Source organism: Citrobacter sp. wls710 (assembly GCF_005281115.1).
In the GTDB taxonomy this organism is placed as follows: domain Bacteria; phylum Pseudomonadota; class Gammaproteobacteria; order Enterobacterales; family Enterobacteriaceae; genus Citrobacter; species Citrobacter werkmanii.
In genome coordinates, this window is record NZ_SZXD01000034.1 from 170,653 (window position 1) to 228,323 (window position 57,671).

The window sequence follows — 57,671 nt, forward strand, 5'->3', positions numbered from 1 at the left end:
GCCATCGGCTGGGTTGCGCTATGGCTTATCTCGCTTGGCCTTTGCGGGCTGGTGCTGCGTTTTCCATTATCGCGGCCGCTGCACATATTACTGGCGTTTAGCGCCATGGCGTTGTGCTGGCTGATGCGCTGGACGTTACTCATCCAGGTACAGACCGTACCGAAATTTAACGCCCAGTTTAATCCTTACACCCTGCCCGGCGGTACCGATGGCTGGCTGGCCATTGTGGGCACCTTCGGCCTGTGGATAGCACTGATTATTATTGTTCGTGAAGCCCTGAACGCGATCGCAAGGAGAATGCAACATGGCTAATTTAACCCGTCGTCAGTGGCTTAAAGTCGGTCTTGCTGTAGGTGGCATGGTGACGTTTGGTCTGAGTTATCGGGATGTAGCAAAGCGCGCGCTGGACGGCTTGCTGGACGGTACCTCCGGCAAAATTACTCGAGATCGCATCTTTGGTAATGCGCTCATCCCCGAAGCCAATGCCCGGCCGCAATGGCAGCAGAATCCACAGCAGGTGATCTCGATGACGCAATGTTTTGGTTGCTGGACACAATGCGGTGTGCGAGTCCGGGTTGATAGTGAACAAGGCAAAGTGCTGCGCATTGCCGGTAACCCCTATCATCCATTATCTCACGAGCACCCTATTGACGCCTCTGTCCCCTTTGCCACGGCAATGGCGAAACTGGCGGGCGAGTCGGGTCTGGATGCGCGCTCCACCGCCTGCGCTCGTGGCGCAACATTACTTGAAGGTTTGTACAGTCCACTGCGCATTCTGCAGCCCATGAAACGCGTTGGCAAACGCGGTGAGGGAAAATGGCAGCGCATCAGCTTCGAACAATTGATCAAAGAAGTGGTGGAAGGCGGCGATCTGTTTGGTGAGGGCCATGTTGACGGCCTGCGGGCTATTCACGATCCCCATACACCGCTTGATGCCAGACATCCCAGCTTTGGGCCAAAATCCAATCAGTTGCTGGTCACCAATACCAGCGATGAAGGACGTGATACGTTTTTACGTCGCTTCGCGCTGAACAGTTTCGGCAGTAAAAACTTCGGCGCACATGGCGCTTACTGCGGCCTGGCCTATCGAGCCGGTTCTGGTGCGCTAATGGGGGATCTGGATAAAAACACCCACGTGAAACCCGATTGGGATAATGTCGAGTTCGCGCTGTTTATGGGAACCTCTCCAGCGCAATCCGGTAACCCGTTTAAGCGCCAGGCTCGCCAGCTCGCCAGCGCCCGTTTACGCGACGACTTCCGCTATGTGGTGGTAGCGCCAGCCCTGCCATTAACCACGGTACTGGCTGACGATCGCGGCCGCTGGCAGCCCGTGCGTCCAGGAAGCGACTCCGCACTGGCGATGGGTATGATCCGCTGGATAATCGAAAAACAACGCTATAACGCCGATTATCTCGCCATTCCCGGCGTGCAGGCCATGCAGCAGGCCGGAGAAAAAAGCTGGAGCAACGCCACGCATCTGGTGATTACCGATGAGATCCCAAATCTTGCCGGACAGCATTTAACCCTCGCACATCTGAACGCAAACGCCGCCCAGGAGCCGGTGGTCGTTAACGAGGCCGGCGATATTGTCGCTGCCAGCGGTTGCCCACGCGCGCAGTTGTTTGTCACCCGAGAAGTCACGCTGACAGACGGTCAGACGGTAACGGTAAAAAGCAGCCTCCAGTGCCTAAAAGAATCCGCCGAAAAACTAACGCTGGCGCAATACAGCCAGCAGTGCGGCGTGTCTGAAGCAGACATCGGCGCCCTGGCCGATGCGTTTACTCGTCATGGACGCAAAGCGGCGGTGATCTCCCACGGTGGTATGATGGCAGGCAATGGATTTTATAACGCCTGGTCGGTGATGATGCTCAATGCGCTGATTGGCAACCTGAGTCTTGAAGGCGGCGTGTTTGTCGGCGGCGGTAAGTTCAATGGCGCCACCGATGGACCACGCTACAACATGGACAGTTTCGCCGGGAAGATTAAACCAAAGGGATTAAGCATCGCACGCAGTAAAACCGCGTATGAGTCTTCCGAAGAGTATCGCAATAAAGTGGCCGCCGGCCAATCACCCTTCCCGGCAAAAGCCCCGTGGTATCCGTTTGTGGCCGGTCAACTTACTGAGCTTCTTGTCTCTGCACTCGAAGGCTACCCTTATCCGCTAAAAGCCTGGATCTCCAACATGACCAACCCGTTTTACGGCATCGCAGGGTTGCGCGGAGTGGCGGAGGAGAAGCTTAAAGATCCTGCGCGTTTGCCGCTATTTATCGCCATTGATGCCTTTATGAACGAAACCACGGCGCTGGCAGATTACATCGTGCCGGATACCCATAACTTTGAAAGCTGGGGATTCAGCGCCCCGTGGGCGGGTGTCGCCAGCAAAGCTACCACCGCTCGCTGGCCCGTGGTCAGAGCCGCAACCAGCAGTACCGCTGACGGTCAACCGGCTTCAATGGAATCTTTCTGTATTGCGGTAGCGAAACGCATTGGCTTGCCTGGTTTTGGTGATAATGCGATTACCGACCCGCAAGGCAATCAGTATCCGTTAAATCGAGCGGAAGATTATTATCTGCGCCTCGCCGCCAATATTGCGTTTATGGGCAAAGCACCGGTCCCGGAGGCTCAGCCGGAAGACATTGCCTTGACTGGGGTGCAACGGATCATGCCGGTGATAACGCAAACGCTGAAAGCCGATGAAGCCAGCCGGGTGGCATTTGTGTATTCACGCGGTGGGCGTTTCGCTCCAGCCAGCAGTGGCCGGGTGGAGAATCGCGTCGGCAATGCGTGGGAAAAACCGTTGCAAATCTGGAATGCGAATGTCGCCGCGCACCGCCATGCGATAACCGGAGAACGCTACAGCGGCTGCCCGGCCTGGTATCCTTCTCGCCTGTCGGATGGACGTACGGTCGAGGAGTTGTTCCCGGAACAAGAATGGCCACTGAAATTGATCTCCTTTAAATCCAATACCATGTCCAGCGCCACGGCGGTGATCCCGCGCCTGCATCATCTGAAGCCGGTTAATCTGGTCGCGCTCAACCCGCAGGATGGTAAGCGGTACGGTTTAGCACATGGCGATACGGTACGTATCACCACGCCTGGCGGTCAGGTTCAGGCGCAAATAAGCCTGCTGCATGGCGTGATGCCGGGAGTTATCGCCATTGAACATGGCTATGGACATAAAGAAATGGGCGCGGCGCAGCATACGCTCGACGGCGAGCCGATGCCATTTGACGCGCAGATAAGGTCGGGAATTAATCTTAACGATCTTGGCTTTGCGGATCCTACCCGGCAGGTAACCAATACCTGGCTTGACTGGGTGTCGGGTGCGGCGGTACGCCAGGGGCTGCCGGCAAGAATTGAGCGAGTGTAACTTTCGCGTCGGGTGGCAACGCTAACGCGTTTTATCCGGCCTACAGGACGTTGTAGGCCGGATAAGGCAAGAAGCGGATCAGTTATTTACCGGGATCACCGCGCCTTTGTATTTCGTGCGGATCCAGTCCTGAATCTCTTTTGAATGCAGTACGTCTACCAGCGCCACAATATCCTTTTTCTTCTCATCGCCACGATGTACGGTAATGATGTTGGCATACGGGTTGTTTTCACCGCTTTCGACGGCAATCGGATCTTTCACCGGATCCAGCCCCGCATCGATAGCATAGTTCGCGTTAATCACCACCGCATCGCCTTCGTCGTTATTGTACATCTGCGGTAACAGCGCCGCTTCCACGTTAGGCAGGAACTTCAGTTTTTTCGGGTTTTCCACGATGTCGCTAATGCGCGCGGTAACTTTATCCACCCCCGGCTTCAGCTTGATCACACCCTCTTTTTCGAAAATCGACAGAATACGGCCTTCCTCAGATACCGCATCGCGCATGATCACCTTACCACCTTCCGGCAGATCTTTAAGTGATTTCACCTTCTTCGAATAGATACCAATCGGCTCAATGTGGATCGCTCCGGCGCTGACGAAGTCGTAGGTTTTATCGCCTGCATGATCTTTAATCACGCTGTTCAGATACGGAATATGCTGGAAGTAGTTAGCGTCAATCTCACGGCCAGCCAGCGCGGTATTCGGCAGGATGTAATCCTGGAACGGTTTAATTTCCAGGTCGATCCCCTGCTTTGCCAGAATCGGTTTGGCCTGCTCAAGGATCTCCGCATGCGGTACGTTTGATGCGCCAACGGTTAGCGTATCAGCCCAGGAGGCGAAACTAAGGGCGCTTAAGGTTGCTGCGGCGAGTAATGTCAGTGATTTTTTCATGATAATGGTATCCGTATTTTATTAGCGTTTATCTAACAGAGAGGTGATCACATCGCCGCAAAGCTGGATGATGAAGACGATGAGCAGAATCGTCACCGTCGCCACCAGCGTGACGTCGCTGTGGTTGCGCTGGAATCCTTCCAGATAGGCCAAATTCCCTAAACCCCCGGCACCAATGACTCCCGCCATCGCGCTGTAACTAACCAGCGCAATCAGCGTCACGGTGATCCCGGACACCAGAGCGGGAGAAGATTCCGGCAGTAAAACCCGAAAAATAAGCGTACTCAGACGCGCGCCCATCGAACGTGTCGCTTCAATAACGCCTTTATCGACTTCACGCAGGGCAATTTCGACCAGACGCGCATAAAACGGCGCGGCCCCCACGATCAGCGCAGGCAATGCAGCATTGGCGCCGAGAATGGTGCCAACCATCGCTTTGGTAAACGGGATCAGTAGCACGATCAAAATGATGAACGGGATCGAACGGAAGATATTCACCACCAGCGAAATCGCGCTATACACGGCGCGGTTTTGGAACAATGCACCGCGTGCGGTCAGAAACAGCGCCAGGCCAAGGGCGACGCCAAGAACAAAGGTCGCCACGCCAGAAAGCGCTGTCATATAGAGCGTTTCCTGCGTTGCTGCGAATAATTGATCCCATTTCAGATGGGGGAACAGTTCTTCAGCCATGTTGAATCACCTCACCTTCAATGTCGCTATGGCGCAGGTCGGCCAGAATATTGCTCAGTTGCTCTCCGGTAGCCACAACGTGCACCCATAGCTGACCAAACACGCCGTGTGCGGTTTGCGTCATCTTGCCGTGCAAAATGTTAAACGGCAGGCCGTAGCGCAGGGTCAATTCTCCGACCACAGGACGGTGGGTGCGTTGCCCGGTAAACGTTAGCTTGATCACCACGCCGCCCAGTTCGCTTGCCAGTTGTGGGTTGAACTCGTCTTCTTCGGCGTATTGGCTCACCTGACGAACGAATTGTCGGGTAATCGGCTGCTGCGGATGGGTAAAGACGCTGAGCACGTCACCTTCTTCAACGACTTTGCCGTTCTCCATCACCGCCACACGGTCGCAGATTTTGCGAACCACGTGCATTTCATGGGTGATCAACACAATGGTTAATTTGAAGCGACGATTAATATCGAGCAGTAAATCAAGGATCTGATCGGTGGTTTGCGGATCCAGCGCGGAGGTGGCTTCGTCGCACAGCAGTACGTCAGGGTTGTTCGCCAGTGCGCGGGCAATGCCCACCCGCTGTTTTTGTCCGCCGCTGAGCTGGGACGGATAAGCATTCTCGCGACCACTCAACCCAACCAGCGTAATCAGTTCGGCAACCCGCGCTTTGATGGACGCCTTTGGCGCCCCCGCGATTTGCATAGAGAAAGCAATATTTTCGCTAACCGTGCGCGACCACAGTAAGTTGAAATGCTGGAACACCATACTGATTTTCAGTCGCGCCTGGCGCAGAGATTCTCCGCGGGCGGCAGAGATATCGTGGCCGTTAATCGTCACACTGCCCGAGGTCGGCTTTTCCAGACCATTAAGCAAGCGAATTAAGGTGCTCTTACCCGCCCCACTGTAACCAATAATTCCGTAAATCTGCCCCTGCTCAACCGTCAGATTGACGTTATCGACAGCGGTAATAGCAAGCCTGCCTGGCGTAAACACTTTTGAAATATTTTTCAGGACAATCATGTCGTTTGGGTATCCGCTGCTGTTTTAGTTATCCTGCTAGCGCCTTTAGCTGTTTAGCAGTATGGATGTCCAAACGAGTGTAATGAGTGAAATTGGCTTTTAGAATGAATTAAAACGTATTTGATATAATTTTTAGGAATATGTTCTCAACATTGAAAACACCCGTATAAATCTGCTTATTTGGGACGGCAAACGCAGTTTGTTGCGCAACAAATTACTTCTGTGCTCAACGCCTTTATCCATACCGATGAACAAATTAATGAATATTTTTTGTCAAACTGCACAGAAGTGTTTTGAAACAGCGTTTCCATTTTCCTTTTAGATAAAATTCAGCGTATAATGCGCGCCAATTGTCTCTTGAATGGTTTCAGCACATTGACCTGTAAAACTCAACGACTACAAAACTCACCTTCCCGTTGGGCTGAAACGCAAGCACATATTCCTCTGCACGCTCTTTCGATGTCACCTATCCTTAGAGCGAGACATCACCACTTTCGTAACTCAGGTTTAGCTTCCCGTCCGTGCGCGATGGGAGCCAGATTTCCCAATCCTTCTCAACTTAAAGACTAAGACTGTCATGAAAAAGACGAAAATTGTTTGCACCATCGGTCCGAAAACCGAATCCGAAGAGATGTTAACCAAAATGCTGGACGCGGGCATGAACGTCATGCGTCTGAACTTCTCTCATGGCGATTACGCAGAACACGGTCAGCGCATCAAGAATTTGCGCAACGTGATGAGCAAAACCGGCAAAAAAGCTGCCATTCTGCTCGACACCAAAGGTCCGGAAATTCGTACCATTAAACTGGAAGGCGGCAACGACGTTTCTCTGAAAGCAGGCCAGACCTTCACCTTCACCACCGACAAATCCGTTGTCGGCAACAGCGAAATCGTTGCTGTGACTTATGAAGGCTTCACGAAAGACTTGTCCGTTGGCAACACTGTACTGGTTGACGACGGCCTGATCGGCATGGAAGTTACCGCTATCGAAGGTAACAAAGTTATCTGTAAGGTGCTGAACAACGGCGACCTGGGCGAAAACAAAGGCGTTAACCTGCCGGGCGTTTCTATCGCGCTGCCAGCACTGGCTGAAAAAGACAAACAGGACCTGATTTTCGGTTGCGAACAGGGCGTTGACTTCGTTGCGGCATCCTTTATCCGTAAACGTTCTGACGTGGTTGAAATCCGCGAGCACCTGAAGGCGCACGGCGGCGAAAACATCCAGATCATCTCCAAAATCGAAAACCAGGAAGGCCTGAACAACTTCGACGAAATCCTCGAAGCCTCTGACGGCATCATGGTTGCTCGTGGCGACATGGGCGTTGAGATCCCGGTTGAAGAAGTTATCTTCGCGCAGAAGATGATCATCGAGAAATGTATCCGCGCACGTAAAGTCGTTATCACTGCGACCCAGATGCTGGACTCCATGATCAAAAATCCGCGCCCTACCCGCGCTGAAGCTGGCGACGTAGCTAACGCCATCCTCGACGGCACTGATGCAGTCATGCTGTCTGGCGAATCCGCAAAAGGTAAATACCCGCTGGAAGCGGTCACCATCATGGCGACCATCTGCGAACGTACCGACCGTGTAATGACCAGCCGTCTGGATTTCAACAACGACAGCCGTAAACTGCGCATCACCGAAGCCGTTTGCCGTGGCGCGGTTGAAACTGCAGAAAAACTGGATGCTCCGCTGATCGTGGTTGCAACCCAGGGCGGTAAATCTGCTCGTGCAGTGCGTAAATACTTCCCGGATGCCACCATCCTGGCGCTGACCACCAACGAAACTACCGCGCGTCAACTGGTGCTGAGCAAAGGCGTTGTGGCTCAGGTTGTCAAAGAAATCAGCTCTACCGATGATTTCTACCGTCTGGGCAAAGAAGTTGCTCTGGAGAGCGGTCTGGCGCAGAAAGGTGACGTTGTGGTTATGGTTTCTGGCGCGCTGGTTCCAAGCGGCACGACCAACACTGCATCCGTTCACGTACTGTAATAATTCCACCGCGAATTAATTTGCTTAAAAAAGCGCCCTCGTGGCGCTTTTTTTATTTTATCGATAGCCACAATTAATAAAAAATCAAATCGGATTTCACTATCCAATCCGTGATTATCTAAGATGAATCCGATGGAAGCTTTCTGTTTTCACTCGGTTTTTTAGCCGTTTTTGCACAATTCGATGCTTCTTTGAGCGAACGATCAAAAATAAGTGCATTCCCATCAAAAAAATATTCTCAACATAAAAAAGTTTGTGTAATACTTGTAACGCTACATGGAGATTAACTCAATCTAGAGGGTATTAATAATGAATCGTACTAAACTGGTACTGGGCGCGGTAATCCTGGGTTCTACTCTGCTGGCAGGTTGCTCCAGCAACGCTAAAATCGATCAGCTGTCTTCTGACGTTCAGACTCTGAACGCTAAAGTTGACCAGCTGAGCAACGACGTGAACGCAATGCGTTCCGACGTTCAGGCTGCTAAAGATGACGCAGCTCGCGCTAACCAGCGTCTGGACAACGCAGCTACTAAATACCGCAAGTAATAGTAACTGTGTAATAAAAATGGCGCACATTGTGCGCCATTTTTTTTGCTCTGAATTTCTCGTTCCCTGTTATTGCGTAGCGCGTACCTCTGCATTCTCTCCCGGCACACCATTCTGCGCAGACTTCACGTCACTCCCGCTGGTAACAACCGATGCTTGCCCGGCTGTCACAGTGACCGGATAACCCGCGCGACGATACAACGCGCGTTCCACCAGGCTGTTATCCACCGCTTTGTCATCTTTAAACTGGGTAAAACCAGCTGGTAGCACATACGGCATAGTCTGGACGTTTTGTTCCTCTTCGGGCGACAACGGCCGATGCACCTCGACATAGCGCATGCCGTTCGGCTCAATCGAATATTTTATCGGCTCATTAATCACCCTGACCGGCGTTCCTGTTCGAACCTGAGCAAACAATGCCTTGATGTCCGGCGCGTTCATGCGAATACATCCCGAGCTCACTCGCAGGCCGACGCTGTCCGGCGCGCTGGTGCCATGGATCAGGTATTCACCGTTTCCATGCGCCAGACGCAATGCAAAGCGTCCTAACGGGTTATTTGGCCCGGCTGGCACAACCGGAGGCAATGTGATGCCGCGCTCCAGAGAGCGTTTACGGATGCCTGCTGTAGGGGTCCAGGTTGGATTCGGTATTTTTTGCCCTACCCGGGTTTCCATTACCGGAGTTTCCAGTCCCTGTAAACCAATACCGATCGGGAATACCTGAACGATATTCTCTCCCGGCGGGTAGTAATACAGACGTAGTTCCGCCAGATTCACAATAATACCTTCGCGTGGCGCATCGGGCAGCAGTAGCTGCGAGGGAATAGTAATCAGGGTTCCGGGTTTGGGAACAGGGGCAATAGTATTATTCGCTTCGAGGATCAGCATTGCGGCGGTATCAAACTTACGGGCAATCGCCTGTAGGTTTTTATCGCCTTCCTGCACGGTGTAAGTTTGATTTTGCCCAACAAGACGGCTGTTCGCCTGGGGCAACGGATAATCAACCGCCCATGCGGCCTGAATAGCGCTGTAAGCGCCGATTAGCATTAAGGTAATAACAGACGCGCGTTTCATACTCACTCACCCCCCTGGCGTTCCTGCCGGACGGCGGCGAGCGCCAGATCCGGCTTACGAGTCACAGCGTTGCCTTACACGACATTTTCAAGTCGGTCTGAACGTTGACGTGTTTTATCAGTTTAGCTAAGAGTTGCGGCTTTGGCGCGGATAGCCCGAATCATTGCCTCCAGCCCCTGTGAACGAGATGGTGTGAGATGCTGTGCGAGCGCCATTTTTTCAAACCACGGACGCACATCAAAATTCACAATATCCTGGGCCGTCATACGGTCATACAGAATGAAGACCACGGCGATAAGCCCTTTCACAATTGCCGCATCGCTGTCGCCCTGTAGTTCAATAATCCCTTCAGCATTCTGACGCATTACGATCCATACCTGACTTTGACATCCCTGAATGCTATTTTCGGGGCAGTGTTCATCGGCGTTTAATTCCGGCAAACGCTGACCCAGTTCAATGATGTACAGGTATTTCTCTTCCCAATTAGCGCAACGCAGAAAATTACGCAACAACTTTTCTTTATCCGGTAGCGCAGCCATAACGCCTCCCTGTTATCCCAGTAAGTGATGAATACGCTTGAGACCTGTCACCAGGCGATCCACTTCTTCATGGGTGTTGTACATGGCAATCGACGCCCGACACATGGCGGGAACGTTATAGTAGGCCATCAGTGGCATAGCGCAGTGATGCCCCGTCCGCACGGCGATCCCATAGTTATCGAGAAAACTCCCGACGTCATAGGCGTGATGTTTGCCGAGGTTAAAGGCAATCACCCCCAGGCGGTTATCCGGTCCGTAAAGCGTCAAATCCGGCACATCCGCCAGCTGTTCCAACGCATAGCGCATCATGAACTGTTCATATTCGCTGATTTCAGTAAGCCCCAGCGCTGAAACATACTCAATAGCGGCACCAAGCCCGATAATTCCCCCGGTGTTAGGTGTTCCGGCTTCAAAACGCCACGGCGCTTTGGCCCACGTGGTTCCCTGGCTCAGGCTCACGGTCGCAATCATCGAACCGCCGCCTTCCCATGGCGGCATTTCCTGCAGCAGCGACTCTCTGGCATACAGAACGCCAATACCGGTTGGCCCGTAGAGCTTGTGTCCGGAGAAAACATAAAAGTCGCAATCCAGCGCCTGGACATCCACTTGATGATGCATAACCGCCTGTGCGCCATCCACCAGTACTTTCGCGCCGTATTGATGCGCCAGCGCAATCATCTCACCCAGCGGGTTTTCGGTACCCAGTACGTTTGAAACGTGGGTAATTGCCAGCAGTTGCGTACGCTCATCGAACAGCGCAGGCAACACTTCCAGTTGCAACGTGCCATCGGCATTGAGCGGAATGACCCGCAGTTCTGCGCCCACGCGGGCGCACAGCATTTGCCAGGGAACAATATTGGCATGGTGCTCCATTTCGCTGATGATGATGTTATCGCCAGCCCTGACATTACTGTTGCCCCAACTGTTCGCCACCAGGTTAATGCCTTCCGTGGTACCGCGAACGAACACCAGCTCTTCAGCCGAGCGGGCGTTAATAAACAGCGACGCGAGCTTGCGCACATTCTCCATTTTTTCCGTGGCCTGCGCGCTTAGCGTATGAATACCACGGTGAACCGCCGCATAGCCGTGACGATAAAACTCGGCTTCGGCATCAATCACCTGATTAGGCTTTTGCGCGCTGGCGGCGCTGTCCAGATAAGCCAGCGGTAAACCGTTCACTTCACGCGTCAGGACCGGAAAATCAGCCCGCACTTTTTCAATGGGAAATGTCATGCTACGCCTCCCGGCAAGCGGTGAGCGATCCGCGCCAGTACCAGTTGTTTCAGCGTTTCGTCGCGCAGGGCTTCCGTTAGCTCAGCGGCAAACGCATAGAGAATCATCTGTTGAGCATCCTGCTGACCGATCCCGCGCGAACGCAGGTAGAACATTTGTTCGTCGTCAATCCGCCCTACCGTCGCCCCGTGACTGCATTTCACGTCATCGGCGTAAATTTCAAGCTGTGGTTTGGTGTCCACTTCCGCCAGTTTTCCGAGCAGTAAATTATTGTTGGTCATCTGACCGTCGGTTTTAATAGCGTGTTGAGCGACGTTGATCAGGCCATTGAACACCGCCCGCCCCTTATCGCTGACAATCGTTTTATGCAGTTGGCGGCTGTTGCAATAACCTTTGTTGTGCGCAAGCCAGGTTCGGGTATCGCAGACTTCATTTTTCACCGGCATCGCCAGGCTGTTAAGGCGCAGCGTGGTATTTTCGCCATTAAGCTGGGTACTGGTGTTATGGCGTAACACTGCATCACCCAGCAAGAAACTTTGGCTGACCGCCGAGGCATCTGCACTTAACTGAATATCATTATGGGCAAAGTGGTGGCTGAGTGGATTCTCAAACGCCAGTTTAATGTGGTGCAAATGCGCATTCGCCGCGACGTTCATCGTTAAGCGCGCACCGGTAAAATGACGAAGCTCGCTGAGACTGACATAATGCTCAATAACGGTGGCTTCTGCGCCTTCCGCCAGCTCCAGATGGTGGCGATAGTGCGCCGTATTTACCTCATCGCCCGTCAGTCCCTGGGTAATGTGCAGCAACAGCAGCGGTTTCGCTGGTCGCTGGTTACGCTTGACCAAAATGTGCGTTACGCTGCGGGACAGGCTTTCGGTCAGGTGCAGGAATACTTCCGGCTGGATAGCCGCAGGCAACATCTGACGCTCATCATCAACGGTAATATCAAAGCCGCTACCTTCCACGCTGTCGCTGAGTGTTGGACAAAATTGCCCGTCGACAAACACCAACCGTACCGCATCAATCGCCGGGGCTAACGCGTCACACTGGGCTGGCGTTATTGCGGAGATATTGCTAACGAACCGGCTGTTGGTTAATCCCTCCAGCGGCGTGTATTTCCAGTCCTCATGCTTACGCGTTGGCAGCCCCAGACGCAGCATCTGGTGCAGATGCTGTTGCGCATAGTGCGAACGGGTCTCCTCTTGGGTCTCAAACAGATGGTGCCACTGTTGCAGCACGTTACTGCTGTTCGCTAAGCCAGCCATATCCTTGCTCCTCCAGTTGTTTGACCAGCGTGAAATCGCCGGACTTTACAATTCGCCCCTGGTAGAGAACGTGAACATAATCGGGTTTGATATAGTCCAGGATGCGCTGATAGTGAGTGACGATAATGAATGAACGTTTCCCGTCGCGCAGCGAGTTCACGCCATCGGCGACGATTTTCAGCGCATCAATATCCAGCCCGGAATCTGATTCATCAAGAATGCACAGCTGAGGCTCCAGCACCGCCATTTGCAGAATGTCATTCCGCTTTTTCTCGCCGCCGGAGAACCCGACATTTACCGAGCGCGTCAGTAAGTCTTCCGGCATTTTCAGCAGCGCTATTTTTTCTTCCATCAGATCCTGGAAGTCGAACCTGTCCAGCGACTCCTCACCACGGTAACTGCGCACCGCATTCAGCGCCGTTTGCAGGAAAAACTGATTACTGACGCCGGGAATTTCTACCGGATACTGAAATGCCATAAAGATCCCTTCACCGGCCCGATCCTCTGGCGACAGTTCCAGTAAATCCTTACCATTAAATTCAACCGTCCCGCCAGTGACTTCGTAGTCTTCACGTCCGGCGAGCGTGGCAGACAGCGTACTTTTCCCGGAACCGTTCGGCCCCATAATGGCGTGGACTTCCCCTGGGCGAATCTCAAGGCTCAACCCACGCAGGATCGCCTTATCTTCGACACTGACCTGTAAATCTTTGATGCTTAACATGTGCTTTCCTTAAATTTTAACCGACGCTGTGTTCAAGGCTGATGGCGAGAAGTTTTTGCGCTTCCACGGCAAATTCCAGCGGCAGTTCAGAGAACACGTCTTTACAGAAACCGTTGACGATCATCGAAATGGCATCCTCTTCGCTGATGCCGCGTTGCAGACAGTAAAACAGCTGGTCTTCACCGATGCGTGACGTCGTGGCTTCGTGCTCAAGTTGGGCGCTGTTGTTTCGACACTCGACATACGGGAAGGTATGCGCCCCGCAGTCCGCCCCGATCAACATGGAGTCGCATTGGGTATAGTTACGGGCGTTGGTGGCGGTCGGCATGATTTTTACCAGGCCGCGATAGCTGTTCTGACTCTGACCGGCGGAGATCCCTTTCGAGATGATGGTCGATTTGGTGTTCTTGCCAATGTGGATCATCTTGGTGCCGGTATCGGCCTGCTGGTGTCCGCTGGTCAGCGCGACGGAGTAGAATTCCCCGATGGAGTTATCGCCGCGCAGGATGCAGCTTGGGTATTTCCAGGTAATGGCCGAGCCGGTTTCCGATTGCGTCCACGACATTTTGCTGTTTTCGCCTTCGCACAGCGCACGCTTGGTGACGAAGTTCAAAATGCCACCGGTATTACCATCACCGGGGAACCAGTTTTGCACCGTCGAGTATTTCACTTCAGCATCTTTGTGGATGATGACTTCCACTACCGCCGCATGCAGCTGGTAGCTGTCGCGTACCGGAGCCGAACAACCTTCGATATAACTGACGTAGCTGCCCTCATCCGCAATCAGAATAGTGCGTTCAAACTGCCCGGTCTTTTCGGCATTAATCCGGAAGTAGGTCGAGAGTTCCATGGGACAACGCACGCCTTTCGGCACATAAATAAAGGTGCCATCAGATGCCACTGCGGCATTTAGCGCGGCGAAGAAATTATCATTACCCGGAACGACGGTTCCCAGATACTGTTTCACCAGCTCGGGATGGTCATGAATCGCCTCGCCGAACGAACAGAAAATAATGCCCTGTTCCGCCAGCTTGTCACGGTAGGTTGTCGCCACCGACACCGAGTCAAAAATGGCATCAACCGCTACCTCTTTTCCTTCACGGACCGGTACGCCAAGCTGCGCAAACGCGTCTTCTACCTCTTTGCTTAAAAAAGCATTCGCCCCCGTTTGCTGAACAGCCCCTGGTTCAGAAGCACAGGTTTCATCACAATTGCCACAGGACGGCGCAGAGTAATAGCTGTAATCCTGATAATTCAGCTTGTCGTAGTGCGCTTTGAGCCAGTGCGGCTCTTCCATGGTGAGCCAAGCGTTAAAGGCATTCAGGCGAAACTCCAGCATCCAGTCGGGTTCATTACGTTTTGCCGAAATCGCGCGCACAACGTCTTCATTGATCCCTTTTGCCAGCTCATCGGTTTGCAGTTGGGTGAAGAAGCCCTCTTTATAATTGAGGTGCCCGCCAGCCCAGGTGTTGACATCATCAGTTGCTTCAGTATTACGAGACATAGTACCGCCTATACCCCAAAACTTTCGCCACAGCCGCATTCGTTCTGGGCTTTCGGGTTATGAAATTTAAATAACTGATTTAATCCTTCGCGAACGAAATCGACTTCCGTCCCGTCGATAAACGGCATCGCCTGTAACGGCACATAAAGTCTGGCGCCTTCCGTTTCAAACAGCAGATCGTCTTTTTCCGGCTCACGGACGGTGTCCAGCACGTAGCCGAATCCTGCGCATCCGGTTTGTTTCACACCTAAACGCACGCCCAACATGTCGGGTTGTTTTGCCACCAGTTCACGGATGTGCTCCGCAGCTGCTGGTGTTAACGTCAAACCACGCCATGCGAAATCGTCCGGGTTAAATGTTCCTGAATGCAATTCCATAAGGTTACCTCGAGTCATTAGCTTTCAAGCTATAACACCATGTTAGTGATAATGATTATCACTTCAACCCCTTAACAGCAGGGGCATTCGGGTTAATCGCCCTTTTTGGCTACTTTTAATAAGCATAGACCCTGCAGCGCGGGTTATCAGAGATGGATTATTTTGTTCAATGCTTTGATTAATAATGGATTATGAAAATCCAATCGTTCAGGCAGGTCAAACATCAAAAGATGTATAGATAATGTCTATTTAAGGAATAGGTCTGAGTTTTTACAGAGATGAAAACGGTTCAAAAAGCATGCAAATAACAAAAAACCCTTAAGTCTGCTTGCTGGCAGGCTTAAGGGTTCCGGCCCCATCCGGCGCTTATCTCCGGCACTCGCAATGGCTTAGCTCTTGAAGGGGCATAAGAATAATCTCACTCCCGGATAAGTTTTGTTTAACACAAATTGCGGTTTGATTATTTTTTGAGCGCAGTCAAGGACATAATTAGCGCGTAGTTTCACTAATTGCATCTAACAACAGGCGTAACCCAGCTGGCTGATGCTCACGAGAAAGATACAACCCGTATATTGGCAGGCGTTTAGGCTGCAGCTCTGGCAGTAACCGAACTAACTTTCCCTGCGCCAACCCTTCTCGCGCTTCCGGCTCCGGTACCAGCGCAATGCCCATACCCGCCAGCGCCGACTCACAGAGCAGCGAAGAGATCCCGGCGCTCAAATTCCCTTTAATTGCAACAGAAACCGTCTGCCCTTGTGCATCGAGAAAGTGCCAGGATTTTCCGGCAAAGCCGCTGTAATAGAGGCAGTTATGCTGCGTAAGATCGTCGAGAGTTTCAGGAGTGCCATGTTGGTGCAGATAATCGACAGACGCACACAGCACGGATTCACAGTCCCCCAATCGACGGGCGATGGTCCCTGGCTCGGGGTTATCCGTAATGCGGATCGCCACATCGATGCGTTCCCCAACAAGACTTACCGGCTGATTATTGATCTCAACTTCAATACGCAGCTGCGGATACCGCGCCATAAACGTTGGCAGAACCGGAGCAAGAATATGCATCGCGGTATAATGCGCGCACGCGACACGTAGCGTACCGGAAGGTATCTGCGCGGCACTGGCGGCAGCAATATCCAGTGACAGTTGCGCCAAAGAACGCGTTTTCACTAACGCCTTTTCTCCCGCTGGCGTGATCGTCAGGCGACGCGACGACCGGTGGATAAGCCTTGCCCCCGCCCATTTTTCCATTTCGTCGAGGTAACGACTAACCATCGGTCTGGAAAGCCCCAGCGCACGCGCGGCGGCGCTTAAGCTACCCAAATCACAGATATGGTTAAATACCGTTGCCGCCATCACCCTGTCCATAGCACCCCATCCGATCGTTTTAAGAAACTCAGCATACCCTGATACAGGAATTCTAACAGATGCAAATTTCCTTAAAATACGTGAACTATCAAAAGACAATTTCCTGCATAAGGTTACCTGGTATGAAAGTTAAAACTCTGGCCCTGCTGTTACCTCTGTTCTCCTCTTCTGTCTTCGCCGCTCCGTTACAACTGGACGTCTATAACCCGCAGGATAAGGCTATTTTCCCGGTCTCCTCGACGCTGGTTTCGGGACCGAAAGAGGCGATTTTGTTTGACGCGCAGTTCAGCACCAAAGATGGCGAACAACTGGTACAGATGATTCACGCCAGCGGTAAAACGCTTAAAGCCATCGTAATCACCTCCGGCGACCCGGATTTCTACTTTGGTCTGCAGCCCATCGTCAGCGCCTTCCCGCAGGTAAAAGTGCTGGCAACACCGCATGTGGTAGAGCACATCCGCGCCACGAAAGAGGCCAAACTGCAGTTCTGGGGGCCGCAAATGAAGGACGGCGCGCCAACCTCACTCACCGTGCCGCAAGCCACTACACAAACGCATTTCACTGTTGATGGCGAAACGCTGGAACTCCGCCATCCCAACGATTATGCGGCGTATGTCTGGATCCCAGCGAACCGCGCAATCATTGGTGGTACCGGCGTGGCTTCGGGTATTCATGTGTGGACGGCGGATACGCAGTCTGCTGAACAGCGTTCCGCGTGGCGCAATGTGTTAAGCGAGATGCAGAACTTACAGCCTGCTCAGGTGGTCCCGGGGCATTACATTGGCGAACGCCCGACAGACGATAAAGCGATTCGCTTCACCCGGGACTATTTGCAGTCATTTGAGCAGGCGTTAAGCGCGAATAAAGGATCAGCTTACGTGATTAAAACCATGACGGCGGCATGGCCAGGTCTGGCGGATGCCAGCTCTCTGGAGCTAAGTGCGAAGGTTAATACCGGTGAGATGAAGTGGTAAACAAGATTTAACGCTAAAAATAACCCCGAACGCGTGTCGGGGTTTCATTACGATAAGCATACCGGAATCAATGAACGCCCATGCGCCAGGCAAAATAGATCTCTTCTTTCAGTTCAGTTGAAGAGAGCGTCAATAAATCCGCAAACTCCAGCTCAAGTTGTTTCAATCTTTTCAGGTACTGAGCTGGTGAAAGATCGGTTTTATCACGACGTAAAAACTCTATTGCCAGTTGGGCCGGGTCTAATTGGGTAGACATATCATCCTCGCTTGTGTTCAAAACCTGCACAGTATAACACCATTCACTGTGCAGATAATGACCAAAAGCAATATGCATCACAAAATTGCGGTCGTCAGACGCGATGTGCAGCACAACCGCCCTTGCTCATCGAAGATTTCGATTTGCCATACCTGATGGCGAGAGCCGGTATGGATCGCGCTACACACGCCTCTGACACGCCCTTCCCGCGCAGATCGAACATGGTTGGCATTAACCTCAAGACCCACCACTTTTTGCTCCCCCTGAGTGCACAGGTAGCCAGCCACCGAACCGATGCTTTCCGCCAACACCACCGACGCACCGCCATGTAGTAAACCAAAAGGTTGTTTGGTGCGATGGTCCACCGGCATAGTGGCTTCCAGGGTATCGTCGCCAATATGTTCAAAGCGAATGTCGAGCAACCCCACCATATTTCCTTCACCCATGGCATTTAGCGCCTCAAGAGTGACTTCACGTTTCCAGATCATCCTATAATCTCCAGCAGTGCCTGTAATGGATGGCGAACGCCCGTGCCTTCAACGCGTTTAACCTGGCTACGACAGGAATATCCGGTAGCCAGACACCGATTTCGCGGCAGTCGTTGCAACGCCTGGTGCCATGATAGCTCATAGATCCCCAGCGAGTTCTGGTGATTTTTAACTTCGTGCCCATAAGTGCCAGCCATGCCGCAGCATCCTACACTGACGTTCTCCAGCCTGGCGCCAAAACGGGCAAAAATAGCCGCCCACTGCGCAGGCGCGCCCGGCAGGGCCGTCACTTCGGTACAATGTCCAAAGAAATACCACGCCTCACCGGCAACAGCGACTGGCTGCTGTGACGCCACAACGGTTGATAACCATTCGTTGACCAGCAATACATGGAAATCCCCCCGCTGTTCTCCGAGCGCCAACTTGTATTCATCGCGATAACAGAGCACCAGCGCCGGATCAACGCCCACCATCGGAATGTTCAGTTTCGCCACCCGGTTGAGAAACTCGGATGTCTTTTTCGCTGTTTTGGCAAAACGGTTTAAAAAGCCTTTAATGTGCTGCGCTTTGCCGTTTGGCGAGAACGGCAGCAGTACCGGCTGTAAGCCCAGTTTTTCTACCAGACGGATAAAATCAGCCACCACCTGCGCATCGTAATAGCTGGTGAACGGATCCTGTACCACCAGCACCGTGCGGGCTTTTTGCTCAGGGCTGAGTAATTCGAGCTGCTCCAGCGTCATGTTGGCAGAACGATGACCAACCAACTGACGTTGCAGCGACGGCGCAGACAACAACGGTAAATCCACCATACCGATGTGCTTTTTAGCCAGATTACGCACCAGCGGCTGATTGATGAAAAAGTTAAACGTTTTGGGGGCTCGCGCCATGAGCGGCGCATAGCTCTCGACGGTCGCCACCATATGATCGCGCAACGGTCGCAGATAACGCGTGTGATACAGTTGCAGGAAGCGCGAGCGGAACTCCGGTACATCAATTTTAATGGGGCACTGCGTAGAACAGGCTTTACACGCCAGACAGCCAGACATCGCCTCTTTAACTTCATGCGAGAAATCGTATTCGCCTTTGCGGGCATGCCAACTATTGCGGGTGCGGGCAATCAGCGTGCGTAAACTGGCGCGTTTTTCCGGTAGCTCTTTTTCCAGTTGAACTGGGTCAATTCCGCGATCGGCCAACAAACGCAGCCATTCACGTACCAGCGTGGCACGGCCTTTCGGCGAGTGGATACGGTTGAGGCTGATTTTCATCGACGGGCACATGGGGCTTTTCGCATCAAAGTTAAAGCATAACCCGTTGCCGTTACACTCCATTGCCCCGCGCCACTCTTGCCGCACCGCCAGTGGGATCTGTCGGTCGTAAGTCCCGCGCTTGACGGCATCCACTTTCATCATCGGCGCGTCAACGTCTTCCGGTGGACAGATTTTCCCCGGGTTCAGTCGGTTTTGCGGATCAAATACCGACTTCACTTTGCGCAATTCGCGATACAGTTCCTCTCCGAAGAACGCCGGACTGTATTCTGCACGAAAACCTTTCCCGTGCTCGCCCCACAGCAGACCGCCATATTTTGCCGTCAGCGCGACAACATCGTCAGAAATGCGTTTCATCAGCACTTCCTGCTGCGGGTCGCACATATCCAGCGCCGGCCTGACGTGCAGCACCCCGGCATCCACGTGACCAAACATGCCATAACTCAGACCGTGGCTGTCGAGCAGCGCACGGAACTCGGCAATATAGTCCGCCAGATGCTCCGGCGGAACGCAGGTATCTTCGGCGAACGGAATCGGCTTCGCGGCACCTTTCGCATTCCCCAGCAAACCAACGGCTTTTTTACGCATGGCGTAAATACGCTCCACGCCCGCGAGTTCGGTACACAGTTGCCAACCAATGACACCGGCTTCCTGACGGGCAATTAACCCATCCAGACGTTCACACAGCGCACTAACCTGAGCATCGATCAATGCTTCATCGTCACCCGCAAATTCGACGATATTCAGGCCCAACATTTCTTTATCCGGCACATCGGTAATCAATTCACTTACCGAATGCCAGACGATATCTTCCCGCGCCAGATTAAGCACTTTGGAGTCAACGGTTTCAACCGACAGTGCGCGCGCCTCCACCATGACCGGGGCGTTACGCAATGCTGAATCAAACGAATCATACTTGACGTTGACCAACTGCCTGACTTTGGGCAACGGCGTGATATCCAGGCGGGCTTCGGTAATAAACGCCAGCGTACCTTCAGAGCCGGTAAGAATGCGGGTTAAATCAAACTCGGTCATCTCGTCGTTGAAGACGTGCCGGAGATCGTAACCGGTTAAGAAGCGATTAAGTTTGGGGAATTTGTCAAGAATAAGCTGCCGGTTATCGCGACACCGCTCATACACCGTCTTATAGATGCGACCAATAGTGGTATTGCTGTTGCCCAGCGTTTGGGCGAGTTCGACCGGCATTGGCTGAGTATCAAGAATATCGCCGCCCATCAGCACCGCGCGGATACCCAGCACGTGATCGGAGGTTTTACCGTAAACCAATGAACCTTGTCCGGATGCGTCGGTATTGATCATCCCGCCCAGCGTTGCCCGGTTGCTGGTGGATAATTCCGGGGCAAAGAAATAGCCGTAAGGCTTCAGAAACTGGTTGAGCTGATCTTTGATTACCCCGGCTTCGACCCGCACCCAACCTTCCTGCGGGTTGATTTCAATAATGCGACTCATATAGCGGGACATATCAACAATAATGCCCTGATTCAGCGCCTGACCGTTCGTGCCGGTTCCGCCGCCGCGCGGGGTAAAAATTAACGACGAAAAAAGAGGTTCAGCCGCCAGACGGGCGATCAGCGCCACATCTGCCGTTGAACGCGGGAAAACCACAGCATCAGGAAGCAGCTGATAGATACTGTTATCCGTCGACATTGTCAGCCGATCGGCATAGCTCGTTGCCGTATCGCCCGTGAATCCTTGCTGCTCCAGCGCCTGCAAAAAATTGAGCACCAGTTGAACGACACCTGGCGCCTGAGAAATTTGTGGAATCATTATAGTGACCCTTTCCTGCGGTCTGTGTTGTGAATTTAATCGTTTGCGTGTTGCTTTGCTTGTTGTATCACATTTTTTTCTAATACGCTCAGCAGATTTACAGGCAGAATCCGCCTGTTCAAAACCGCTGAAATTGCTCATCATTACAGGGTGTGATTTAAGTGTTCACGTCGCGTCAACGTTCTGACGCAAAGACAAAGGTGAAAAGTATTTATGGTAAATTTTCGTCAGCCCAGGGATATTGCACAAGTGCTGCTAACGGTGCTGTTTTTAGCCATCATGATTGTGGCCTGTCTCTGGATTGTGCAGCCCTTTATCCTTGGTTTTGCATGGGCGGGTACGGTGGTCATCGCAACCTGGCCTATCCTGTTACGCTTGCAAAAACTACTGTGGGGACGCCGTTCACTGGCGGTGCTGGTAATGACCCTGCTGTTGGTACTGTTGTTCATCATTCCTATCGCGCTGCTGGTTAATAGCATTGTTGATGGCAGCGGACCGTTGATCCATGCCGTCACCGCTGGCGATATGACGCTTCCGGATCTGGCGTGGTTGAACAGTATTCCGTTGGTGGGAGCCAAAATGTATGGCGCATGGCACAGCCTGCTGGATATGGGCGGCGCGGCCATTATGGCCAAAGTTCGGCCTTATATTGGCGCCACAACCACCTGGTTTGTCGGTCAGGCTGCGCATATTGGCCGCTTTATGATGCATTGTGGCCTGATGCTGCTGTTCAGCGCCCTGCTGTACTGGCGCGGTGAGCAGGTGGCGTTAGGGATCCGTCATTTCGCGTGTCGTCTGGCATCCAAACGCGGTGATGCCGCCATTCTGCTGGCGGCGCAGGCCATTCGTGCAGTTGCGTTAGGTGTTGTGGTTACGGCTCTGGTGCAGGCGGTCCTCGGCGGCATTGGTCTGGCGGTAACCGGCGTGCCGTATGCGACGCTGCTGGCAGTATTAATGATCCTCTCCTGCCTGGTACAACTGGGGCCGCTACCGGTGCTGGTCCCGGCCATTATCTGGCTGTACTGGACCGGAGATTCAACCTGGGGCACCGTACTGCTGGTGTGGAGCGGCGTGGTTGGAACGCTGGATAACGTCATTCGGCCAATGCTGATTCGTATGGGGGCCGATTTGCCGCTGATCCTTATCCTTTCCGGAGTCATCGGCGGATTAATCGCATTCGGCATGATTGGTCTGTTTATCGGCCCGGTAGTCCTGGCCGTGTCCTGGCGTCTGTTCTCAGCCTGGGTGAATGAAGCACCTGCGCCGGGGAGCGATCCAGATGAACTCCTCGCCGAAATAGAAAGCAACAAGTAACCCAACGTCAGGCGGCATTGCCGCCTGATTGTTTAGCAGTGTTAATCTATTTCACCCTGGTACTGAGTTAAACCGAACGGTACCCTCCCCGAAGCACTCATTTATGTCGCAAATTCTTTACATTTTTTAAACTATTGAGATGAATCTGATCGACGCGAAAAATCTGTATGCCTACTATTAGCTCAAGGCTGTAGATCAACACATTGATTTATAAGCATGGAATTCCCCTGAGTGAAACAACGAATTGCTGTGTGTAGTCTTTGCCCATCTCCCACGATGGGCTTTTTTTTTGTCCTTCACGCCCCTCTCCACTCGGCTGGTTGTAAAACACAGCACCTCTTCCCCGCTATCCAACAAATAATATTGCACAAAATACTGTGACTCTCTTCAAGCCGAAATATCCACAGCAATGTTATTACTATTCCACCGTCTTTTATGAGGTAATCAAATAATGAACGCATTAGAACTGCAGGCTATCCGCCATATTTTTGCTATGACGGTGGAGGAAAGCGCTATGTATATCTCGTGTGATAATAATGTTGTCGCATGGCAGCAATGGGAAAATGGCGAAAAGGAAATCCCGGATGACATCGCACACATTTGTCAAGAAATGAAAGCCAGGCGGAAAGTAAGAATTAATGCAGTTATCGACAAAATAAACAATCGTATCGGTAATAACACCATGCGCTTTTTCCCCGACCTGAACTCATTTCAGGCGGTTTATCATCACAACGATTTCCTCGACTGGAAAATCTATCAATCGGCTGCTGTTGAACTCTATGCTCACGACCTTGAGCGTTTGTGTTAAGTGTTACAACGCCATACCGATTTAGCCTATTCGCTGAGTAACATATTATGAAAAACACCTATTTCTCCACTGCGATAGGGCTGTACTTTAATTACCTGGTCCACGGCATGGGGGTCATCCTGATAAGCCTCAATATGTCTTCACTGGAACACCAGTGGCAAACCAATGCCGCGGGTGTCTCGATTGTTATTTCCTCACTGGGCATCGGTCGTTTAAGTGTCTTATTAATGGCAGGCATGCTCTCCGATCGCTATGGCCGCCGACCGTTTATTATTTTCGGCATGATCTGCTACCTGATTTTCTTTGTTGGCATCATCAATACTCATAGCATTTTTATCGCCTATGCATTTGGCTTTCTGGCGGGAATGGCCAATAGTTTTCTCGATGCCGGAACCTATCCCAGCCTGATGGAGGCGTTTCCCCGCTCACCCAGTACAGCCAATATATTAATAAAAGCCTTCGTCTCCAGCGGCCAGTTTCTGCTTCCCATGATTATCAGTTTGTTGGTGTGGGCCGAGCTTTGGTTTGGCTGGTCCTTTCTGCTGGCGGCAGCCATTATGATACTCAACGGCGTGTTTTTGTTTCGCTGTCGTTTCCCGACGCATCCAGGGCGTCAAACCTCCACCAGGGCATTACCTGCTCAACGGGAAATCCACCAATCTGAACATCGTTGCTCGATTCTCGATCTTGCCAGTTACACCCTGTATGGCTACATCGCCATGGCGACATTTTATCTGGTAAGCCAGTGGCTGGCGCAGTACGGACAGTTTGTCGCTGGCATGTCCTATACGTTATCTATCAAATTGTTAAGCATTTACACCTGCGGCTCTTTGTTGTGTGTATTGATTACTGCGCCACTGGCGCGCAAAGCGGAACGCGCGACATCGTTGTTGATGCTGTACACATTTATTTCATTTATTGCGCTGCTGATAGTTTGCCTGCATCCGACACCCTACGTGGTTATCGCGTTTGCGTTTGTCATTGGGTTTTCTTCAGCCGGAGGCGTGGTGCAAATCGGTTTAACGCTGATGGCGGCACGCTTTCCACATGCGAAGGGTAAAGCGACCGGCATTTACTACAGCGCAGGCAGCATTGCGACTTTCACCATTCCGCTGATTACAGCCAGGATCTCAGAGACCAGCATTGCTCATATCATGTGGTTTGATACTGGTATAGCCGCTGTCGGTTTTCTGTTGGCACTGTTTATTGGTTATCGCAGCCGCAGCGCCTTAAAGCATCAACTAAAAATGGCGACGGTCGCAAAATAATGGAGATGCAATATTGTTCCTCTCCTCTGCAACATAATTGACTGCACTATTAAAATATCAGCAAAAATTCATCAGGAAGAATTAAATTCACAGTTTACGATGCAAAATACCTGGTAAGTTAAACGCCATGCTATGTAGGTTCTATGACTACTGAACGGTATATTAATCACAAGGTCGCCGAAATTTAAAAATATCGACAAGTACGGAACAATTTTAAAATCCGCAAGGAGTTGTGAAAATGTCTCAAAATAAGACCTTTAACACGCCATTTCTTCTGGCGATAACCTGTATTTATTTAAGTTATTTCCTACACGGTATTAGCGTCATTACGCTGGCGCAAAATATGACGTCTCTCGCAGAAAAATTCTCCACAGACAATGCCGGGATTGCCTATTTAATTTCTGGCATTGGTCTGGGACGACTGGTGAGCATTTTATTCTTTGGGGTGCTCTCAGATAAGTTTGGTCGCAAGGCGATTATCCTGCTAGGCGCTATTCTGTATATGCTGTTCTTCTTCGGCATTCCCGCTAGTCCTAATCTGATGATTGCCTTTATTCTGGCCGTTTGCGTTGGTGTGGCTAACTCGGCGCTGGATACCGGCGGCTATCCGGCGTTAATGGAATGCTTCCCCAAAGCATCAGGATCGGCGGTTATCCTGGTTAAAGCGATGGTCTCGTTCGGACAGATGATCTACCCCATTGTCGTCAGCACCATGCTGCTCAACCATATCTGGTACGGCTATGCGGTCGTTATTCCAGGAGTACTGTTCGTCGTTATCACCCTGATGCTGTTAAAAAGCCGCTTTCCCAGCCAGATGGTGGATGCCGGTATCGCCAAAGAGCTGCCACAGATGCACAGCAAACCATTGGTTTGGCTGGAAGGTGTCGCTTCCGTGATGTTTGGTGTCGCGGCGTTTTCAACCTTTTACGTCATCGTGGTCTGGATGCCGAAATACGCAATGGCATTTGCCGGCATGGCGGAAGCCGACGCCCTGAAAACCATCTCTTACTACAGTATGGGTTCGTTGGTCTGCGTATTTATTTTTGCCGCCCTGCTGAAGAAAATGGTTCGACCGATATGGGCAAATGTGTTTAACGCCGGGCTGGCAACCATCACCGCAGCGGTCATCTATTTATATCCCTCTCCGCTGGTGTGTAACGCCGGTTCATTTCTGATTGGGTTCTCTGCCGCTGGCGGTATTTTACAGCTTGGCGTCTCAGTGATGTCAGAGTTTTTCCCCAGGAGTAAAGCCAAAGTCACCAGCGTTTATATGATGATGGGTGGCGTAGCCAATTTTATTATCCCACTAATCACCGGATACCTTTCTAACATTGGCCTGCAGTACATCATTTTGCTGGACTTTGCATTTGCTCTGCTGGCCTTCATCACCGCCATCATCGTCTTTATTCGTTACTACCGCGTATTTGCTATCCCCAAAAATGATGTGCGGTTGGGCGAGCGTTATTTTCAATAAATTGTTTAGAAGGAGTATCAAATGGACGTAACTGCTAAATATGAACTGATTGGTTTAATGGCCTACCCTATCAGACATAGTCTGTCACCAGAAATGCAAAACAAGGCATTAGAAAAAGCGGGACTACCTTTTACCTACATGGCATTTGAAGTCGATAACTCAACGTTTGCTAACGCGATTGCCGGCTTAAAAGCCTTAAAAATGCGCGGCACCGGGGTTTCAATGCCCAACAAGCAACTGGCCTGTGAATATGTTGATGAATTGACCCCTGCAGCCAAACTGGTCGGCGCGATTAATACCATCGTTAATGATGATGGTTACCTGCGCGGTTACAATACTGATGGTACTGGTCATATTCGCGCCATTAAAGAAAGCGGCTTCGATATTAAAGGTAAAACCATGGTACTGTTGGGCGCAGGTGGCGCGTCTACGGCTATTGGCGCGCAGGCGGCGATTGAAGGCATCAAAGAAATTAAGCTGTTTAACCGTAAAGATGAGTTCTTTGCTAAAGCGCAGGCGTTCGCCAAACGCGTTAATGAAAACACCGATTGCGTTGTGACCGTTATCGATCTCGCCGATCGACAGGCTTTTGCTGACGCGTTGGCCAGCGCGGATATTTTGACCAACGGCACAAAAGTCGGCATGAAGCCGCTGGAAAACGAATCTCTCGTGACCGACGTTTCCCTGCTGCGCCCGGATCTGCTGGTAACCGAATGCGTTTATAATCCGCATATGACCAAATTATTGCAACAGGCGCAACTTGCGGGTTGCAAAACAATTGATGGTTACGGCATGTTGTTATGGCAAGGGGCTGAACAATTCAAACTCTGGACCGGGAAAGATTTCCCACTGGAGTATGTGAAACAGGTTATGGGTTTTGCAGCCTGACGGGCACGCATTTGTAATATATTTAAAGGGTAATCAATGAAAACCGTAACCGTAAGAAACCTCGTCATTGGCGAGGGTGCGCCGAAGATCATTGTCTCGCTGATGGGTAAAGACATCCCCACGGTAAAAAGCGAAGCGCTGGCCTATCGCGAAGCGGATTTCGACATTCTGGAATGGCGCGTTGACCATTTCAGCGATGTCTCTTCCACAGATGCCGTGCTGGAAGCGGCTCGCACCATCCGCGATGTGATAGCGGACAAACCGCTACTTTTCACTTTCCGCAGCGCCAAAGAAGGCGGTGAACAGGCACTGTCTGTCGAAAGCTATATTGCACTTAACCGTGCAGCAGTAGACAGCGGTCTGGTGGATATGATCGACCTGGAACTTTTCACCGGTGATGAGCAGGTTAGAGCGACCGTCGAACATGCCCACGCGAAAAATGTCAGCGTGATTATGTCGAATCATGATTTCCATAAGACGCCAGCCGCGGAGGAGATCATCCAGCGTCTGCGTAAAATGCAGGAACTTGGCGCGGATATTCCTAAAATCGCCCTGATGCCGCAAAACAAAACGGATGTGCTGACATTGTTGGGCGCTACGCTGGAAATGCATGAGCGCTATGCGGACCGGCCGATAATTACCATGTCGATGGCTAAAACTGGGGTGATTTCACGTCTCTCCGGCGAGGTTTTCGGTTCAGCAGCCACCTTTGGAGCAGTGAAAAAAGCGTCTGCCCCGGGACAAATTTCGGTCGCCGATCTACGTACTGTATTAACGATATTGCATCAGGCTTAATAACAGAATATATCCACATTACAATTAGCAATGCCCTGCCCCAGATATTCGCTTAACCACGAATATCTGGCTGGCAGCTAAGCCTGATTAAATTAACTCACAATATTATTGTCGACTATAACGACAGGTAGTCGCACGCATATAATCTGGAGTTTATATGAAATTTCCGAGACCAAACCGTATCGATGGTCGGGTACCCGTATTATCCGCAGCAGAAGCCATTAATTATATTCCTGATGAAGCAACACTTTGTGTATTAGGCGCAGGTGGCGGTATTCTTGAAGCAACTACATTAATTAATGCATTGGCAGAAAAATACAAAAACACGCAATCACCACGTAATTTATCATTAATTAGCCCAACGGGATTGGGTGACCGTGCCGACCGCGGAATCAGCCCGCTGGCGCAGGAAGGTTTAGTCAAATGGGCGCTCTGCGGCCACTGGGGGCAATCGCCACGAATCTCCGACCTGGCGGAGCAGAATAAAATCGCTGCCTATAACTATCCTCAGGGCGTATTGACCCAAGCTCTGCGAGCATCAGCAGCCCACCAGCCTGGCATTCTGAGTGACATCGGTATCGGTACGTTTGTCGATCCTCGCCAGCAGGGCGGCAAACTGAATGAGGTAACGACCGAAGATCTGATCAAAGTGGTGGAAATCGATAACAAAGAGTACCTCTATTACAAAGCCATTGCGCCAAACATCGCTTTTATTCGCGCGACTACCTGCGATAGCGAAGGCTACGCCACCTTTGAAGATGAAGTGATGTATCTTGATGCGCTGGTGATTGCCCAGGCCGTACACAACAACGGCGGGATCGTCATGATGCAGGTGCAAAAAATGGTGAAGAAAGCCACTTTGCATCCGAAAGCGGTGCGTATTCCGGGCTATCTGGTCGATATTGTGGTCATCGACCCCGACCAAACGCAACTGTACGGTGGCGCGCCGGTTAACCGTTTTATTTCCGGCGATTTTGTCCTCGATGACAGCCAGCAAACGGCCCTGCCGCTCAATCAGCGTAAATTGGTGGCCAGACGCGCGCTGTTCGAAATGCGTAAAGGCGCGGTCGGCAACGTTGGCGTGGGCATCGCCGACGGGATTGGCCTTGTCGCCCGCGAAGAAGGTTGTGCCGACGATTTTATTCTGACGGTCGAAACCGGCCCGATTGGCGGCATTACGTCTCAGGGCATCGCGTTTGGCGCCAACGTTAACACCCGCGCCATTCTGGATATGACCTCCCAGTTTGACTTCTACCACGGCGGCGGGCTGGATGTGTGTTATTTAAGCTTTGCTGAAGTGGATCGGCACGGCAACGTCGGCGTACATAAATTCAATGGCAAAATTATGGGCACCGGCGGTTTTATCGATATTAGCGCCACCTCAAAGAAAATTATTTTCTGCGGCACGTTAACTGCCGGAAGTTTGAAAACGGAAGTTGCCGATGGCAAGTTAAATATCGTGCAGGAAGGTCGGGTGAAAAAATTCGTTAACGAATTACCTGAAGTGACGTTCAGCGGGAAAATTGCCCTTGAGCGTGGTCTCGATGTGCGCTACATCACCGAACGCGCTGTATTTACGCTAAAAGAAGATGGCCTCCATTTAGTTGAAATTGCGCCAGGAGTCTCTTTGCCGGAAGACATTCTCGACAAAATGGACTTCACGCCGATTATTTCCCCAGACCTGAAATTGATGGACGAAAGATTATTTATCGATGCCTCGATGGGCTTTGTATTACCCGACGCAGCCAATTAAAAGGAGTACCCTGATGGACTTTTCATTAACTGAAGAACAAGAACTGTTGCTTGCCAGCATTCGCGAGCTGATTACCAGCAATTTCCCGGAGGAGTATTTCCGCACCTGCGATCAGACGGCGACTTATCCGAAGGAATTTATGCGAGCCCTTGCGGACAACGGCATTTCGATGCTGGGCGTTCCGGAAGAGTTTGGCGGCATCCCGGCTGATTACGTCACCCAGATGCTGGCGCTGATGGAAGTATCAAAATGTGGCGCGCCCGCATTTTTGATCACCAACGGTCAGTGCATCCACAGTATGCGACGTTTTGGTTCCGCCGAGCAGCTGCGTAAAACAGCAGAAAGCACCATGGAAACGGGCGATCCGGCGTATGCGCTGGCATTAACCGAACCGGGAGCAGGCTCCGATAATAATAGTGCCACCACCAGCTACACCCGCAAAAATGGCAAGGTGTATCTCAACGGGCAAAAAACATTTATCACCGGCGCTAAAGAGTATCCGTACATGCTGGTCCTGGCTCGCGACCCGGAGCCGAAAGATCCGAAGAAAGCCTTTACGCTGTGGTGGGTGGATTCTAAGAAACCGGGCATTAAGGTTAACCCACTGCATAAAATCGGCTGGCACATGTTAAGCACCTGCGAAGTCTATCTTGATAACGTTGAAGTGGACGAAAGCGATATGGTCGGCGAAGAAGGCATGGGCTTCCTCAACGTAATGTACAACTTTGAAATGGAACGCCTGATCAACGCCGCGCGCAGCACGGGGTTTGCCGAATGCGCCTTCGAAGATGCCGCTCGTTACGCTAACCAGCGCATCGCATTTGGTAAGCCGATTGGTCATAACCAAATGATCCAGGAAAAACTGGCGCTGATGGCAATAAAAATCGAAAACATGCGCAATATGGTGCTGAAGGTCGCCTGGCAGGCCGATCAGGAACAGTCGCTGCGAACCAGTGCGGCACTGGCAAAACTGTATTGCGCACGTACGGCAATGGAAGTGATTGACGACGCGATTCAGATCATGGGCGGACTGGGTTACACCGATGAAGCACGAGTATCCCGATTCTGGCGCGATGTCCGCTGTGAGCGGATTGGCGGTGGTACCGATGAAATCATGATTTACGTCGCGGGTCGCCAAATCCTGAAAGATTATCAAAATAAGTAAGCGGTATAACTGACCGGATAGCGCAGATGCGCTATCCGGGACCGTGCGGGGGAATCAGACTTCAGGCATCAGGCATTCTTGCTCAGCAAGGTTATTTTTAAACTGCTTACGATAATCGCTGGGAGTACATCCCACATGCCGCTGAAAAAGTTTGGCAAAATGATCAACGTTCTCATACCCTACCCGCCACGAAATTTCCGCCAACGAGGCCTCGGTATTGGTCAGGGAAAATTTCGCCTCTGTCATTCGTCGCTGAATAACATAATTGATGGGTGAAATACGATACTCCCGGGTAAATTCATGACAGATATAGCTCACGCTGGCGCGGAATTTTTTAGATAATTGTTCGAGAGTGATCTTTTCGCGGAAATTGTTATTTAAATAGACTAATACATCTTTTATTAAAACATCTTTTTTAATATATCCCTGTTCAGAGCGGTAAGCATTTTTAAAGTTTTCGTAATATAAAACGGTTAATGCATACGCGAATGCGTCATAAGCAGAAGATGTCAGGTTGTTCTTACTCTGCGGGAGCATCACCCCCAGTTCATTAAAAATACTCTTAATAACCTCTTTACCCTGACTGACGCTAATGACCGGACACGAGTGCGTCTGCAATAGCTGATTATCCTGCCAGCCGTTAAACCGAAAACCATAGAGCGCACAGGTGTAAGTGGTAGCCGGTGCGCTGCTATCAGATGCAACCGCATGCAATCGCCCTTGCTCAATCACCACAATGTCCCCGGCATGCGCTACATATAGCGAAGAGTCGATGATTAATCTTGCAACACCCTTTTTGACATAGATAAGCTCCGTTTCATTATCATGAACATGATGGCCGGACTCCCAGTTAGGATCATCGCTAATGACGAATCGGGAAAGTCTCGGCGTTTTCCCCTGCTCAAAAAGGGTCTCCATGGCATTATCAAAGCAGCGTTGATACATGACAACCTCCACCTAAAGGCAGTAATTTTGCGAATAATTAATATCGGAAAGCGAAAACGATAATGATGTTATACAACGTTATTCCTTGCTGGCGAAACAAAATTATTTGCGTCGACTGCAAGATGATACCTCCTGCCCCGTCGCGCTGTTCTCCACGATTATTGCCGTTTTATAAAAAACGAAAAGAATAAATGTTATTAATTCAACATTAACAATTTACATATCAGAAACAAATTAAGCGTATAAACGCTAAAAAACAGGATGCATTTCGCAATTATCCTTCCCTGGTTTGTGTGTTCTTTTTTTTCTTCAGTACACACTCCCGAGTTCCCGTTTATAAAACAAGCATCCCCGCAGCATTTTTTTTTGCAAGATTGTTGGGAATGAAAACAGATTGCTCCGTCGAAAACAGTCCCCTCTCTGCCGCACACTATTTTCAGTTAATTTTCCCTACTGTGGATGACTGGAGATGCCATGAAAATAATAACCTGCTTTAAGTTGGTGCCTGAAGAACAGGACATTGTTGTTACCCCACAGCGTTCGCTTAACTTTGACCGGGCCGACGCCAAAATCAGCCAGTTTGATCTGAATGCGATTGAGGCCGCGGTGCAACTGAGTATGGAGGGTGATGAAATCGTCGCTTTAACCGTAGGCGGCTCGCTACTGCAAAATTCCAAAGTGCGTAAAGACGTGCTGTCACGTGGACCGGACAGTTTGTTCATGGTGCAGGATCCACAGCTGGAGCATTCATTGCCCCGCGACACCGCTCAGGCGCTGGCCTGTGCGGCCAAAAATATGAATTTCGACCTGATGCTGTTCGGCGAAGGATCGGGGGATATCTACGCCCAACAGGTTGGCTTACTGGTTGGCGAACTGTTGCAACTCCCGGTGATTAACGCCGTCAGCAACATCCAACGTAACGGCGACCGCATTGTGGTTGAGCGCACGCTGGAAGATGAGGTCGAAGTGATTGACCTGCCGCTCCCCGCTGTACTCTGCGTAACCTCGGATATCAACACGCCGCGTATTCCCTCAATGAAAGCCATTCTCGGCGCGGGTAAAAAGCCCGTCACGCCGTGGCAAGCCAGCGATATTGGCTGGACGCCTGCGTCACCGTTAGCGGAACTGGTAAGCCTCACCGTACCGCCACAAACAGAACGTAAGCACATCATTCTGGAAAATGACTCGGCTGAAGCCATTGCCGAACTGGCGGAACACCTGAAAAAAGCCCTGAACTAATCTCAACGGAGAGAAATTGTCATGAGTAAATTAGCTAACGTATGGGTGTTCAGCGATAACGTAGAACGCTACGCAGAATTAATGGCCGGCGCGCGTCAGTGGGGTGAACACGTCCATCTTATTGTACAAGGCAGCGAACAGGCTAATCAGGTTAAACCTCTGGGTGCCGATAAGATAATCGTGCTCGAAGCCCCCTCCGGTTTACAGCGTGTAGAAAATTACGCCGAAACCATCGCAGCGCTGATGCAAGAACACGCCGGAATGCTGTTGATGCCCGCCACAAAGCGCGCGAAATCACTTGGGGCACGGTTAAGCATCCAACTCAATGCCGCGATGGTGAACGACGCAATATCGGTGACGCTTGAGGATAACACCGTGTTCGAAGAGCACCGCATGTATGGTGGTCTGGCATTCGGCAAAGAAAAAATCAAAAGCGCGCTGGCAATTATCACGCTAGCCCCAGGCCTGCTTGAACCCGTAGCGGAAAACGCATCGCACAATTGCCCTGTTGTCTCGGCAGCTTACATCGCACCGCTTCATGAAATTATGTGTCAGGAACGTCGCGCCAAATCCGTGAGCAGCGTGGACCTCAGTAAAGCAAAACGTGTGGTTGGCGTGGGTCGAGGCCTGGTTGCGCAACACGATCTGGAGATGGTGCACCAGCTGGCATCCGTACTGGGGGCAGAAGTGGGCTGTTCACGCCCGATTGCCGAAGGCGAAAACTGGATGGAGCGCGAACGCTACATTGGCGTTTCTGGTGTGTTACTGAAGTCAGATCTTTACCTCACGTTGGGCATCTCAGGACAAATTCAACACATGGTCGGCGGTAACGGCGCGAAAGTCATTGTCGCTATCAACAAAGACAAGAAAGCCCCTATTTTCAATTACGCCGATTACGGCCTGGTAGGCGACATCTATAAAGTTGTTCCGGCTCTTATCGAACATCTCAGCCGCTAATCCCCCCATTTAACGCACATCTCCCGCTGCCTTGCGGCGGGAAAGGAGCATAAAGCATGTCAGATGAAAAATTTGATGCCATTGTGGTCGGTGCTGGCGTGGCGGGTACCGTTGCAGGCTACGTTATGGCGAAGGCCGGGCTGGACGTGCTGGTCATCGAACGCGGAAACAGTGCGGGCAGTAAAAATATGACCGGTGGGCGACTCTATGCGCATACTCTGGAACGCATCATGCCGGGATTCGCGCAAGAAGCGCCACTCGAACGTAAAGTGACCCGCGAAAAAATATCCTTCCTGACCGAAGAGAGCGCCGTAACGCTCGACTTTCATCGGGAAAAAGACAACGCGCCAGCACAGGATTCTTACACCGTGTTGCGCAACCGGCTTGATCCCTGGCTGATGGAAAAAGCAGAACAGGCAGGCGCGCAGTTCATCCCCGGCGTCCGCGTTGATGCGCTCATCCGCGAAGGTACCAGGGTCACCGGCGTGCAAGCCGGTGACGATATCCTCGAAGCCAATATTGTCATCCTGGCCGATGGCGTCAACTCAATATTAGGACGGTCGCTGGGGATGGTACCGCCCTCTTCCGCTCACCACTATGCCGTTGGCGTAAAGGAGTTGATCGGCTTACCGCCGGCTGTGATTGCAGATCGATTCAACCTCTCAGGCGATGAAGGCGCAGCCTGGCTGTTTGCCGGTTCACCGTCGGATGGACTGATGGGGGGAGGCTTTCTGTATACCAACCAGGACTCGGTCTCTCTGGGGCTGGTATGCGGGCTGGGGGATATTGCTCACGCGACGAAAAGTATTCCGCAGATGCTGGAAGACTTTAAGCAACACCCGACTATTCGTCCACTGATTGCGGGAGGAGAACTGCTGGAGTATTCCGCACATATGGTGCCGGAAGGCGGTCTGGCAATGGTACCCAAGCTGGTTGATGACGGCGTAATGATCGTCGGCGATGCCGCGGGTTTCTGTCTGAATCTGGGTTACACGGTGCGTGGTATGGATTTAGCAATAGCCTCCGCAGAAGCCGCTGCCCAAACCGCCATTGCAGCCAAAGAACGCCGGGACTTCTCCGCCAGCAGCCTGATGGACTACAAACGCGCCCTTGAACGGGGCTGTGTGATGCGTGATTTACAGCATTTTCGCAAGATCCCGGCGCTGATGGAAAACCCGCGCTTGTTCACCCAATACCCTCGCATGGTCGCGGATATCATGAACGATATGTTCACCGTTGACGGACGTCCGAACCAGCCGATTCGTAAGATGATGATGTCCCATGCGAAGAAAATTGGGTTGATGAACTTACTGAAAGACGGCATCAAGGGGGCAACTGCGCTATGAGTCAGGACAATACCGTTAACGTCGACGTCAAGCTGGGCGTCAATAAATTCAATGTCGATGAAGGTCACCCGCACATTATTCTGGCCGAACATCCCGACCTTAACGAATTTCGCAAACTGCTGAAGGCCTGTCCCGCCGGACTGTATAAGCAGGACGAGAGTGGAAATATTCATTTTGATTCTGCTGGCTGCCTGGAATGTGGCACCTGTCGGGTGCTGTGCGGCGATACGATCCTCGAACAATGGGAGTATCCGGCAGGAACATTTGGCATTGATTTCCGCTACGGCTAACGGATTGAGCCGTTGCACCCCGGATCGGCCTCCACGGCCAATCCGGTCAGACGTATGCCGATATTATCCTGGGAATAACGAATGAGTATCACACTAACATTTAACGCCGAACGTCGCGAAGCCTGGCGACAACAAGGTTTATGGGGAGATGCTTCGCTTGGCGATTACTGGAACCAAACAGCCAGAGCCATGCCGGATAAAATCGCCGTGGTTGATAATCATGGCGCTTCATATACCTATGCCGCACTCGACGGTGCCGCCAGCAGTCTGGCGAGCTGGTTTTTAGCCTGCGGTATTCAACCCGGCGATCGCGTCGCTTTCCAGTTGCCGGGCTGGTGCGAATTTACCATTATTTATCTGGCCTGCCTGAAAACCGGAGCCGTTTCCGTCCCGTTACTACCCGCCTGGCGCGAAGCGGAGTTGGTATGGGTATTGAATAAATGCAAAGCGAAGATTTTTTTCGCACCTACCCTGTTTAAACAAAGCCGACCGGTCGATTTGATCCTCCCCTTACAAAACCAGTTACCGCATCTGCAACAGATTGTCGCCGTGGATAAACTGGCGCCGGCAACCACCTCGCAGGCGCTCAGCCAACTGCTTTTAGCCCCGCCGTTGAGTCAAACGATTAACGTCCACGCGGATGAACTGGCAGCGGTACTGTTTACCTCCGGGACCGAGGGAATGCCGAAAGGCGTAATGTTAACTCACAATAACATTCTTGCCAGCGAACGCGCCTACTGCGCCCGTCTCAATCTCACCTGGCAAGATGTGTTTTTAATGCCCGCGCCGCTTGGCCACGCTACCGGTTTTCTGCACGGCGTTACCGCACCATTTTTAATCGGCGCACGCAGCGTGTTGTTGGATATTTTTACTCCAGACGCCTGTCTCGATCTGCTGGAGCAACAGCACTGCACCTGCGTACTCGGCGCAACGCCATTTGTCTATGACATGTTGTGTCGCATGGAAAAACGATCCTGTGATCTCTCATCGCTGCGCTTTTTTCTATGCGGAGGTACCACCATTCCGCAAAAGATTGCCCGTGACTGCCAACGGCTCGGCATTAAATTGTTAAGCATATATGGCTCAACGGAGAGCTCGCCGCATGCGCTGGTCAATCTCGATGATTCACCTTCCCGCATGATGACCACCGACGGCTATGCTGCCGCAGGGGTCGAAATAAAAGTCGTCGATGAAGCGCGCAATACCCTGCCCGCAGGAGTAGAAGGTGAAGAAGCCTCGCGTGGTCCCAATGTTTTTATGGGCTACCTCGATGAACCCGAACTGACCGCCCGTGCGCTGGATAAAGAAGGTTGGTATTACAGTGGCGACTTGTGCCGGATGGACGACGCGGGATACATCAAAATCACCGGGCGTAAAAAAGATATTATTGTGCGCGGTGGGGAAAATATCAGCAGCCGCGAGGTGGAGGATATTTTATTGCAGCATCCACGCATTCATGATGCCTGCGTTGTCGCGATGCCGGACGAACGGTTAGGTGAAAGGTCGTGCGCTTATGTGGTACTAAAAGCCCCACATCATTCGCTGTCGCTGGAATCTGTCGTCGCCTTTTTTAGCCGCAAACGGGTGGCAAAGTATAAATACCCGGAGCATATCGTGGTTGTCGAGAAGTTACCGCGCACAGCGTCCGGTAAGGTACAAAAATACCAGTTGCGTCAGGATATTATTAAACGTTTGAGCATGGAGAGTGTTGCAGGATAGAGTGCCGGATGGCGATGCTAACGCATCTTATCCGGCCTACGTTGAATAGGCCGGATAAGGCATGATATTACTTGTTCAGTTCAGCCAGGCTCAGCCAGGTCTGTACTACGGTGTCCGGGTTCAGCGACAGACTGTCGATCCCCTCTTCCATCAGCCAGGCCGCGAAGTCTTCGTGGTCAGAAGGTCCCTGACCGCAAATACCCACGTATTTGCCCTGTTTCTTAGCAGCGCGAATCGCCATCGACAGCAGCGCTTTCACCGCGTCGTTACGCTCATCAAACAGTTCAGAAACCACACCCGAGTCACGGTCCAGGCCCAGCGCCAGCTGCGTCATGTCGTTTGAGCCGATGGAGAAGCCATCGAAGTACTCAAGGAACTGTTCTGCCAACAGGGCGTTAGACGGGATCTCGCACATCATGATGATCTTCAGGCCATTCTCGCCGCGTTTCAGCCCCTGACGCGCCAGCTCTTCAACCACCGCTTTCGCCTGGGCAACGGTACGTACAAACGGTACCATCACTTCAACGTTAGTCAGACCCATGTCGTTACGGACACGTTTCACCGCGTCACATTCCAGTGCGAAACAGTCGCGGAAGCTGTCTGAAACGTAACGGCCCGCCCCGCGGAAGCCCAGCATTGGGTTCTCTTCGTGCGGTTCATAACGCTCACCGCCAACCAGGTTAGCATATTCGTTGGACTTAAAGTCCGACATACGCACGATGACGCGTTTCGGATAAAACGCCGCGCCCAGCGTCGCGATCCCTTCCGTCAGACGACCAACGTAGAATTCACGCGGAGAGTCGAAACCTTTCATCATGCCGCGGATTTCATTTTGCAGCTCAGGCGTCTGGTCATCGAACTCCAGCAGCGCACGGGGGTGCACGCCGATCATGCGGTTGATGATAAATTCCAGACGCGCCAGACCAACGCCTTCGTTCGGCAGGCAGGCAAAGTCGAAAGCCCGGTCCGGGTTGCCGACGTTCATCATCACCTTCAATGGCAGATCCGGCATAGTCTCCACGCTGGAGCTCTTCACGCTGAAATCAAGCATCTCAGCGTAAACATAACCGGTGTCGCCTTCGGCACAGGAGACAGTGACCTTCTCACCATCCTTCATGCGCTCAGTGGCATCGCCACAGCCAACCACGGCAGGGATCCCCAGCTCACGGGCAATGATCGCCGCGTGACAGGTACGGCCGCCACGGTTGGTCACAATCGCTGCCGCTTTCTTCATGATCGGTTCCCAGTCCGGGTCGGTCATATCAGTCACCAGTACGTCGCCGGGCTCAATACGGTTCATTTCGCTGATGTCGTGAATAACTTTGACCGGGCCGGCGCCAATGCGGTGACCGATGGCGCGACCTTCAGCAATAATTTTACCCTGGGCGTGCAGCGTATACCGCTCCATCACCTGCCCGCGAGAACGCACGGTTTCCGGACGAGCCTGAACAATGAACAGCTTGCCTGTATGACCGTCTTTCGCCCATTCGATGTCCATCGGACGACCGTAGTGCTTCTCGATCTGTACCGCCTGCTTCGCCAGTTCCTGCACTTCGTCATTGGTCAGAGAGAAAATATCGCGCTGTTCCTGCGGCACATCCTCAATGGTCACCTGCTTACCGTGTTCCTGGGTTGGCGCGTAGACCATACGGATTTTTTTCGATCCCATGGTGCGACGAACGATAGCCGGACGGTTAGCCGCCAGAGTCGGTTTGTGGACGTAGAACTCATCCGGGTTAACGGCCCCCTGCACCACCATCTCGCCCAGGCCCCATGCGGAAGTGATAAACACCACCTGGTCGAAACCGGATTCGGTATCGATGGAGAACATAACGCCTGAGGACGCAAGGTCGGAGCGCACCATCCGCTGGACGCCAGCAGAAAGCGCCACGCCACGGTGGTCATAGCCCTGGTGAACACGATAAGAGATCGCGCGGTCGTTAAACAGCGAAGCAAATACGTGTTTGATAGCGACCAGGACAGCATCGAAGCCCTGGACGTTGAGGAAGGTTTCCTGCTGACCTGCAAATGACGCATCTGGCATATCTTCTGCGGTGGCGGAAGAACGCACGGCAAAAGAGGCATGGGCATCGTCTGCTGACAGCTGCGCGTAGGCATCGCGGACGGCATTTTCCAGCTCCGGCTGGAAAGGAGTGTCGATAATCCACTGGCGGATCTGTGCCCCGGCTTTCGCAAGCTCGGTAACATCATCAATATCCGTTTTATCCAGCAGCTCATAAATGCGCTGGTTTACACCGCTTTGGTCCAGAAACTGGTTAAACGCATCGGCGGTTGTTGCAAAACCATTCGGTACGGAAACACCCATACCGGAAAGGTTAGTAATCATTTCACCCAGGGAGGCATTTTTGCCCCCAACTCTGTCTACATCATTCATGCCGAGTTGGTTATACCAAAGCACCAGCGGTGACGAGCCATTGTTGGACATCGAACAATCCTTATATATGAACGAGGTTAGGAAACTCAATTTTGCGTATTTATCTTTGCATATTTACCGCGGCGAAAAAAACGGTGAATCGTTCAAGCAACTTTATTTTTTATTTTTTAAGATTGTTTCCGCATTTGCGCAAACCCGCGAGCGACACGGGATCACCACAAAAACTATCGGTATAAACATTTGTTCCGAAAAATGAAATGTACTTTTCATTAAATATAAAAATAGCGTTTCAGTTTATAAAAGTGATAGCGCAATATTCGCTTCTGGCGAATTTTAATTTATGCTTTCAGAGAATTATGTCTGCCCCAGGATGCACAAAATGGATAATGCTGTTGATCGTCACGTTTTTTATATTTCTGATGGTACGGCCATCACCGCCGAGGTATTGGGCCACGCGGTAATGTCGCAATTTCCGGTCACTATCAACAGCATTACGCTGCCGTTTGTTGAAAACGAGAGTCGCGCGCGCGCGGTTAAAGACCAGATTGATGCCATTTACCAACAAACCGGCGTGCGCCCTCTGGTGTTTTACTCCATCGTCTTGCCGGAAATCCGCTCAATCATTCTGCAAAGCGAGGGGTTTTGTCAGGATATCGTGCAGGCGCTGGTCGCCCCATTGCAGCAAGAGATGAAGCTCGACCCAACGCCGATAGCCCATCGTACCCACGGCCTGAATCCCGGCAACCTCAACAAGTACGATGCGCGTATTGCCGCCATTGATTACACTCTTGCCCATGACGATGGTATTTCGTTGCGCAACCTCGATCAGGCGCAGGTGATCCTGCTCGGCGTTTCCCGTTGCGGCAAAACCCCGACCAGTTTGTATCTGGCCATGCAGTTTGGTATCCGCGCGGCCAACTACCCCTTTATTGCCGATGATATGGATAACCTGGTGCTGCCCACGTCCCTGAAGCCGCTGCAACATAAACTGTTCGGTCTGACCATCGACCCCGAACGCCTGGCGGCGATCCGCGAAGAGCGACGCGAGAACAGCCGTTATGCCTCTCTGCGCCAGTGTCGGATGGAAGTTGCCGAAGTGGAAGCACTGTACCGGAAAAATCAGATCCCATGGTTGAACAGTACCAATTACTCGGTAGAAGAGATTGCCACCAAGATCCTCGACATTATGGGGCTGAATCGCCGCATGTACTAGAATGCTAGTGCATTGGTTCGATTTTTTGTTATTATGCTCGCCACCAGGCCGGATGAGTGTGATATTGTGATGCACATCACTTCCCGGTAGTCCTGCCGTTGAAGCAACAAATTTCTGAGACAAGTAATGAACAGAACCGATGAACTCCGTACTGCGCGTATTGACAACCTGGTCACTCCAGCAGAGCTTGCGCAGCGGCATCCTATTTCGTCCTCCGTCGCCCGTCATGTTACGGACTCCCGACGCCGGATAGAAAAAATATTGAACGGTGAAGACCCCCGTTTGCTGGTGATCGTAGGCCCTTGCTCGATTCACGATCTTGATGCCGCAGTGGAATACGCCACGCGTCTACAGGCGCTGCGCGAAAATTACCAGACGCGTCTCGAAATCGTGATGCGTACCTATTTTGAAAAGCCACGCACCGTCGTGGGCTGGAAAGGCTTAATTTCCGACCCGGATCTGAACGGCAGCTACCGTGTGAACCACGGCATTGAGCTGGCGCGTAAATTGCTGTTGCAGGTCAATGAACTGGGTGTACCCACGGCAACGGAATTCCTCGACATGGTGACCGGCCAGTTTATTGCCGATTTAATCAGTTGGGGCGCCATTGGCGCGCGCACCACTGAAAGCCAGATCCACCGCGAAATGGCGTCTGCTCTTTCCTGCCCGGTTGGGTTTAAGAACGGGACGGATGGCAATACCCGTATCGCCGTCGATGCGATTCGCGCCTCCCGCGCCAGCCATATGTTCCTCTCCCCGGATAAAACCGGCCAGATGACCATTTATCAGACCAGCGGTAACCCATACGGGCATATCATTATGCGCGGTGGTAAAAAGCCAAATTATTATGCTGAAGATATTGCCGCCGCCTGCGATACCCTGCACGAATTTTCCCTGCCTGAGCATTTGGTCGTCGATTTTAGCCACGGTAATTGCCAGAAGCAGCATCGCCGTCAACTGGAAGTGTGTGATGACGTATGCCAGCAAATTCGCAACGGTTCGACGGCGATTGCCGGGATCATGGCGGAAAGTTTCCTGCGCGAAGGCACGCAAAAAATCGTTAGCGGTCAGCCGCTGGTTTACGGTCAGTCGATTACCGACCCGTGCCTGAACTGGGAAGATACTGAACTGCTGGTGGACAAACTCGCCTCTGCGGTTGATAGCCGTTTTTAACGCTGTACACCGGGTAACACCACGTTGCCCGGTGGTAATTCTTTGTTTTTCCCTTCATTGTTGTGCAAAAACCGTTCCCGTCACAATTATTTCACAAAAACGCTTGCCGCAAATTTGCAGTTTGATGATAATGATTATCATTGTTACATTGATTGCTATTTTTAAACTCTATGTCACGTATGGATAACACAACAGCAACGCCTGCAAAAGAAAAAACACCGCCTGCCGTCGCCGCAACCGAGCGTCGCATTGACAGTAAAAGTCTGCTGGGCAAAGAAGGACGCGTGATTATAGAGCACGATGGTCAGCACTACCTGCTGCGCCAGACCCATGCTGGAAAACTCATTCTGACTAAATAAACAACACTTTTCGCCAGCCACCCAGGTAATACCCAGGCAGCCAGCGCTTTTCGATTTTCTAATGGAGAGTTGCTATGCCACACCTGCACACCGCATCCTTGCGCCCATCGCTCCTGGCGTTGGCGATTGTCAGTAATCTTCCCGTCGTTGCCTGGGCGGCGGTAGAGGATATGACCGTCACCGCCACCGGCAACGCCCGTAGCGCCTTTGAAGCGCCGATGATGGTCAGCGTTATCGACGCTACTGCACCTGAAAACCAGACTGCCAGCTCGGCAGCCGACCTGTTACGGAAGGTTCCGGGCCTGTCCCTGGACGGTACGGGCCGGACAAATGGTCAGGACGTCAATCTGCGCGGCTATGACCGTCGCGGCGTTCTGGTACTGGTAGATGGCGTTCGCCAGGGAACCGATACCGGGCACCTGAACAGTACCTTCCTCGATCCGGCGCTAATCAAGCGGATTGAAGTGGTACGCGGCCCTTCCGCACTGCTGTATGGCAGCGGCGCGCTGGGTGGCGTAATCGCCTATGACACTGCGGATGCTAAAGATCTGCTGGCAGCCGGACAAAACAGCGGTTATCGCGTGTTCGGTACCGCAGCTACCGGCGATCATAGCCTCGGTATGGGCGCCAGCACATTTGGCCGCACCGATACCCTCGATGGGCTGCTGGCCTGGTCCAGCCGCGATCGCGGTAATTTGCGCCAGAGCGACGGTACTACCGCTCCGAACGACGAAGCGATTAACAATATGCTGGCGAAAGGCAGCTGGAAAATTGACAGCGCTCAGACGCTGGCCGGCTCGCTGCGTTATTACAACAATGATGCCCGGGAACCTAAAAACCCACAAACCAGCGCGGCGGATGCCACCAGCAATCCAATGACCGAACGCTCAACCATCCAACGCGATGCGCAACTGACTTACTCCCTCTCCCCGGCGGATAATGACTGGCTGAACGCGGATGCGCGCATCTACTGGTCCGAAGCGCGTATTAATGCACAAAACACGGATAGCACCGGCGAATTTCGCAAGCAGACCACCAAAGGCGGGAAAATCGACAACCGTAGCCGCCTGTTTACCGACTCATTTGCTTCTCACCTGATGACCTACGGTGGCGAATACTATCGTCAGGAACAGCAACCGGGTGGCGCAACCACCGGTTTCCCGGAGGCAAAAATCGATTTCAGCTCCGGCTGGCTACAGGATGAAATTACCCTGCGCGACCTGCCGGTTACGCTGTTGGGTGGTACCCGGTACGATTCTTATCGCGGTAGCAGCGACGGCTATGAAGACGTCGATGCCGACAAATGGTCGTCCCGCGCTGGACTCACCGTTGCACCTGCCGACTGGCTGATGCTTTTCGGTTCATACGCTCAGGCCTTCCGTGCCCCAACCATGGGCGAGATGTATAACGATGCGAAGCACTTCTCGATTGGCCGTTTTTACACCAACTACTGGGTGCCAAACCCGAACCTGCGTCCGGAAACCAACGAAACACAGGAATACGGATTTGGCCTGCGCTTTGACGATCTGTTGATGGCAAGCGATGCGCTCGAATTTAAAGCCAGCTATTTCGACACCAAAGCCAAAGATTACATCTCTACCAGCGTCGATTTTGCCGCCGCGACAACGACATCCTATAACGTTCCCAACGCCAAAATCTGGGGCTGGGACGTAATGGCGAAATACACCGCCGACCTGTTCAGTCTCGATATGGCCTATAACCGCACGCGGGGTAAAGATACTGACACGGGCGAGTACATTTCCAGCATTAACCCTGACACCGTCACCAGCAAACTGAACGTACCGGTTGCGCACAGCGGTTTCTCCGTTGGCTGGATAGGTACATTTGCTGACCGCTCAACGCACATCAGCAGCAACTACGCCAAACAACCCGGCTATGCGGTAAACGACTTCTACGTGAGCTATCAGGGGCAACAGGCGCTAAAAGGCATGACCACCACACTGGTACTGGGCAACGCCTTCGACAAAGAGTACTGGTCGCAGCAGGGCATTCCGCAGGATGGCCGCAATGGCAAAATTTTCGTGAGTTATCAGTGGTAATCACTTTTCCCCGGTTCGCCGGGGCAGCAATCTGGAAGGAAGAGACAATGAATCACCACACACGCTGGCTGGAACTGAAAAAAGAAAATCCTGGCAAATATGCACGTGACATCGCGGCTATGATGCACATCAGCGAGGCAGAACTGACCTTCGCGCGCGTCGGTCATGACGCCTGGCGCTTACGTGGCGAAGTCCGCGAAATCCTCGGCGCGCTGGAAGCCGTAGGCGAAACAAAATGTATTTGCCGCAACGAATATGCGGTGCATGAGCAGGTCGGCACCTTTACCAACCAGCACCTGAGTGGGCATGCCGGGCTGGTACTCAATCCACGCGCCCTCGATCTGCGTCTGTTCCTGAATCAGTGGGCAAGCGCCTTTCATATCAGAGAAACAACCGCTCACGGCGAGCGTCAGAGCATTCAGTTTTTCGACTATCAGGGTGATGCATTGCTGAAGGTCTATGCCACACAAAATACCCTCGTTGAGGAATGGGCTGCGTTACTGACCCGTTTCATCTTTGCAGAAAACCCGCCACTGGTGCTGCAACCTGTCAACAATTCTGCGCCTGCCGCCGTCACCGTTGATGCACAGACCGTTGATCAAGAGTGGCGAGCCATGACTGATGTCCACCAGTTTTTCGGTCTGCTGAAACGCCACGATCTCACTCGCCAACAGGCATTTAATCTGGTGGGGGACGATCTGGCCTGCAAAGTTCCTAATAGCGCACTGGCGCAGTTACTCGATACCGCGCGTCAGGATGGCAATGAAATTATGGTTTTTGTGGGTAATCGCGGCTGCGTACAAATTTTTACCGGCGTAATAGAAAAACTGGTGCCGATGAAAGGCTGGCTGAATATATTCAACCCAGCATTTACATTACATCTGCTGGAAGAAAGCGTGGCTGAAACGTGGGTAACACGCAAACCAACCGCCGATGGACACGTAACCAGTCTGGAACTGTTTGCGGCCGATGGCACACAGATTGCCCAACTGTACGGTCAACGTACGGAAGGTGAACCGGAGCAAACGCAATGGCGCGCACAAATTGATGCACTGACGCCGAAAGGGCTGGCCGCATGAACAAAATCCTGCTCCTGATTGCGTTGCTACCCGTTACTGCGCTGGCGGCCCCCGAGGAAAGAGTCGTCACTTTGGGTGGCGACGTCACCGAAATTGTGTACGCGCTGGGGGCGCAGTCAACGCTTGTGGCGCGAGACAGCACCAGCCAGTGGCCTGAAGCCGCAAACGCCCTGGCTGACGTCGGCTATTTACGCCAGCTTAACGCCGAAGGGATCCTTGCCACCCGCCCTACGCTGGTCCTTGCCAGCGCGCAGGCGCAGCCTTCTCTGGCGCTAAAACAGGTCGAGCAGAGCCACGTCAAGGTTGTTACGATCCCGGCAAACAACGACCTTAACGCGATTGATGAAAAAATACGCGTCATTGCCGAGGCGACTCACCGGGAGGCCGATGGTGAAACGTTGCGTGCAACCTTACGTCAGGAGCTGGCGGCGCTCCCGTCATCTGAACTTAACAAACGCGTCCTGTTTATTCTTAATCATGGAGGGATGACCGCCATGGCCGCAGGCCAGCAAACCGGAGCCGATGCGGCTATTCGTGCCGCCGGTTTGCGCAACGCGATGCAAGGGGTTAACCGTTATCAGCCTCTTTCACAAGAAGGTGTGATTGCCAGCCAGCCGGACCTGGTGGTGATTTCACAGGAAGGTGTTAAGGCAATGGGTGGCGAGGCGAACCTGTGGGCGCTGCCGGGGCTGGCGCAAACACCTGCGGGACGGAATAAACAGGTATTACAGGTTGATGATATGGCACTGCTTGGCTTCAGTATCCGTACGCCGCACGCCATACTGCAGCTTCGCGCGAAAGCAGAGCAATTACCCTGATGTCCCGACGAATCACCTGTTCTTTGTGGGTCATGGCGCTAATGCTGGTCGGAATGACAATTTTGGCTACCGGTTTTGGCGCGTTGCGCCTGCCGGTAAGTCTGCTCTGGCGTGATGACAATGAAACTCTGCGTCAAATCTGGCTCACTATTCGCCTGCCCCGTGTTCTGCTTGCGCTGGTGATTGGCGGTTCTCTGGCGCTATCCGGTTGTGTGATGCAGGGACTGTTTCGCAATCCGCTTGCCGACCCGGGATTACTCGGAATTAGCAGCGGTGCAGCCTGCGCCGTCGCCCTGTGGGTGGTACTGCCTGTCTCTTTGCCCGCGCTGCTGATGCTGTATACGCCAATGTTGGCTGCATTTGTCGGTGCGCTGGCGGCAACCGTGGTGATTTTTATCCTCAGCCAACAGCGCGACGGCTCACTCTCGCGGCTGCTGCTGGTCGGTATAGCGATCAACGCGCTCTGCGGGGCGGCTGTTGGTGTTCTGTCGTGGGTCAGTAATGATGCGCAACTGCGCCAGCTGTCGCTGTGGGGGATGGGAAGTCTGGGCGCTGCGCAATGGTCCACGCTGCTGGCGGTTACCTCGCTGGCTATCCCGACGGTGCTGATCATCTGGCGTCTGGCTCCGGCCCTGAACCTGCTGCAACTGGGTGAGGAAGAGGCACATTATCTTGGCGTGAATGTGCGTACAATCCAGCGTATTTTGCTGCTTTGCAGCGCCTTGCTGGTAGCCGCAGCGGTAGCAGTAAGCGGCGTAATTGGCTTCATCGGGCTGGTTATCCCGCATTTAATGCGGATGTGGCTCGGCGCAGACCATCGGGCCGTTATCCCCGGTTCCGTGCTGGCGGGCGCGTTTTTATTACTGATTGCCGACACGCTGGCCCGCACTTCAGTTGCGCCGGCGGAAATGCCGGTCGGTCTGTTAACCAGTCTGCTCGGCGCCCCGTGGTTTTTATGGCTTATTTTTCGTCAGCGAGGATCGCATGGCTGAATATTTCGTTGCTGAAGGGCTTCACTATCGCGTGGCGGGCAGGTCGGTGATTGCTGATGTATCGCTTGCCCTCGCAAAAGGTGAACTGGTGGCGCTCATCGGCCCAAACGGGTCGGGGAAATCTACCCTGCTGCGCCTGTTGACCGGTTTCCTCAAACCGATTGCCGGGCGCTGCGTGCTGGCGGGCAAAGCGCTGAATGAGTGGCATACGCAGACCCTGTCGCGCCATCGGGCGGTGATGCGTCAGCAAACGCAACTGGGATTTGACTGGCCGGTAGAGGCCGTTATCGCGATGGGACGCGCGCCCTGGACCCAGCGTTCGGAACCTCGCCTTATCGCGCAGGTGATGGACATGACCGGATGCACACCATTGGCAGGTCGGCAATACGCCGCGCTTTCCGGCGGCGAGCAACAGCGCGTGCAGTTAGCCCGAGCCCTGGCGCAACTCTGGTGCGACGGAGCGCCTCGCGGCTGGTTATTTCTTGATGAACCCACCTCTGCGCTGGATCTTTACCACCAGCAGCATCTGCTGCGGTTACTGAAAACGCTTGTCGCTTCAGGAGAGTTGCATGTGTGTATTGTGCTTCACGATTTGAATCTCGCCGCCTTGTGGGCTGACAGAATAGTGTTATTGCATAATGGCAGGCTGGCGTCGCAAGGGACGCCGGAGACCGTGTTACGGGCCGATGATCTGATGCGCTGGTACGGTGCTCAGGTTCACGTTGGCCATCATCCGGCCAACGCGACCCCACAGGTATTTCTGGCACCTTAGCTTGAACAGCTCACTTCCAGCCGTTTGCCCCAGTCAGGCGGCCGACTGACATAGTCATCATCGCGATCCACAAACGGGGTACGCAACGCCTGGTGCAGCCGATGTAGCTCGGCGTAATCTCCCTGCTCCGCCTGACTAATCGCCCGTTGCGCCAGCCAGTTGCGTAAAACCATCGCCGGGTTTGCCGCCTTCATCTGTGTTTGTCTGACATCGTCAGCAACGCTGTCCTGTTCCAGACGCGAGCGATACCGCGTGAACCAGCCGTCAAAAGCCGCACGGTCCACAAACTCATCGCGTAGCGGAGATAGCGCACTGTGTTGTTCCGTCAGACTGAGCATGCGAAACGTTCGCGTATAGTCGCTTCTTTCTCGCGCCATCAGGCTAAACAGTTCACTCAGCAGCTCGTTATCGTTTTTCTGCTCGCTAAAGAAGCCGAGCTTTTGCCGCATCCGTTGACCGTAACGCGTTAACAGCGCCAGTTGGTAATTGTCCAGCGCATCATTGAGCGCCTCGACAGGGACAAATGGCGACAGGGTTTGCGCCAGACGTTGCAGGTTCCACAACGCGGCGGCCGGTTGATTATCGAAACTGTATCGTCCCTGATGATCGGAGTGGTTACAGATAAAATCTGGCACGTAGTCATCAAGAAAACCATACGGACCGTAATCCATCGTCAGCCCCAGAATCGACATGTTGTCCGTATTCATAACGCCATGCGCAAACCCTACCGCCTGCCAGTCGGCGATTAAGCATGCGGTACGCGTGACAATATCGCTAAACCACAGCTGATATTTATCGGCTTCTTCCTGCCAATGCGGCCAGTAATGACGAATCGCGAAGTCTGCCAGTTGACGGACTTTCTCCGGCTCGCGACGATAGTAAAAGTGTTCAAAATGGCCAAAGCGCATATGGCTTTGCGCCACGCGAATGAGCATCGCCCCATGCTCTACCGTTTCGCGATATACCGGCGTGTCGCTGGTGACAATCGACAATGCGCGCGTGGTGGGAATGCCCAGATAGTGCATCGCCTCGCTGGCCAGACTTTCGCGAATGGTTGAACGCAGCACGGCGCGTCCATCGCCCATGCGGGAATAAGGCGTGAGTCCGGCGCCTTTCAGGTGCCAGTCAAGCGTCGAGCCATCAGCAAGCTGTTGTTCGCCCAGCAGGATCCCGCGTCCGTCGCCAAGCTGTCCTGCCCAGACGCCGAACTGATGTCCGCTATAAACTTGCGCTAAAGGCGACATTCCGGGAAGCAAGGATTCGCCTCCCCAAACGCCTGAACCATCTGGAAGAGTAAACAGCGCCGCAGGAATAGCCAATTGCTCAGCCAGAGCATCGTTATGCCAGATAAGATGCGCGTTTTTCAGGGGCGTGGGCGAGAGTGCTGTATAGGTTGCTGGTAATTCATCACGCCAGCGGGTGGTAAAAGACAGGGTCATAAGGCCTCCTGTCTCTAGTGTAGACTGTTAATAGCCTGTTAAACACCAGCAAATAAAAGGGTTATATCCTGGACAATGAAATTATCTGCGCGGGCGGCACCGCAGGCCACAGTCCTCCCTGCATCGCGCTGAAACCGAGAGGAAGTACTCGCGCCAGCATCTCTTGCGTGTCAATACCGCTAATGATGATTGACTCACAGCAGGGTGAGATTTGCGCCTGGATAGCGCGCATAAATGGTTCAAATGAAATATGTGCAATCCTTTGTTGAACAAAGTTTTTATCCAACACCACACGTTTGAACAGGCCATCAAAAATTGCCCGCGTTGATATGCCGCCGGCGCCATAGTTTTGTAAAACTAATGGAAATCTTGCCGCAAGCGCAGCCAGCGTTGGATTGTCTTTACCTTTGTTTAACTCTGGATAGCTTTCATTAATAGTCAGTTCCAGAAATGAAAATCGTTCAATTTGTGAAGCATATTTAGCGTCTGATAATAAAGTATTAGCAATTGCCGGAGTTAAATTAATCCAGGCTGAGACTCTGCGCTGAATAAAAAAATGTTGGCACGTTTCGATTAATTCTAGTTTTTCTGCAAATAAACGACATTGCTCATCGTCCGACATCCGGGGTAAGACCAGCTCGGTTGGTATACGTACATCCCCATGCAGGCTGGCAAAACTGGTGATGATATCTACGAACTCAAGATCGCCTTTTTCGCTTCTCGCAGGAAGAAAAGAGAATTCCGATTGATAAAGATTATCCAGTGAAACAATCATCGTACCAGCCCCTCTGCATAGGTGTTATCCGGCATCCTGTAGCAAAGGATGGAGAAATACGTTACTGCTGATGCAAGTAGAGGCTCTTTCATTTTTCCCTTTATAGCCAGTAAATCGAATCCTTTTTTTTAGCTTATCCTGATTATAAGCGAATATCCAGCTTTGCACTTTTTAATATCTCGGCATAAATCATATTTTTAGTAAGATACTCTCTTAACGCGCAGGGTTATTGTTCTGCTTAAGACAGATATAAAAGTTAACGTGCAAACGCTGGGGGCGAGGCTGCGCAGTCGCTGGCAGCCTCGTCAGTTGTGAGGATTAAATACGTCGAGCCTGCCAAAAGTTTTTACGCCAGTAGACATTATCCAGTGACGAGCGCATCACTCCGCGGCTGGTTGAGGCATGAATAAATTGATTATTGGTGTCGTAAATGCCGACATGCAGACCACTTTCTCCGGATCCGGTTTTAAAGAAAACCAGATCGCCTGGCAGCAAATCATCTTTATCGATTTCGGTACCAATCTTTGATTGCATGCGCGTGTCGCGCGGGAGCTGTAGATCGAATTGATCCCGCATCGTCATCAAAACAAACCCTGAGCAATCCACCCCGCTACGGCTCATACCACCATAACGATAAGGTGTACCATGCCAGGTTTGTAGCTGGTCATTAAGACCGGCGATCACGGCGATAGAATCCGACAAGTGGGCATTTGGCGCAGGAGCACGATGGCTGCTGCAGCCCGCCAAAAACAATGCTGTGATGAAAAGGAGCCAAAAACGCATTCAGGACGAATCCTCTGGATTTAATTTTTATGCCAATTTAGCGTGGAAATTATATGATTTTCAAGAACCCATTTAACTTAAGTGGTTGATATGAGCATTCTGTGGCCTTCGATATCCAAACGACGGAAGTTCACGCCGTAAGCCGAAGACAGATTAGCTGGCGTCAGGACCGTATCACGTGAGCCACTGGCAAGCAGCTTCCCACGTTTGAGCAACCAGGCCTTATGCGCATGGCGCAAGGTATGATTGAGGTCATGGCTGCTCATTACAATCGCTATTCCCTGCAAACACAGCTGCCCCAATAACTTGTCCAGGGCGTTTTGTTGCGCGACGTCCAGGCTGTTCATCGGCTCATCCAACAGTAAAAGCTGACCGAATGGATTTGCTTGCGGGCAAATTTGCAAAATAACGGCAGCGAGGCGTACACGCTGCCATTCACCGCCGGAGAGTTGATTCACGCCACGCCCCAGCTTATCCCCCAAACCCAGCGCATCGGCGACCTCCTGTAACAGATCGACTCGCGCTTTGTCGGGTTGATGCAGCGTCAGAAAATGCCAGACTGGCATGGCAAACGGCGGGTTTTGCTGTTGCGCAAGATAAGCACGATATTGCGCCAGCTTTGCTGCCGGCCATTCTTCAAGCGCCATGTCGCTAAAGGTGATGCTGCCCTCCCCGGTCGTCAAACCCGCCATACGCGCCAACAGCGTACTTTTCCCCGCACCGTTAGGTCCCACCAAATGCAGGATTTCCCCTGCTTTTATTTCACCAGAAAGCGGGCCGAGCCGGGTCGATTCCGCTACATCCTGTAGCTGCATCAATCGAGACATTAGTTTGCCAGCGCCTTCTTGATGCTTTGCACCAGCATAGGATCCTCAGGCGTCATATCCGGAGAGAATCGTTGCAGTACTTGCCCATCCCGCCCCACTAAAAACTTCTCAAAGTTCCACAGGATATCGTCCGGGTAGAGCGGCGCCCGGCCTTTACTGACCATACGTTCATAGAATCCACTGTCTGCTGGCGCAACAGCCGTTGGCGCGGCATCAATCAGCTTCTGATACAGCGGATGACGCCCCTCGCCGTTGACGTCAATCTTACTGAACATCGGGAAGGTAACGCCCCAGGTCATACTGCAATACGTTTTTATTTCGTCTTCGCTGCCCGGTTCCTGGCCCAGAAACTGATTGCAGGGAAAACCAAGCACATTGAAGCCCTGTTGATGCCAGGCTTTCTGCAGGTTCTCCAGTTGTTCGTATTGCGGCGTCAGTCCACATTTTGAAGCAACGTTGACGATTAACAGTACATTGCCGGAATACGGTTGCAGCGTAGTCGCCTCGCCGTCAATGGTCGTCACTTCTGTATTGAGGATAGTGTCTTGCATAGCATCTCCAGAACAACAGGTTGATTTTCAGTTTTTAATCATAGACCGAACCAACGCTTTCTAGCGCGCGGCTTTCAACAATAGCCAGATAAATACCGGGGCTCCCATGGTAGCCGTCACCACGCCAATGGGCAGTTCAGCCGAAGCCAGCACCAAACGCGCGACAACATCGGCAAACAATAACGCGATTGCGCCAGCCAACGCGCAGCCAGGCAGGAGAACACGGTGATCGGTTAAACCACACAACCGCAAAATGTGTGGGATAACCAATCCAATGAAACCAATCGCTCCCGCCAGTGCCACGCTTACGCCGACCATCCATCCCGTGGCGACCACCAGCAGATTGCGCCAGAACCATAATGGTAACCCCAGTTGGCGCGCAGAAGTTTCCCCCAGCGCCAGCATATTCATCGGCTGAGACTGACAGCAGATCCATATCAGTACGGGGATCAACGCCACCATCAGCCAGGCCTGATGCCAGTCTACGCCGCCAAAACCCCCCATCATCCAGTACATCAACTGTCGTAGGTCAAAAGAGGTGGAGAAATAGATGGCCCACGTCATCAGCGCGCTACAGATAATGCCCAGCGCCACTCCCGCCAGTAGCAAGCGACTGGTAGACAAATGCCGACGGGCAAAGCGTAACAGAATAAGAGTAATAATCAGCGCCCCGGCGATGGCGCATAAACCCAACGCCCAGCCGGGAAGTTGCCCCTGGCCGAGCAGCACCGCAGCGATGAGCCCAACTCCTGCGCCGTTAGACACGCCCAGTAGACCCGGTTCCGCAAGTGGATTTTCAAAAAGGGCCTGCATTACCGCACCGGATAAGGCCAACGCAGCGCCTACCAGCAAAACGGCGAGGGTACGAGGAAAGCGGATTTGCCAGACGAACAGATCGCCGCGGGCGCTGAACCAGTCGCCGGGAGCGATCCATTGTTCTCCTGCGCACAAGCTTAAAATCGTTGCCAGTAACATCAGCACTGACAGAGACAGTATCCAGCGCACGTTTCGTCGCTGCTGTTGATGGGCGAAAGTCAGCATGTTTTCCATTCTGCTGAAAAGAGATGGGGGTGATTCTACGGTGCTGTTTCGGTAGTGAAAAGGAAAAAGGCCGCAGAGCGGCCTTTTTAGTTATATATGTCATGCTTTGCGCTTGGCAGCGCAAGTAACTTAACGAATCGTTAAATCACTCTTCTTTGGGCGTTGCGTTTTCAACCCGGCTTTTTAACTTCTGTCCGGGTCTGAAGGTCACCACGCGCCGTGCTGTAATGGGAATATCTTCGCCCGTTTTCGGGTTACGGCCCGGACGTTGATTCTTATCACGCAGATCGAAGTTACCAAAACCAGAGAGTTTTACCTGCTCACCATTTTCCAGAGCACGACGGATCTCTTCGAAAAACAGCTCGACCAGTTCTTTGGCATCCCGCTTGCTAAGCCCAAGCTTATCAAACAGATATTCTGACATTTCAGCTTTTGTAAGCGCCATAGGTTCAATCCCTCAATGATGCCTGGAATCGCTCTTTTAATGCCTCTACACATTTGGCGACGGTAGCGGCAATCTCCTCTTCTTCAAGTGTACGGCTGGTATCCTGAAGGATCAGGCTGATAGCGAGGCTCTTATAACCCTCCGCAACACCCTTACCGCGGTACACGTCAAATAAGTTTACGCCAACTACCTGATTTACGCCAACTTTCTTACACTCGGATAAAATATCCGCAGCGGGAACGTTTTCTGCCACAACGACTGCGATGTCGCGACGGTTCGCTGGGAAGCGAGAAACTTCACGCGCCTGAGGCACCACGCGGTCTGCGAGCTTGTTCCACTCAAGTTCAAATACCAGAGTGCGACCGTTCAGATCCAGTTTACGTTCCAGTTCAGGATGAACAACCCCAATGAAACCAATACGTTCACCTTTCAGATAAATCGCCGCAGACTGACCCGGATGCAGTGCTGGATTCGCTTCAGCTTTGAACTGAATGTCCGCCAGTTTGCCGGTCAGGTCGAGAACCGCTTCCAGATCGCCTTTCAAATCATAGAAATCAACGGTCTCTTTTGCCAGATTCCAGTGTTCATCATGACGGTTACCGCAGATCACGCCTGCCAGCATCAGATCCTGACGGATCCCAAGGTTGGCCTGCGTATCCGGTACGAAACGTAAACCCGTTTCAAAAATACGCACACGGTTCTGCTGACGGTTCTGGTTATACACCACCGTTGACAGCAAACCGGTCCACAGTGACAAGCGCATTGCTGACATATCAATAGAAATTGGGCTTGGCAGCAGCAGCGATTCTTCACCCGGATGCAGCAACGCCTGAATTTTCGGGTCGACAAAGCTATAGGTGATCACTTCCTGGTAGCCTTTGTCATTCAGCATGGTTTTTACACGTTTCAGCGATAAATCCGCTTCACGATGCTCACCCATGATCAGACCTGCCTGAATTGGCGTATTCGGGATATTGTCATACCCGTATACACGGGCAACTTCTTCGACCAGGTCTTCTTCGATTTCCATATCGAAACGCCAGCTCGGCGCTACCGCTTTCCACTCATCCTGACCTTCCGTGACGTCACAACCCAGACGACGCAGAATATCGCTCACCTGGTCATCAGCAATATGGTGTCCGATCAGACGATCCAGTTTGCTGCGGCGAAGCGTAATAGTCGCGCGTTTTGGCAGCGTCGCTTCGTTGGTCACATCAATAATAGGACCGGCTTCACCGCCGCAGATATCAATCAGCAAACGGGTAGCGCGCTCCATCGCTTTGTACTGCAGCGCCGGATCGACACCACGCTCATAGCGGTGAGAGGCATCGGTGTGCAGGCCATGACGACGTGCGCGACCGGTAATAGACAGCGGGCTGAAGAACGCGCATTCCAGCAGGACGTTTTGCGTTTCGTCATTCACGCCGGAATGTTCGCCACCAAAGATGCCGCCCATGGCCAGCGCTTTGTTATGGTCGGCAATCACCAGCGTATCCGCATTCAGTTTCGCTTCGCTGCCGTCCAGCAGAACCAGGGTTTCCCCCTCTTTTGCCATACGAACAACAATCCCACCTTCGATGCGATCTTTGTCGAACGCATGCATTGGCTGACCCAGTTCGAGCAGCACATAGTTGGTGACGTCAACGACTGCATCAATGGAGCGGATGCCGCAGCGACGCAGTTTTTCTTTCATCCACAACGGAGTTGGCGCTTTAACGTTGATACCTTTCACAACACGGCCCAGATAGCGCGGGCAGGCTTCCACTGCTTCGACCTGAATCGGCAGGACGTCGCTAATGGTTGCGGCTACAGGCGCGATTTGCGGCTCAACCAATGGAGCCTGGTTCAGTACAGCCACATCACGTGCCACACCGATGATACCCAGGCAGTCGGCGCGGTTCGGCGTAACGCTGATTTCGATGGTGTTATCGTCAAGCTTCAGGTATTCGCGGATATTGGTGCCAATTGGCGCATCGGCGGGCAGTTCGATAATGCCGCTATGATCGTCGGAAATGCCCAGCTCGGAGAACGAGCACAGCATGCCTTCAGACGGTTCACCACGCAGTTTCGCCGCTTTAATTTTAAAGTCGCCCGGCAGTACGGCGCCCACGGTTGCCACAGCCACTTTCAGGCCCTGACGGCAGTTCGGCGCGCCACAGACGATATCCAACAGGCGGTCGCCGCCTACATTCACTTTGGTGACGCGCAGTTTGTCAGCGTTCGGGTGCTGAGCGCACTCAACCACTTCACCCGCCACCACGCCGTTGAACGCGCCCGAAACAGGTTCCACACCGTCAACTTCCAGACCCGCCATCGTGATTTGGTTTGACAGCGCATCGCTATCAATCGCCGGGTTTACCCATTCGCGTAACCACAGTTCACTGAATTTCATTGTTTTATCCTGCCTTTATTTAAACTGTTTGAGGAAACGCAGATCGTTTTCGAAGAAAGAACGCAGGTCGGTCACGCCATAACGCAACATGGTCAGACGCTCCATACCCATACCGAATGCAAAGCCAGAGTAGATCTCCGGATCGATACCCACGTTGCGCAGCACGTTCGGGTGAACCATCCCGCAGCCCAGCACTTCCAGCCATTTGCCGTTTTTGCCCATCACATCAACTTCCGCAGAAGGTTCGGTGAACGGGAAGTAAGAAGGACGGAAGCGAACCTGCAGGTCTTCTTCAAAGAAGTTGCGCAGGAAATCGTGCAGCGTACCTTTCAGGTTGGTGAAGTTGATGTTGGTATCAACAATCAGCCCTTCCATCTGATGGAACATTGGAGTGTGCGTCTGATCGTAGTCGTTACGATAAACGCGCCCAGGGGCGATGATACGGATCGGCGGCTGTTTTTCTTTCATGGTGCGGATCTGCACGCCGGAAGTCTGCGTACGCAGCAGACGGGTCGCGTCAAACCAGAAGGTGTCGTGGTCAGCACGTGCCGGATGATGGCCAGGAATATTCAGTGCGTCGAAGTTATGATAGTCATCTTCGATTTCCGGACCGGTCGCCACGGTAAAGCCCAGCTCACCAAAGAAGCTTTCAATACGGTCGATAGTACGTGTTACCGGATGCAGACCGCCGTTTTCGATACGACGTCCCGGCAGTGAGATATCGATCGTTTCTTCAGCCAGACGGGCATTCAGCGCAGCACTTTCTAATTCGGCTTTACGTGCATTCAGCGCTTGCTGTACCTGCTCTTTGGCTTCGTTTATCACCGCACCTGCTGCCGGACGCTCTTCTGGCGGCAGCTCGCGCAGGGTTGTCATCTGAAGGGTCAAGTGCCCTTTCTTGCCCAAATATTCGACGCGGACATTGTCTAACGCGGCAACATCTGAAGCCTGGTTAATGGCGGCCGTTGCACTGGCAACCAGCTCTGCGAGATGTGACATGGTTTTCCTCGTTATGTGGCGATATTCACTAGTCGCTCGTATATACGCAAAATCATTTAAGTTGTATCAAGGCGGCAAAAGAGCAAATCCTCAGGAGCGTACATCAGTACGTGACTGGGGTGAGCGAATGCAGCCAACACAGAGACAACTTGAAGGATGACGCGTATAAAAAAAGCCTCCACCAGGGAGGCTTTTAGGCGCTGTTTTCCGTTTCTTCTTTCACGCGCAAGCCTCCTGAGTTCA

At 52.4% G+C, this 57,671-nt stretch carries 53 protein-coding genes, 1 other RNA gene and 1 other annotated feature (3 of these 55 cut by a window edge); of the genes, 28 read left to right on the forward strand and 26 right to left on the reverse strand.

What is annotated here, in order from left to right; genetic code table 11:
- Positions 1-312 carry the end of a tetrathionate reductase subunit TtrC gene (gene ttrC / locus FDX14_RS16125; protein ID WP_137349833.1) on the forward strand. The gene continues 711 nt to the left of window position 1, outside the view, so only the last 312 of its 1,023 coding nucleotides appear in the window; its start codon lies beyond the left edge, outside the window; its stop codon occupies positions 310-312.
- Positions 305-3,370: a tetrathionate reductase subunit TtrA gene (gene ttrA / locus FDX14_RS16130; RefSeq protein ID WP_137349834.1), complete on the forward strand. Its 3,066-nt coding sequence runs from the start codon at positions 305-307 to the stop codon at positions 3,368-3,370. The genes ttrC and ttrA overlap by 8 nt, the downstream gene beginning before the upstream one ends.
- Before the next feature lie 78 nt (positions 3,371-3,448).
- Here the strand turns inward: ttrA and FDX14_RS16135 are convergent, their stop codons facing one another.
- From FDX14_RS16135 to FDX14_RS16145, 3 genes are read right to left on the reverse strand one after another with little or no spacing between them, the layout of a single operon-like run.
- Positions 3,449-4,261: a MetQ/NlpA family ABC transporter substrate-binding protein gene (locus FDX14_RS16135; RefSeq protein ID WP_003029358.1), complete on the reverse strand. Its 813-nt coding sequence runs from the start codon at positions 4,259-4,261 to the stop codon at positions 3,449-3,451.
- A gap of 21 nt (positions 4,262-4,282) precedes the next feature.
- Positions 4,283-4,951, reverse strand: a complete 669-nt coding sequence (locus FDX14_RS16140; RefSeq protein ID WP_042308747.1) for a methionine ABC transporter permease — start codon at positions 4,949-4,951, stop codon at positions 4,283-4,285.
- Positions 4,944-5,966 carry a methionine ABC transporter ATP-binding protein gene (locus FDX14_RS16145; RefSeq protein ID WP_042308749.1) on the reverse strand — a complete coding sequence of 341 codons (1,023 nt, stop codon included), beginning with the start codon at positions 5,964-5,966 and terminating at the stop codon, positions 4,944-4,946. Before FDX14_RS16145 ends, FDX14_RS16140 begins: the two co-directional genes overlap by 8 nt.
- 375 nt (positions 5,967-6,341) lie before the next feature.
- Here FDX14_RS16145 and ynhH point away from each other — a divergent pair, with 375 nt between their 5' ends.
- From ynhH to lpp, 3 genes are all read left to right on the forward strand, one after another.
- Complete coding sequence (ynhH, locus tag FDX14_RS25470; RefSeq protein ID WP_249357174.1) at positions 6,342-6,536, forward strand: protein YnhH; 195 nt, start codon at positions 6,342-6,344, stop codon at positions 6,534-6,536.
- A gap of 7 nt (positions 6,537-6,543) precedes the next feature.
- The gene (pykF, locus tag FDX14_RS16150; protein ID WP_006684766.1) at positions 6,544-7,956 is read left to right on the forward strand and encodes a pyruvate kinase PykF; all 1,413 of its coding nucleotides are present in this window, start codon (positions 6,544-6,546) and stop codon (positions 7,954-7,956) included.
- Between the two features lie 309 nt (positions 7,957-8,265).
- Complete coding sequence (lpp, locus tag FDX14_RS16155) at positions 8,266-8,502, forward strand: murein lipoprotein Lpp (protein WP_003029373.1); 237 nt, start codon at positions 8,266-8,268, stop codon at positions 8,500-8,502.
- A 69-nt stretch (positions 8,503-8,571) separates the two neighbouring features.
- Here the strand turns inward: lpp and ldtE are convergent, their stop codons facing one another.
- From ldtE to FDX14_RS16195, 8 genes are all read right to left on the reverse strand, one after another.
- Positions 8,572-9,576, reverse strand: coding sequence for a L,D-transpeptidase LdtE (gene ldtE / locus FDX14_RS16160; RefSeq protein WP_137349891.1), 1,005 nt, complete (start codon positions 9,574-9,576; stop codon positions 8,572-8,574).
- Positions 9,577-9,698: 122 nt separating this feature from the next.
- A complete protein-coding gene (gene sufE, locus FDX14_RS16165) occupies positions 9,699-10,115 on the reverse strand; it encodes a cysteine desulfuration protein SufE (RefSeq protein ID WP_042308753.1) in 417 nt (138 codons plus the stop codon).
- Between the two features lie 12 nt (positions 10,116-10,127).
- Positions 10,128-11,348 carry a cysteine desulfurase SufS gene (gene sufS, locus FDX14_RS16170; protein WP_079224402.1) on the reverse strand — a complete coding sequence of 407 codons (1,221 nt, stop codon included), beginning with the start codon at positions 11,346-11,348 and terminating at the stop codon, positions 10,128-10,130.
- The gene (gene sufD, locus FDX14_RS16175; protein WP_061381438.1) at positions 11,345-12,616 is read right to left on the reverse strand and encodes a Fe-S cluster assembly protein SufD; all 1,272 of its coding nucleotides are present in this window, start codon (positions 12,614-12,616) and stop codon (positions 11,345-11,347) included. The genes sufS and sufD overlap by 4 nt, the downstream gene beginning before the upstream one ends.
- On the reverse strand, positions 12,591-13,337 hold the full coding sequence (gene sufC, locus FDX14_RS16180; protein ID WP_038640264.1) for a Fe-S cluster assembly ATPase SufC: 747 nt from the start codon (positions 13,335-13,337) through the stop codon (positions 12,591-12,593). Before sufC ends, sufD begins: the two co-directional genes overlap by 26 nt.
- A gap of 16 nt (positions 13,338-13,353) precedes the next feature.
- Complete coding sequence (gene sufB, locus FDX14_RS16185) at positions 13,354-14,841, reverse strand: Fe-S cluster assembly protein SufB (protein WP_038640262.1); 1,488 nt, start codon at positions 14,839-14,841, stop codon at positions 13,354-13,356.
- An 8-nt stretch (positions 14,842-14,849) separates the two neighbouring features.
- Complete coding sequence (gene sufA, locus FDX14_RS16190; protein WP_137349835.1) at positions 14,850-15,218, reverse strand: Fe-S cluster assembly scaffold SufA; 369 nt, start codon at positions 15,216-15,218, stop codon at positions 14,850-14,852.
- A 489-nt stretch (positions 15,219-15,707) separates the two neighbouring features.
- Positions 15,708-16,583 (reverse strand): LysR family transcriptional regulator, encoded by an 876-nt coding sequence (locus tag FDX14_RS16195; RefSeq protein WP_137349836.1) that lies wholly within the window; start codon positions 16,581-16,583, stop codon positions 15,708-15,710.
- Positions 16,584-16,705: 122 nt separating this feature from the next.
- Here FDX14_RS16195 and FDX14_RS16200 point away from each other — a divergent pair, with 122 nt between their 5' ends.
- Entirely contained in the window at positions 16,706-17,557 is an 852-nt protein-coding gene (locus FDX14_RS16200) for a Vmh family MBL fold metallo-hydrolase (protein ID WP_042308764.1), read from the forward strand.
- 67 nt (positions 17,558-17,624) lie between these two features.
- On the opposite strand, the gene FDX14_RS16205 is transcribed toward FDX14_RS16200, so the two are convergent.
- The 3 genes from FDX14_RS16205 to ydiJ form a co-directional block, all read right to left on the reverse strand.
- The gene (locus FDX14_RS16205; protein WP_029139522.1) at positions 17,625-17,813 is read right to left on the reverse strand and encodes a YdiH family protein; all 189 of its coding nucleotides are present in this window, start codon (positions 17,811-17,813) and stop codon (positions 17,625-17,627) included.
- 77 nt (positions 17,814-17,890) lie between these two features.
- A complete protein-coding gene (menI, locus tag FDX14_RS16210) occupies positions 17,891-18,301 on the reverse strand; it encodes a 1,4-dihydroxy-2-naphthoyl-CoA hydrolase (RefSeq protein ID WP_042308766.1) in 411 nt (136 codons plus the stop codon).
- The gene (gene ydiJ / locus FDX14_RS16215; RefSeq protein ID WP_137349837.1) at positions 18,298-21,354 is read right to left on the reverse strand and encodes a D-2-hydroxyglutarate dehydrogenase YdiJ; all 3,057 of its coding nucleotides are present in this window, start codon (positions 21,352-21,354) and stop codon (positions 18,298-18,300) included. Before ydiJ ends, menI begins: the two co-directional genes overlap by 4 nt.
- A gap of 213 nt (positions 21,355-21,567) precedes the next feature.
- Between ydiJ and ydiK the strand changes: the two genes are divergently transcribed.
- The 9 genes from ydiK to FDX14_RS16260 all read left to right on the forward strand — a co-directional run bounded on the left by ydiK (position 21,568) and on the right by FDX14_RS16260 (position 30,819).
- The gene (gene ydiK / locus FDX14_RS16220; RefSeq protein WP_042308772.1) at positions 21,568-22,668 is read left to right on the forward strand and encodes an AI-2E family transporter YdiK; all 1,101 of its coding nucleotides are present in this window, start codon (positions 21,568-21,570) and stop codon (positions 22,666-22,668) included.
- Positions 22,669-22,852: 184 nt separating this feature from the next.
- Positions 22,853-22,960: antisense sRNA RprA (rprA, locus tag FDX14_RS16225), an RNA gene on the forward strand.
- A gap of 159 nt (positions 22,961-23,119) precedes the next feature.
- Positions 23,120-23,476, forward strand: coding sequence for a YdiL family protein (locus FDX14_RS16230; protein WP_137349838.1), 357 nt, complete (start codon positions 23,120-23,122; stop codon positions 23,474-23,476).
- A 47-nt stretch (positions 23,477-23,523) separates the two neighbouring features.
- Positions 23,524-24,744 carry an MFS transporter gene (locus FDX14_RS16235; protein WP_079224421.1) on the forward strand — a complete coding sequence of 407 codons (1,221 nt, stop codon included), beginning with the start codon at positions 23,524-23,526 and terminating at the stop codon, positions 24,742-24,744.
- Between the two features lie 238 nt (positions 24,745-24,982).
- A complete protein-coding gene (locus tag FDX14_RS16240) occupies positions 24,983-26,218 on the forward strand; it encodes an MFS transporter (protein ID WP_079224424.1) in 1,236 nt (411 codons plus the stop codon).
- A gap of 21 nt (positions 26,219-26,239) precedes the next feature.
- Positions 26,240-27,106: a quinate/shikimate dehydrogenase gene (gene ydiB / locus FDX14_RS16245; RefSeq protein WP_042308776.1), complete on the forward strand. Its 867-nt coding sequence runs from the start codon at positions 26,240-26,242 to the stop codon at positions 27,104-27,106.
- A gap of 36 nt (positions 27,107-27,142) precedes the next feature.
- Positions 27,143-27,901, forward strand: a complete 759-nt coding sequence (gene aroD, locus FDX14_RS16250; RefSeq protein WP_079224427.1) for a type I 3-dehydroquinate dehydratase — start codon at positions 27,143-27,145, stop codon at positions 27,899-27,901.
- A gap of 157 nt (positions 27,902-28,058) precedes the next feature.
- The gene (locus FDX14_RS16255) at positions 28,059-29,654 is read left to right on the forward strand and encodes an acyl CoA:acetate/3-ketoacid CoA transferase (protein WP_137349839.1); all 1,596 of its coding nucleotides are present in this window, start codon (positions 28,059-28,061) and stop codon (positions 29,652-29,654) included.
- A 13-nt stretch (positions 29,655-29,667) separates the two neighbouring features.
- On the forward strand, positions 29,668-30,819 hold the full coding sequence (locus FDX14_RS16260; protein ID WP_038640230.1) for an acyl-CoA dehydrogenase: 1,152 nt from the start codon (positions 29,668-29,670) through the stop codon (positions 30,817-30,819).
- A gap of 54 nt (positions 30,820-30,873) precedes the next feature.
- On the opposite strand, the gene FDX14_RS16265 is transcribed toward FDX14_RS16260, so the two are convergent.
- Positions 30,874-31,764, reverse strand: coding sequence for an AraC family transcriptional regulator (locus FDX14_RS16265; protein ID WP_061381443.1), 891 nt, complete (start codon positions 31,762-31,764; stop codon positions 30,874-30,876).
- Positions 31,765-32,238: 474 nt separating this feature from the next.
- On the opposite strand from FDX14_RS16265, the gene FDX14_RS16270 reads away from it, so the two are divergent.
- The 5 genes from FDX14_RS16270 to fadK all read left to right on the forward strand — a co-directional run bounded on the left by FDX14_RS16270 (position 32,239) and on the right by fadK (position 37,315).
- The gene (locus tag FDX14_RS16270) at positions 32,239-33,003 is read left to right on the forward strand and encodes an electron transfer flavoprotein (protein ID WP_137349840.1); all 765 of its coding nucleotides are present in this window, start codon (positions 32,239-32,241) and stop codon (positions 33,001-33,003) included.
- 21 nt (positions 33,004-33,024) lie between these two features.
- Positions 33,025-33,960 (forward strand): electron transfer flavoprotein subunit alpha, encoded by a 936-nt coding sequence (locus FDX14_RS16275; protein ID WP_137349841.1) that lies wholly within the window; start codon positions 33,025-33,027, stop codon positions 33,958-33,960.
- Between the two features lie 56 nt (positions 33,961-34,016).
- Positions 34,017-35,306, forward strand: coding sequence for an FAD-dependent oxidoreductase (locus FDX14_RS16280; RefSeq protein WP_137349842.1), 1,290 nt, complete (start codon positions 34,017-34,019; stop codon positions 35,304-35,306).
- The gene (locus tag FDX14_RS16285) at positions 35,303-35,596 is read left to right on the forward strand and encodes a ferredoxin family protein (protein WP_038640220.1); all 294 of its coding nucleotides are present in this window, start codon (positions 35,303-35,305) and stop codon (positions 35,594-35,596) included. Before FDX14_RS16280 ends, FDX14_RS16285 begins: the two co-directional genes overlap by 4 nt.
- An 81-nt stretch (positions 35,597-35,677) precedes the next feature.
- Entirely contained in the window at positions 35,678-37,315 is a 1,638-nt protein-coding gene (gene fadK / locus FDX14_RS16290; protein WP_061381445.1) for a medium-chain fatty-acid--CoA ligase, read from the forward strand.
- 67 nt (positions 37,316-37,382) lie between these two features.
- On the opposite strand, the gene ppsA is transcribed toward fadK, so the two are convergent.
- Positions 37,383-39,761, reverse strand: coding sequence for a phosphoenolpyruvate synthase (gene ppsA / locus FDX14_RS16295; RefSeq protein WP_042308787.1), 2,379 nt, complete (start codon positions 39,759-39,761; stop codon positions 37,383-37,385).
- A gap of 328 nt (positions 39,762-40,089) precedes the next feature.
- Between ppsA and ppsR the strand changes: the two genes are divergently transcribed.
- From ppsR to FDX14_RS16335, 8 genes are all read left to right on the forward strand, one after another.
- Positions 40,090-40,923 (forward strand): posphoenolpyruvate synthetase regulatory kinase/phosphorylase PpsR, encoded by an 834-nt coding sequence (gene ppsR / locus FDX14_RS16300; protein ID WP_038640212.1) that lies wholly within the window; start codon positions 40,090-40,092, stop codon positions 40,921-40,923.
- Positions 40,924-41,049: 126 nt separating this feature from the next.
- Positions 41,050-42,096, forward strand: a complete 1,047-nt coding sequence (aroH, locus tag FDX14_RS16305) for a 3-deoxy-7-phosphoheptulonate synthase AroH (protein WP_137349843.1) — start codon at positions 41,050-41,052, stop codon at positions 42,094-42,096.
- Between the two features lie 170 nt (positions 42,097-42,266).
- Positions 42,267-42,455, forward strand: a complete 189-nt coding sequence (hemP, locus tag FDX14_RS16310; RefSeq protein ID WP_038640207.1) for a hemin uptake protein HemP — start codon at positions 42,267-42,269, stop codon at positions 42,453-42,455.
- 74 nt (positions 42,456-42,529) lie between these two features.
- On the forward strand, positions 42,530-44,515 hold the full coding sequence (locus FDX14_RS16315; protein WP_137349844.1) for a TonB-dependent hemoglobin/transferrin/lactoferrin family receptor: 1,986 nt from the start codon (positions 42,530-42,532) through the stop codon (positions 44,513-44,515).
- 47 nt (positions 44,516-44,562) lie between these two features.
- Positions 44,563-45,594 carry a hemin-degrading factor gene (locus FDX14_RS16320; RefSeq protein ID WP_042308795.1) on the forward strand — a complete coding sequence of 344 codons (1,032 nt, stop codon included), beginning with the start codon at positions 44,563-44,565 and terminating at the stop codon, positions 45,592-45,594.
- The gene (locus tag FDX14_RS16325; protein ID WP_137349845.1) at positions 45,591-46,412 is read left to right on the forward strand and encodes a heme/hemin ABC transporter substrate-binding protein; all 822 of its coding nucleotides are present in this window, start codon (positions 45,591-45,593) and stop codon (positions 46,410-46,412) included. The genes FDX14_RS16320 and FDX14_RS16325 overlap by 4 nt, the downstream gene beginning before the upstream one ends.
- Complete coding sequence (locus tag FDX14_RS16330) at positions 46,412-47,404, forward strand: FecCD family ABC transporter permease (RefSeq protein WP_137349846.1); 993 nt, start codon at positions 46,412-46,414, stop codon at positions 47,402-47,404. Before FDX14_RS16325 ends, FDX14_RS16330 begins: the two co-directional genes overlap by 1 nt.
- Entirely contained in the window at positions 47,397-48,176 is a 780-nt protein-coding gene (locus tag FDX14_RS16335) for a heme ABC transporter ATP-binding protein (protein WP_137349847.1), read from the forward strand. The genes FDX14_RS16330 and FDX14_RS16335 overlap by 8 nt, the downstream gene beginning before the upstream one ends.
- Here the strand turns inward: FDX14_RS16335 and selO are convergent.
- From selO to pheM, 10 genes are all read right to left on the reverse strand, one after another.
- Positions 48,173-49,615: a protein adenylyltransferase SelO gene (gene selO / locus FDX14_RS16340; RefSeq protein WP_137349848.1), complete on the reverse strand. Its 1,443-nt coding sequence runs from the start codon at positions 49,613-49,615 to the stop codon at positions 48,173-48,175. The genes FDX14_RS16335 and selO overlap by 4 nt on opposite strands.
- A 61-nt stretch (positions 49,616-49,676) precedes the next feature.
- The gene (locus FDX14_RS16345; RefSeq protein WP_137349849.1) at positions 49,677-50,390 is read right to left on the reverse strand and encodes an EAL domain-containing protein; all 714 of its coding nucleotides are present in this window, start codon (positions 50,388-50,390) and stop codon (positions 49,677-49,679) included.
- A 318-nt stretch (positions 50,391-50,708) separates the two neighbouring features.
- A complete protein-coding gene (locus FDX14_RS16350) occupies positions 50,709-51,173 on the reverse strand; it encodes an NlpC/P60 family protein (RefSeq protein ID WP_042308806.1) in 465 nt (154 codons plus the stop codon).
- Between the two features lie 77 nt (positions 51,174-51,250).
- A complete protein-coding gene (btuD, locus tag FDX14_RS16355) occupies positions 51,251-52,000 on the reverse strand; it encodes a vitamin B12 ABC transporter ATP-binding protein BtuD (protein ID WP_137349850.1) in 750 nt (249 codons plus the stop codon).
- Positions 52,000-52,551: a glutathione peroxidase gene (locus tag FDX14_RS16360; RefSeq protein WP_042308809.1), complete on the reverse strand. Its 552-nt coding sequence runs from the start codon at positions 52,549-52,551 to the stop codon at positions 52,000-52,002. Before FDX14_RS16360 ends, btuD begins: the two co-directional genes overlap by 1 nt.
- Positions 52,552-52,611: 60 nt before the next feature.
- Entirely contained in the window at positions 52,612-53,592 is a 981-nt protein-coding gene (gene btuC, locus FDX14_RS16365) for a vitamin B12 ABC transporter permease BtuC (RefSeq protein ID WP_042308812.1), read from the reverse strand.
- Positions 53,593-53,737: 145 nt separating this feature from the next.
- Positions 53,738-54,037 carry an integration host factor subunit alpha gene (gene ihfA, locus FDX14_RS16370; RefSeq protein ID WP_003030571.1) on the reverse strand — a complete coding sequence of 100 codons (300 nt, stop codon included), beginning with the start codon at positions 54,035-54,037 and terminating at the stop codon, positions 53,738-53,740.
- A gap of 4 nt (positions 54,038-54,041) precedes the next feature.
- Positions 54,042-56,429 carry a phenylalanine--tRNA ligase subunit beta gene (pheT, locus tag FDX14_RS16375; protein ID WP_137349851.1) on the reverse strand — a complete coding sequence of 796 codons (2,388 nt, stop codon included), beginning with the start codon at positions 56,427-56,429 and terminating at the stop codon, positions 54,042-54,044.
- Positions 56,430-56,444: 15 nt separating this feature from the next.
- The gene (gene pheS, locus FDX14_RS16380; RefSeq protein WP_003832580.1) at positions 56,445-57,428 is read right to left on the reverse strand and encodes a phenylalanine--tRNA ligase subunit alpha; all 984 of its coding nucleotides are present in this window, start codon (positions 57,426-57,428) and stop codon (positions 56,445-56,447) included.
- Positions 57,429-57,593: 165 nt separating this feature from the next.
- Positions 57,594-57,671 (reverse strand) — a sequence feature (Phe leader region); it runs 47 nt beyond the window's last position.
- Positions 57,669-57,671 carry the final stretch of a pheST operon leader peptide PheM gene (gene pheM, locus FDX14_RS25310; protein ID WP_001386830.1) on the reverse strand. The gene runs 42 nt beyond the window's last position, so the window shows 3 of its 45 coding nt (coding positions 43-45); the start codon falls outside the window, past its right edge — the gene reads right to left on this strand; its stop codon occupies positions 57,669-57,671. (Overlaps the previous feature by 45 nt.)

What these genes read in the sequence shown, in the direction of transcription:
- FDX14_RS16320 (WP_042308795.1), top strand. Translation starts at nt 44,563, where the DNA reads ATGAATCACCACACACGCTGGCTGGAACTGAAAAAAGAAAATCCTGGC.
- ydiK (WP_042308772.1), top strand. Translation starts at nt 21,568, where the DNA reads ATGGTAAATTTTCGTCAGCCCAGGGATATTGCACAAGTGCTGCTAACG.
- fadK (WP_061381445.1), top strand. Translation starts at nt 35,678, where the DNA reads ATGAGTATCACACTAACATTTAACGCCGAACGTCGCGAAGCCTGGCGA.
- ydiJ (WP_137349837.1), bottom strand. Translation starts at nt 21,354, where the DNA reads ATGATTCCACAAATTTCTCAGGCGCCAGGTGTCGTTCAACTGGTGCTC.
- lpp (WP_003029373.1), top strand. Translation starts at nt 8,266, where the DNA reads ATGAATCGTACTAAACTGGTACTGGGCGCGGTAATCCTGGGTTCTACT.
- ihfA (WP_003030571.1), bottom strand. Translation starts at nt 54,037, where the DNA reads ATGGCGCTTACAAAAGCTGAAATGTCAGAATATCTGTTTGATAAGCTT.
- FDX14_RS16270 (WP_137349840.1), top strand. Translation starts at nt 32,239, where the DNA reads ATGAAAATAATAACCTGCTTTAAGTTGGTGCCTGAAGAACAGGACATT.
- FDX14_RS16235 (WP_079224421.1), top strand. Translation starts at nt 23,524, where the DNA reads ATGAAAAACACCTATTTCTCCACTGCGATAGGGCTGTACTTTAATTAC.
- sufE (WP_042308753.1), bottom strand. Translation starts at nt 10,115, where the DNA reads ATGGCTGCGCTACCGGATAAAGAAAAGTTGTTGCGTAATTTTCTGCGT.
- FDX14_RS16325 (WP_137349845.1), top strand. Translation starts at nt 45,591, where the DNA reads ATGAACAAAATCCTGCTCCTGATTGCGTTGCTACCCGTTACTGCGCTG.
- selO (WP_137349848.1), bottom strand. Translation starts at nt 49,615, where the DNA reads ATGACCCTGTCTTTTACCACCCGCTGGCGTGATGAATTACCAGCAACC.
- pheT (WP_137349851.1), bottom strand. Translation starts at nt 56,429, where the DNA reads ATGAAATTCAGTGAACTGTGGTTACGCGAATGGGTAAACCCGGCGATT.
- FDX14_RS16335 (WP_137349847.1), top strand. Translation starts at nt 47,397, where the DNA reads ATGGCTGAATATTTCGTTGCTGAAGGGCTTCACTATCGCGTGGCGGGC.
- ydiB (WP_042308776.1), top strand. Translation starts at nt 26,240, where the DNA reads ATGGACGTAACTGCTAAATATGAACTGATTGGTTTAATGGCCTACCCT.
- FDX14_RS16145 (WP_042308749.1), bottom strand. Translation starts at nt 5,966, where the DNA reads ATGATTGTCCTGAAAAATATTTCAAAAGTGTTTACGCCAGGCAGGCTT.
- FDX14_RS16195 (WP_137349836.1), bottom strand. Translation starts at nt 16,583, where the DNA reads ATGGACAGGGTGATGGCGGCAACGGTATTTAACCATATCTGTGATTTG.
- FDX14_RS16360 (WP_042308809.1), bottom strand. Translation starts at nt 52,551, where the DNA reads ATGCAAGACACTATCCTCAATACAGAAGTGACGACCATTGACGGCGAG.
- sufC (WP_038640264.1), bottom strand. Translation starts at nt 13,337, where the DNA reads ATGTTAAGCATCAAAGATTTACAGGTCAGTGTCGAAGATAAGGCGATC.
- FDX14_RS16135 (WP_003029358.1), bottom strand. Translation starts at nt 4,261, where the DNA reads ATGAAAAAATCACTGACATTACTCGCCGCAGCAACCTTAAGCGCCCTT.
- FDX14_RS16200 (WP_042308764.1), top strand. Translation starts at nt 16,706, where the DNA reads ATGAAAGTTAAAACTCTGGCCCTGCTGTTACCTCTGTTCTCCTCTTCT.
- btuC (WP_042308812.1), bottom strand. Translation starts at nt 53,592, where the DNA reads ATGCTGACTTTCGCCCATCAACAGCAGCGACGAAACGTGCGCTGGATA.
- FDX14_RS16275 (WP_137349841.1), top strand. Translation starts at nt 33,025, where the DNA reads ATGAGTAAATTAGCTAACGTATGGGTGTTCAGCGATAACGTAGAACGC.
- FDX14_RS16260 (WP_038640230.1), top strand. Translation starts at nt 29,668, where the DNA reads ATGGACTTTTCATTAACTGAAGAACAAGAACTGTTGCTTGCCAGCATT.
- FDX14_RS16330 (WP_137349846.1), top strand. Translation starts at nt 46,412, where the DNA reads ATGTCCCGACGAATCACCTGTTCTTTGTGGGTCATGGCGCTAATGCTG.
- FDX14_RS16350 (WP_042308806.1), bottom strand. Translation starts at nt 51,173, where the DNA reads ATGCGTTTTTGGCTCCTTTTCATCACAGCATTGTTTTTGGCGGGCTGC.
- FDX14_RS16280 (WP_137349842.1), top strand. Translation starts at nt 34,017, where the DNA reads ATGTCAGATGAAAAATTTGATGCCATTGTGGTCGGTGCTGGCGTGGCG.
- sufS (WP_079224402.1), bottom strand. Translation starts at nt 11,348, where the DNA reads ATGACATTTCCCATTGAAAAAGTGCGGGCTGATTTTCCGGTCCTGACG.
- sufB (WP_038640262.1), bottom strand. Translation starts at nt 14,841, where the DNA reads ATGTCTCGTAATACTGAAGCAACTGATGATGTCAACACCTGGGCTGGC.
- FDX14_RS16230 (WP_137349838.1), top strand. Translation starts at nt 23,120, where the DNA reads ATGAACGCATTAGAACTGCAGGCTATCCGCCATATTTTTGCTATGACG.
- aroD (WP_079224427.1), top strand. Translation starts at nt 27,143, where the DNA reads ATGAAAACCGTAACCGTAAGAAACCTCGTCATTGGCGAGGGTGCGCCG.
- FDX14_RS16315 (WP_137349844.1), top strand. Translation starts at nt 42,530, where the DNA reads ATGCCACACCTGCACACCGCATCCTTGCGCCCATCGCTCCTGGCGTTG.
- FDX14_RS16140 (WP_042308747.1), bottom strand. Translation starts at nt 4,951, where the DNA reads ATGGCTGAAGAACTGTTCCCCCATCTGAAATGGGATCAATTATTCGCA.
- pykF (WP_006684766.1), top strand. Translation starts at nt 6,544, where the DNA reads ATGAAAAAGACGAAAATTGTTTGCACCATCGGTCCGAAAACCGAATCC.
- sufA (WP_137349835.1), bottom strand. Translation starts at nt 15,218, where the DNA reads ATGGAATTGCATTCAGGAACATTTAACCCGGACGATTTCGCATGGCGT.
- pheS (WP_003832580.1), bottom strand. Translation starts at nt 57,428, where the DNA reads ATGTCACATCTCGCAGAGCTGGTTGCCAGTGCAACGGCCGCCATTAAC.
- ttrA (WP_137349834.1), top strand. Translation starts at nt 305, where the DNA reads ATGGCTAATTTAACCCGTCGTCAGTGGCTTAAAGTCGGTCTTGCTGTA.
- FDX14_RS16240 (WP_079224424.1), top strand. Translation starts at nt 24,983, where the DNA reads ATGTCTCAAAATAAGACCTTTAACACGCCATTTCTTCTGGCGATAACC.
- FDX14_RS16265 (WP_061381443.1), bottom strand. Translation starts at nt 31,764, where the DNA reads ATGTATCAACGCTGCTTTGATAATGCCATGGAGACCCTTTTTGAGCAG.
- sufD (WP_061381438.1), bottom strand. Translation starts at nt 12,616, where the DNA reads ATGGCTGGCTTAGCGAACAGCAGTAACGTGCTGCAACAGTGGCACCAT.
- ppsA (WP_042308787.1), bottom strand. Translation starts at nt 39,761, where the DNA reads ATGTCCAACAATGGCTCGTCACCGCTGGTGCTTTGGTATAACCAACTC.
- FDX14_RS16285 (WP_038640220.1), top strand. Translation starts at nt 35,303, where the DNA reads ATGAGTCAGGACAATACCGTTAACGTCGACGTCAAGCTGGGCGTCAAT.
- btuD (WP_137349850.1), bottom strand. Translation starts at nt 52,000, where the DNA reads ATGTCTCGATTGATGCAGCTACAGGATGTAGCGGAATCGACCCGGCTC.
- ppsR (WP_038640212.1), top strand. Translation starts at nt 40,090, where the DNA reads ATGGATAATGCTGTTGATCGTCACGTTTTTTATATTTCTGATGGTACG.
- menI (WP_042308766.1), bottom strand. Translation starts at nt 18,301, where the DNA reads ATGATCTGGAAACGTGAAGTCACTCTTGAGGCGCTAAATGCCATGGGT.
- FDX14_RS16255 (WP_137349839.1), top strand. Translation starts at nt 28,059, where the DNA reads ATGAAATTTCCGAGACCAAACCGTATCGATGGTCGGGTACCCGTATTA.
- hemP (WP_038640207.1), top strand. Translation starts at nt 42,267, where the DNA reads ATGTCACGTATGGATAACACAACAGCAACGCCTGCAAAAGAAAAAACA.
- FDX14_RS16345 (WP_137349849.1), bottom strand. Translation starts at nt 50,390, where the DNA reads ATGATTGTTTCACTGGATAATCTTTATCAATCGGAATTCTCTTTTCTT.
- ldtE (WP_137349891.1), bottom strand. Translation starts at nt 9,576, where the DNA reads ATGAAACGCGCGTCTGTTATTACCTTAATGCTAATCGGCGCTTACAGC.
- FDX14_RS16205 (WP_029139522.1), bottom strand. Translation starts at nt 17,813, where the DNA reads ATGTCTACCCAATTAGACCCGGCCCAACTGGCAATAGAGTTTTTACGT.
- aroH (WP_137349843.1), top strand. Translation starts at nt 41,050, where the DNA reads ATGAACAGAACCGATGAACTCCGTACTGCGCGTATTGACAACCTGGTC.